The 57,671-nt window shown below is 34.8% G+C and carries 45 protein-coding genes, 3 tRNA genes, 9 rRNA genes, 2 pseudogenes and 1 other annotated feature (2 of these 60 running past the window's edge); of the genes and pseudogenes, 42 read left to right on the plus strand and 17 right to left on the minus strand.

Annotated features, from left to right (window positions below; translation table 11 throughout):
* Together ACZ5N4_RS26945 and ACZ5N4_RS26950 are read left to right on the plus strand one after the other, a co-directional pair.
* Positions 1-543, plus strand: partial view of a D-2-hydroxyacid dehydrogenase gene (locus tag ACZ5N4_RS26945; protein WP_464205876.1) — the 3' portion only. The gene continues 393 nt to the left of window position 1, outside the view; only the last 543 of its 936 coding nucleotides appear in the window; its start codon lies beyond the left edge, outside the window; its stop codon occupies positions 541-543.
* 17 nt (positions 544-560) lie between these two features.
* Positions 561-1,808 (plus strand): DUF1015 domain-containing protein, encoded by a 1,248-nt coding sequence (locus tag ACZ5N4_RS26950; protein ID WP_464205877.1) that lies wholly within the window; start codon positions 561-563, stop codon positions 1,806-1,808.
* 53 nt (positions 1,809-1,861) lie between these two features.
* Here the strand turns inward: ACZ5N4_RS26950 and ACZ5N4_RS26955 are convergent, their stop codons facing one another.
* Entirely contained in the window at positions 1,862-3,031 is a 1,170-nt protein-coding gene (locus ACZ5N4_RS26955; RefSeq protein ID WP_464205879.1) for a class I SAM-dependent methyltransferase, read from the minus strand.
* Between the two features lie 146 nt (positions 3,032-3,177).
* On the opposite strand from ACZ5N4_RS26955, the gene ACZ5N4_RS26960 reads away from it, so the two are divergent.
* The 6 genes from ACZ5N4_RS26960 (at position 3,178) to ACZ5N4_RS26985 (ending at position 10,161) form a co-directional block, all read left to right on the plus strand.
* Complete coding sequence (locus ACZ5N4_RS26960; protein ID WP_464205881.1) at positions 3,178-4,113, plus strand: GNAT family N-acetyltransferase; 936 nt, start codon at positions 3,178-3,180, stop codon at positions 4,111-4,113.
* A 599-nt stretch (positions 4,114-4,712) separates the two neighbouring features.
* A 16S ribosomal RNA gene (locus tag ACZ5N4_RS26965) occupies positions 4,713-6,221 on the plus strand.
* 254 nt (positions 6,222-6,475) lie between these two features.
* A 23S ribosomal RNA gene (locus ACZ5N4_RS26970) occupies positions 6,476-9,369 on the plus strand.
* Positions 9,370-9,404: 35 nt separating this feature from the next.
* Positions 9,405-9,521 (plus strand): 5S ribosomal RNA (rrf, locus tag ACZ5N4_RS26975).
* Together the 16S, 23S and 5S rRNA genes with 1 tRNA gene alongside form the textbook arrangement of a ribosomal RNA operon.
* Before the next feature lie 6 nt (positions 9,522-9,527).
* Positions 9,528-9,603: transfer RNA gene (locus tag ACZ5N4_RS26980), tRNA-Lys, on the plus strand.
* A 120-nt stretch (positions 9,604-9,723) separates the two neighbouring features.
* Positions 9,724-10,161 carry a VanZ family protein gene (locus ACZ5N4_RS26985; protein ID WP_464205882.1) on the plus strand — a complete coding sequence of 146 codons (438 nt, stop codon included), beginning with the start codon at positions 9,724-9,726 and terminating at the stop codon, positions 10,159-10,161.
* Between the two features lies 1 nt (position 10,162).
* Here the strand turns inward: ACZ5N4_RS26985 and ACZ5N4_RS26990 are convergent, their stop codons facing one another.
* Positions 10,163-10,759 carry a uracil-DNA glycosylase gene (locus tag ACZ5N4_RS26990; protein WP_464205884.1) on the minus strand — a complete coding sequence of 199 codons (597 nt, stop codon included), beginning with the start codon at positions 10,757-10,759 and terminating at the stop codon, positions 10,163-10,165.
* Positions 10,760-11,033: 274 nt separating this feature from the next.
* Between ACZ5N4_RS26990 and ACZ5N4_RS26995 the strand changes: the two genes are divergently transcribed.
* Positions 11,034-12,167, plus strand: coding sequence for a pyridoxal-phosphate-dependent aminotransferase family protein (locus ACZ5N4_RS26995; RefSeq protein WP_464205886.1), 1,134 nt, complete (start codon positions 11,034-11,036; stop codon positions 12,165-12,167).
* Between the two features lie 58 nt (positions 12,168-12,225).
* On the opposite strand, the gene ACZ5N4_RS27000 is transcribed toward ACZ5N4_RS26995, so the two are convergent.
* The gene (locus ACZ5N4_RS27000) at positions 12,226-12,552 is read right to left on the minus strand and encodes a DUF1904 domain-containing protein (protein ID WP_464205888.1); all 327 of its coding nucleotides are present in this window, start codon (positions 12,550-12,552) and stop codon (positions 12,226-12,228) included.
* A gap of 429 nt (positions 12,553-12,981) precedes the next feature.
* Here ACZ5N4_RS27000 and ACZ5N4_RS27005 point away from each other — a divergent pair.
* The 5 genes from ACZ5N4_RS27005 to ACZ5N4_RS27025 all read left to right on the plus strand — a co-directional run bounded on the left by ACZ5N4_RS27005 (position 12,982) and on the right by ACZ5N4_RS27025 (position 18,922).
* Positions 12,982-14,490: ribosomal RNA gene (locus ACZ5N4_RS27005) — 16S ribosomal RNA — on the plus strand.
* A gap of 343 nt (positions 14,491-14,833) precedes the next feature.
* A 23S ribosomal RNA gene (locus ACZ5N4_RS27010) occupies positions 14,834-17,727 on the plus strand.
* A 35-nt stretch (positions 17,728-17,762) separates the two neighbouring features.
* Positions 17,763-17,879: ribosomal RNA gene (rrf, locus tag ACZ5N4_RS27015) — 5S ribosomal RNA — on the plus strand.
* Between the two features lie 8 nt (positions 17,880-17,887).
* Positions 17,888-17,963 (plus strand) — tRNA-Phe (locus ACZ5N4_RS27020).
* A gap of 209 nt (positions 17,964-18,172) precedes the next feature.
* Positions 18,173-18,922, plus strand: a complete 750-nt coding sequence (locus ACZ5N4_RS27025) for a peptidylprolyl isomerase (RefSeq protein WP_464205889.1) — start codon at positions 18,173-18,175, stop codon at positions 18,920-18,922.
* Positions 18,923-18,957: 35 nt separating this feature from the next.
* Here the strand turns inward: ACZ5N4_RS27025 and ACZ5N4_RS27030 are convergent.
* Positions 18,958-19,272: pseudogene (locus tag ACZ5N4_RS27030) on the minus strand (transposase); the annotation flags it as partial.
* A gap of 484 nt (positions 19,273-19,756) precedes the next feature.
* Between ACZ5N4_RS27030 and ACZ5N4_RS27035 the strand changes: the two are divergent.
* The 3 genes from ACZ5N4_RS27035 to rrf (ACZ5N4_RS27045) all read left to right on the plus strand — a co-directional run bounded on the left by ACZ5N4_RS27035 (position 19,757) and on the right by rrf (ACZ5N4_RS27045) (position 24,565).
* A 16S ribosomal RNA gene (locus tag ACZ5N4_RS27035) occupies positions 19,757-21,265 on the plus strand.
* A 254-nt stretch (positions 21,266-21,519) separates the two neighbouring features.
* Positions 21,520-24,413 (plus strand): 23S ribosomal RNA (locus ACZ5N4_RS27040).
* Positions 24,414-24,448: 35 nt separating this feature from the next.
* A 5S ribosomal RNA gene (rrf, locus tag ACZ5N4_RS27045) occupies positions 24,449-24,565 on the plus strand.
* A gap of 246 nt (positions 24,566-24,811) precedes the next feature.
* Here the strand turns inward: rrf (ACZ5N4_RS27045) and ACZ5N4_RS27050 are convergent.
* Positions 24,812-25,537: an NAD-dependent protein deacylase gene (locus ACZ5N4_RS27050; protein WP_464205891.1), complete on the minus strand. Its 726-nt coding sequence runs from the start codon at positions 25,535-25,537 to the stop codon at positions 24,812-24,814.
* 151 nt (positions 25,538-25,688) lie between these two features.
* Here ACZ5N4_RS27050 and ACZ5N4_RS27055 point away from each other — a divergent pair.
* Positions 25,689-25,763, plus strand: a tRNA-Cys gene (locus tag ACZ5N4_RS27055).
* Positions 25,764-25,824: 61 nt separating this feature from the next.
* Here the strand turns inward: ACZ5N4_RS27055 and ACZ5N4_RS27060 are convergent.
* The 3 genes from ACZ5N4_RS27060 to ACZ5N4_RS27070 all read right to left on the minus strand — a co-directional run bounded on the left by ACZ5N4_RS27060 (position 25,825) and on the right by ACZ5N4_RS27070 (position 29,012).
* Positions 25,825-26,745, minus strand: a complete 921-nt coding sequence (locus tag ACZ5N4_RS27060) for a S66 peptidase family protein (protein ID WP_464205894.1) — start codon at positions 26,743-26,745, stop codon at positions 25,825-25,827.
* Positions 26,746-26,763: 18 nt separating this feature from the next.
* Positions 26,764-27,705: a magnesium transporter CorA family protein gene (locus ACZ5N4_RS27065; protein WP_464205896.1), complete on the minus strand. Its 942-nt coding sequence runs from the start codon at positions 27,703-27,705 to the stop codon at positions 26,764-26,766.
* Positions 27,706-27,848: 143 nt separating this feature from the next.
* Complete coding sequence (locus ACZ5N4_RS27070) at positions 27,849-29,012, minus strand: zinc-binding metallopeptidase family protein (RefSeq protein ID WP_464205898.1); 1,164 nt, start codon at positions 29,010-29,012, stop codon at positions 27,849-27,851.
* A 218-nt stretch (positions 29,013-29,230) separates the two neighbouring features.
* Between ACZ5N4_RS27070 and ACZ5N4_RS27075 the strand changes: the two genes are divergently transcribed.
* The 14 genes from ACZ5N4_RS27075 (at position 29,231) to ACZ5N4_RS27140 (ending at position 41,263) form a co-directional block, all read left to right on the plus strand.
* A complete protein-coding gene (locus ACZ5N4_RS27075; protein ID WP_464211068.1) occupies positions 29,231-30,799 on the plus strand; it encodes a cell wall-binding repeat-containing protein in 1,569 nt (522 codons plus the stop codon).
* Between the two features lie 155 nt (positions 30,800-30,954).
* On the plus strand, positions 30,955-31,167 hold the full coding sequence (locus ACZ5N4_RS27080; RefSeq protein ID WP_178908073.1) for a sigma factor G inhibitor Gin: 213 nt from the start codon (positions 30,955-30,957) through the stop codon (positions 31,165-31,167).
* Positions 31,146-32,612 carry an aminotransferase class I/II-fold pyridoxal phosphate-dependent enzyme gene (locus ACZ5N4_RS27085; protein WP_464205899.1) on the plus strand — a complete coding sequence of 489 codons (1,467 nt, stop codon included), beginning with the start codon at positions 31,146-31,148 and terminating at the stop codon, positions 32,610-32,612. The genes ACZ5N4_RS27080 and ACZ5N4_RS27085 overlap by 22 nt, the downstream gene beginning before the upstream one ends.
* Before the next feature lie 198 nt (positions 32,613-32,810).
* Positions 32,811-33,503 carry a dTMP kinase gene (locus ACZ5N4_RS27090; protein ID WP_464205901.1) on the plus strand — a complete coding sequence of 231 codons (693 nt, stop codon included), beginning with the start codon at positions 32,811-32,813 and terminating at the stop codon, positions 33,501-33,503.
* A 140-nt stretch (positions 33,504-33,643) separates the two neighbouring features.
* Complete coding sequence (locus ACZ5N4_RS27095; protein WP_464205902.1) at positions 33,644-33,973, plus strand: cyclic-di-AMP receptor; 330 nt, start codon at positions 33,644-33,646, stop codon at positions 33,971-33,973.
* 16 nt (positions 33,974-33,989) lie between these two features.
* Positions 33,990-34,934 carry a DNA polymerase III subunit delta' gene (locus ACZ5N4_RS27100; protein WP_464205904.1) on the plus strand — a complete coding sequence of 315 codons (945 nt, stop codon included), beginning with the start codon at positions 33,990-33,992 and terminating at the stop codon, positions 34,932-34,934.
* A 1-nt stretch (position 34,935) separates the two neighbouring features.
* A complete protein-coding gene (locus ACZ5N4_RS27105; protein ID WP_464205906.1) occupies positions 34,936-35,850 on the plus strand; it encodes a PSP1 domain-containing protein in 915 nt (304 codons plus the stop codon).
* 11 nt (positions 35,851-35,861) lie between these two features.
* Entirely contained in the window at positions 35,862-36,065 is a 204-nt protein-coding gene (locus ACZ5N4_RS27110) for a heavy-metal-associated domain-containing protein (RefSeq protein ID WP_178908079.1), read from the plus strand.
* Between the two features lie 85 nt (positions 36,066-36,150).
* Entirely contained in the window at positions 36,151-36,321 is a 171-nt protein-coding gene (locus ACZ5N4_RS27115; protein ID WP_178908080.1) for a DUF362 domain-containing protein, read from the plus strand.
* A gap of 245 nt (positions 36,322-36,566) precedes the next feature.
* Positions 36,567-37,361 carry a flagellar motor protein gene (locus ACZ5N4_RS27120; protein ID WP_178908081.1) on the plus strand — a complete coding sequence of 265 codons (795 nt, stop codon included), beginning with the start codon at positions 36,567-36,569 and terminating at the stop codon, positions 37,359-37,361.
* On the plus strand, positions 37,358-38,101 hold the full coding sequence (locus tag ACZ5N4_RS27125; RefSeq protein WP_464205909.1) for a flagellar motor protein MotB: 744 nt from the start codon (positions 37,358-37,360) through the stop codon (positions 38,099-38,101). The genes ACZ5N4_RS27120 and ACZ5N4_RS27125 overlap by 4 nt, the downstream gene beginning before the upstream one ends.
* 201 nt (positions 38,102-38,302) lie before the next feature.
* On the plus strand, positions 38,303-39,043 hold the full coding sequence (locus ACZ5N4_RS27130) for a tRNA1(Val) (adenine(37)-N6)-methyltransferase (RefSeq protein ID WP_464205911.1): 741 nt from the start codon (positions 38,303-38,305) through the stop codon (positions 39,041-39,043).
* Positions 39,044-39,060: 17 nt separating this feature from the next.
* On the plus strand, positions 39,061-39,906 hold the full coding sequence (gene rsmI / locus ACZ5N4_RS27135; protein WP_464205913.1) for a 16S rRNA (cytidine(1402)-2'-O)-methyltransferase: 846 nt from the start codon (positions 39,061-39,063) through the stop codon (positions 39,904-39,906).
* A gap of 289 nt (positions 39,907-40,195) precedes the next feature.
* The gene (locus tag ACZ5N4_RS27140) at positions 40,196-41,263 is read left to right on the plus strand and encodes a C40 family peptidase (RefSeq protein WP_464205915.1); all 1,068 of its coding nucleotides are present in this window, start codon (positions 40,196-40,198) and stop codon (positions 41,261-41,263) included.
* Positions 41,264-41,410: 147 nt separating this feature from the next.
* Here ACZ5N4_RS27140 and ACZ5N4_RS27145 read toward each other — a convergent pair whose 3' ends face one another.
* Positions 41,411-41,656: an AbrB/MazE/SpoVT family DNA-binding domain-containing protein gene (locus ACZ5N4_RS27145; protein WP_211142626.1), complete on the minus strand. Its 246-nt coding sequence runs from the start codon at positions 41,654-41,656 to the stop codon at positions 41,411-41,413.
* Between the two features lie 437 nt (positions 41,657-42,093).
* Here ACZ5N4_RS27145 and ACZ5N4_RS27150 point away from each other — a divergent pair, with 437 nt between their 5' ends.
* Together ACZ5N4_RS27150 and fsa are read left to right on the plus strand one after the other, a co-directional pair.
* Positions 42,094-43,470, plus strand: a complete 1,377-nt coding sequence (locus ACZ5N4_RS27150; protein ID WP_464205917.1) for an HD domain-containing protein — start codon at positions 42,094-42,096, stop codon at positions 43,468-43,470.
* A gap of 71 nt (positions 43,471-43,541) precedes the next feature.
* Complete coding sequence (gene fsa / locus ACZ5N4_RS27155; RefSeq protein ID WP_464205919.1) at positions 43,542-44,186, plus strand: fructose-6-phosphate aldolase; 645 nt, start codon at positions 43,542-43,544, stop codon at positions 44,184-44,186.
* 433 nt (positions 44,187-44,619) lie between these two features.
* Here fsa and ACZ5N4_RS27160 read toward each other — a convergent pair whose 3' ends face one another.
* The 3 genes from ACZ5N4_RS27160 to ACZ5N4_RS27170 are packed head-to-tail and all read right to left on the minus strand — an operon-like array spanning position 44,620 to position 46,504.
* Positions 44,620-45,273, minus strand: coding sequence for a DUF1292 domain-containing protein (locus ACZ5N4_RS27160; protein WP_464205920.1), 654 nt, complete (start codon positions 45,271-45,273; stop codon positions 44,620-44,622).
* 11 nt (positions 45,274-45,284) lie between these two features.
* A complete protein-coding gene (locus ACZ5N4_RS27165) occupies positions 45,285-45,935 on the minus strand; it encodes a PspA/IM30 family protein (protein ID WP_464205921.1) in 651 nt (216 codons plus the stop codon).
* 17 nt (positions 45,936-45,952) lie between these two features.
* The gene (locus tag ACZ5N4_RS27170) at positions 45,953-46,504 is read right to left on the minus strand and encodes a hypothetical protein (RefSeq protein ID WP_464211069.1); all 552 of its coding nucleotides are present in this window, start codon (positions 46,502-46,504) and stop codon (positions 45,953-45,955) included.
* Positions 46,505-46,915: 411 nt separating this feature from the next.
* On the opposite strand from ACZ5N4_RS27170, the gene ACZ5N4_RS27175 reads away from it, so the two are divergent.
* From ACZ5N4_RS27175 to ACZ5N4_RS27185, 3 genes are all read left to right on the plus strand, one after another.
* Complete coding sequence (locus tag ACZ5N4_RS27175) at positions 46,916-47,527, plus strand: DUF1836 domain-containing protein (RefSeq protein WP_464205923.1); 612 nt, start codon at positions 46,916-46,918, stop codon at positions 47,525-47,527.
* Between the two features lie 157 nt (positions 47,528-47,684).
* A complete protein-coding gene (gene argF, locus ACZ5N4_RS27180; protein WP_464205925.1) occupies positions 47,685-48,683 on the plus strand; it encodes an ornithine carbamoyltransferase in 999 nt (332 codons plus the stop codon).
* A 323-nt stretch (positions 48,684-49,006) separates the two neighbouring features.
* Positions 49,007-50,026, plus strand: coding sequence for an AI-2E family transporter (locus ACZ5N4_RS27185; protein WP_464205927.1), 1,020 nt, complete (start codon positions 49,007-49,009; stop codon positions 50,024-50,026).
* A 38-nt stretch (positions 50,027-50,064) separates the two neighbouring features.
* Here ACZ5N4_RS27185 and ispF read toward each other — a convergent pair whose 3' ends face one another.
* Complete coding sequence (gene ispF / locus ACZ5N4_RS27190) at positions 50,065-50,538, minus strand: 2-C-methyl-D-erythritol 2,4-cyclodiphosphate synthase (protein ID WP_464205929.1); 474 nt, start codon at positions 50,536-50,538, stop codon at positions 50,065-50,067.
* A gap of 72 nt (positions 50,539-50,610) precedes the next feature.
* Positions 50,611-50,784: a hypothetical protein gene (locus ACZ5N4_RS27195; protein ID WP_464205931.1), complete on the minus strand. Its 174-nt coding sequence runs from the start codon at positions 50,782-50,784 to the stop codon at positions 50,611-50,613.
* A gap of 934 nt (positions 50,785-51,718) precedes the next feature.
* Here ACZ5N4_RS27195 and ACZ5N4_RS27200 point away from each other — a divergent pair.
* Complete coding sequence (locus tag ACZ5N4_RS27200; RefSeq protein WP_464205933.1) at positions 51,719-52,666, plus strand: polysaccharide deacetylase family protein; 948 nt, start codon at positions 51,719-51,721, stop codon at positions 52,664-52,666.
* A 23-nt stretch (positions 52,667-52,689) separates the two neighbouring features.
* Here the strand turns inward: ACZ5N4_RS27200 and rluF are convergent, their stop codons facing one another.
* Positions 52,690-53,409 carry a 23S rRNA pseudouridine(2604) synthase RluF gene (gene rluF, locus ACZ5N4_RS27205; protein ID WP_464211070.1) on the minus strand — a complete coding sequence of 240 codons (720 nt, stop codon included), beginning with the start codon at positions 53,407-53,409 and terminating at the stop codon, positions 52,690-52,692.
* A gap of 311 nt (positions 53,410-53,720) precedes the next feature.
* Between rluF and ACZ5N4_RS27210 the strand changes: the two genes are divergently transcribed.
* Entirely contained in the window at positions 53,721-55,226 is a 1,506-nt protein-coding gene (locus tag ACZ5N4_RS27210) for a glucosaminidase domain-containing protein (RefSeq protein WP_464205935.1), read from the plus strand.
* Between the two features lie 57 nt (positions 55,227-55,283).
* Here ACZ5N4_RS27210 and ACZ5N4_RS27215 read toward each other — a convergent pair whose 3' ends face one another.
* Both ACZ5N4_RS27215 and ACZ5N4_RS27220 read right to left on the minus strand, forming a co-directional pair.
* Positions 55,284-55,472 (minus strand): hypothetical protein, encoded by a 189-nt coding sequence (locus ACZ5N4_RS27215; RefSeq protein WP_178908097.1) that lies wholly within the window; start codon positions 55,470-55,472, stop codon positions 55,284-55,286.
* Positions 55,473-55,484: 12 nt separating this feature from the next.
* Positions 55,485-55,727 carry a metal-binding protein gene (locus ACZ5N4_RS27220; protein ID WP_178908098.1) on the minus strand — a complete coding sequence of 81 codons (243 nt, stop codon included), beginning with the start codon at positions 55,725-55,727 and terminating at the stop codon, positions 55,485-55,487.
* Between the two features lie 172 nt (positions 55,728-55,899).
* On the opposite strand from ACZ5N4_RS27220, the gene ACZ5N4_RS27225 reads away from it, so the two are divergent.
* The 3 genes and pseudogenes from ACZ5N4_RS27225 to ACZ5N4_RS27235 all read left to right on the plus strand — a co-directional run.
* Positions 55,900-56,475, plus strand: coding sequence for a nucleoside recognition domain-containing protein (locus ACZ5N4_RS27225; protein ID WP_464205938.1), 576 nt, complete (start codon positions 55,900-55,902; stop codon positions 56,473-56,475).
* Positions 56,476-56,541: 66 nt separating this feature from the next.
* Positions 56,542-57,060, plus strand: coding sequence for a spore maturation protein (locus ACZ5N4_RS27230; RefSeq protein ID WP_464205940.1), 519 nt, complete (start codon positions 56,542-56,544; stop codon positions 57,058-57,060).
* A 45-nt stretch (positions 57,061-57,105) separates the two neighbouring features.
* Positions 57,106-57,310, plus strand: a pseudogene (locus ACZ5N4_RS27235) (uracil-DNA glycosylase family protein); the annotation flags it as partial.
* Between the two features lie 108 nt (positions 57,311-57,418).
* Positions 57,419-57,671: a binding site (T-box leader), on the plus strand (it continues 8 nt past the right edge of the window).

Here is a 57,671-nt window from a genome sequence, read left to right on the forward strand (position 1 = left end):
AAAAAATATGAGGGTATAGAACTCTTTGGAAAAACTTTAGGGCTTATTGGATTTGGTAGAATAGCAAGAGAGGTAGCTACAAGGGCAGAAGCTTTAGGAATGAGGGTAATATATACTGATAAATTGGGAAAGGCAAGAGGGTATGAGAGATTTGAGTTTTGTACAATAGAAAAACTTTTAAAAAAGGCTGATTTTGTATCACTTCATGTTCCTTTTAATAAAGAAGAAGGGGCTATTATAGGGAAAGATCAATTTGCTATTATGAAAGATGGTGCTTATATAATAAATTGTGCAAGAGGTGGAGTAATTGATGAAGAAGCACTAATAGAGGCTCTAAATTCAGGTAAAATTAATGGTGCAGGTCTTGATGTATTTGAAAATGAACCTAAGCCTAATCTTGAATTGGTAAATCACCCTAAAGTATGTGTTACACCACATATAGGCGGTTCTACTGAAGAGGCACAGGAAAGAATAGGTGAAGAAATAGTAGAAACAATAGAAGAGTTTTTTCAATATAATAACGAATTAGCTGTTAATGCTTAGGAAAGAGGGGGATGGATATGGCCATTTTAAAATCATTTGCGGCAGTAAGGCCTAGAAAGGATATAGCTCATAAAGTTGCAGCATTACCTTATGATGTTATGAATAGTGAAGAAGCAAGAGAAATTGTTGGTGATAATGAATATTCTTTTTTGCATGTAGATAAGGCAGAAATAGATTTAGATAGAAATATAAATATATATGATAAGATTGTATATGAGAAAGCAAGAAACAATTTATATGAAATGATTAATAAAGGTGTCTTAGCAAAAGATAATAAAAAATGTTTATATATTTATAGATTGATAATGGATGGAATAGAACAAACAGGAATAGTTGGATGTGCTTCCATAGATGACTATTTAAATAATGAGATAAAAAAGCATGAGCATACTAGAGAAGAGAAAGAACAGGATAGAATAAACCATGTCGATATTTGCGATGCAAATACAGGACCAATTTTCTTAACTTATAAGTATAATAATGAAATTGATGGTATAATAAAATCATGGACTGAAAAAGAAGCTATATATGATTTTTTAGCAGAAGATAATATAAGACATATGGTATGGATCATAGATGATGAGCATATTATATGTAATATATGCAATATATTTAAAAATATAGATAGCGTATATATAGCAGACGGACATCACAGATCAGCTTCAGCCGTAAAAGTTGGTTTGAAAAGGAGAAAGGAAAATCCTAATTATACAGGACAGGAAAAATTTAATTTTTTTCTATCAGTACTTTTTCCACATTCAGACCTAAGAATTATGGATTATAACAGGATTATCAAGGACTTGAATGGACTTTCTACCGAGGAATATATATTTAGGGTTTCGGAAAAATTCAATGTAAATATATATGAAGGAGATGAACCATATAAGCCTTCTTGTAAGCATACTTACGGTATGTATTTAGGAGGAAAATGGTATGAACTTACGGCAAAAAAGGGGACTTATGATCCTTGCAATCTTGTTGATAGATTAGATGTATCTATTCTTCAAAACAACCTACTAAAACCAATTTTGGGAATTGAAGACCCAAGAACGGACAATAGAGTGGATTTTGTAGGTGGTATAAGAGGTCTTAAAGAACTCGAATTGAGAGTAGATAATCAAAAAAACGGGGCAGCCTTCTCTATGTATCCAACTGATATAGAAGACTTAATGCTTATAGCGGATGCTGGAGAAGTGATGCCTCCAAAATCTACTTGGTTTGAACCAAAGTTAAGAAGTGGATTATTTATTCACACATTAAGGTAAAAATAAAGATTTAACTAGAGATATTTATTCTAGTTAAATCTTTTTTATTTAAGTTATTCCCATTCATTTATATAATTATATAATGCAGGGAATACATTTAAGCTAGACATAAGACTAAAATACTCAGACATTGCGTCTTCGTTTTCCTCTTTTATTTTAACAGCTCTTATCATAAGGTTTTTTGGAGTTTCTAAGGGAGATATATATTCCACAACAGAAACATCGTAACCTTTTGCTTCAAGTAACAATGATCTCATTCCATCAGTTAAAATGTCAGCCATTCTAGCTTTAAATACGCCATGTTTTAATATAGTTTTAAAAGGTTCATATGAATATTGACTTAGTAATTCTCTGTGACAGCAGGGTACTGCAACAATAGCATCAGAACTTAACTTTATTCCAAGTGCTAAAGCCATATCTGTGGCTGTATCGCAAGCATGAAGAGACATAACAATATTTATTTTGTGTTTTGGAGTATAATTTTTAATATCTATTGCATGAAATTCCATATTTCTATAGCCTAAATTCTCAGCAATTTTTTGGGAGGTTTCTATAACACTTTCTTTATAGTCAAGTCCTATAAAATGACATCTAACTTTTTTTACTTCTGTCAAATAATAATTTAATACAAAGCTTAAGTATGACTTACCACAGCCGCAATCTAATATATTTAAAGTTTGATTTTTAGGAAGTTTATTTAACATTTCATCAAAAAGTTCAACATAGTGATCTATCTGGTTATATTTTCGTATCTTGTCATTTTTAATTTTACCTTCTTTGCTCATAATGCCTATTTCTTTTAATAATTTATCGGCCTTACCTACTTTTATAAGATAGTTTCTATTTAATAATGTAGAAGTTTCATTAGTATTATCATTATCATTTTCTTCTTCTTTAATATCTATATTTTTCATCTTTACATTTTTATTATCGGCTTCAATTAATATATCAGTACCTCTCTCACTATAAGTTAAAGTTACACTGTCATAATTTATTGCATCACTACATAATTTATCTACTAACTCATCTATGGATAGAGACTCTGTTTTCCCATTAAAATTAAATTTTATTTTGCCAGAATCATATGTACCAATACCTTTAAAATTCTTTAGACCAGCCTTATAAATAACTGTAATGCCTTTAAAAATATCTAAATTTTCTTCAAATCTATTTTTCAAACCTATAAGAAATAGGTTTAGTTTAGATATACTCTGTTTATTCATTTATAACACATCCTCATATTATATTTAAAATCATATAAATAATATAAACATATACTTTTATATTATCAATATTTTTTATGCTATAATGTTACAGAGGTTAAGTTTTTATTAAAAATTTTAAAAGTCTATTAACGGGAGAGATTAGAATGTTAAAAGAACATCATGTAACTATAAGCTTGGCAAATGGTAGTAAGAGTGAATATATAGTTAGAGATAATGCAGGAATTACTATAGGACGGGTTTTTATTATTGAGTTATCAAAAGAAAATAGGTATTGCAGTTTTAGAATTAAGTTTTATAAAGATGGGGAATCGGGATATGAGCTACTAAAAGAAGCTCTAAACCTATTTTTGATTTCTCTGTTTAAAAATATGGATATTAATAAAGTTAGCGTAGTTGCAGATGAAGAGATAAATATTATGGCTTTTACTGATCTTGGTTTCAAGCTTGAAGGCATAATCTCTAGTAGTATAATTTTTAATAAAGTATTTAAGGATGAATTAATATTTGGATTAAATTTCGATAGCTTTAGAGATGAAAAAAGATATAAGGAAATAGAGATAAGCGGAATAAATGTAGAACTTGCAGTTTTAACTCCTGATGACGCTGAAGATGTTTTAAACTACTATCTTAAAAATAAGTTATATCTTGCTCCTTTTGAACCCGATAGAGATGAGAGTTTTTATACTTTAATGGGACAAAGAAGAATACTTGTAGAGGGATATAAGCAATTTTTAAATGGAGATAGTGTTAACTTTGGAATATATAAAAATAAGAAGCTAATTGGAAAAATACAAATATCTAATATAGTGATGGGAGTATTTAAAAGTGCTTTTGTCGGATATTCTATAGATGAAGAAGAACAAGGTAGGGGATATATGAAAGAAGCTTTAGGTCTTGTAGTAAAATATGCCTTTGAAGATATTGGATTACATAGAGTAGAAGCATCAACACTTGTGGAGAACATAAAATCTCAAAAAGTCTTAAAGGCCTGTGGTTTTAAAGAGGTTGGCATGAATGAGAAGTACTTATTCGTTAATGGTAAATGGAGAGATCATATAACATTTTATAAAACTAAATAGACAAATAAATACTGAATAGAGCTTGTAAATTTACATGCTCTATTTATATATTATCTGATATCTATCGCCACTAACCCCTCAACGCACTCTGTGTAAGCGATCATCTCAAAATCATAGATTTTGGATGCCTGCTTAAGATTTGGGCTCTCTGCTTTTCTTAAGCTTAGAAGCCTGTTTATAGAGTATATGTTCAGACAGGTTAAATACTTAATTTATTAGCAATATTCAGTATATAAAAATAAACACTTCCAGGTGTATCAACATATAAAAAAGCTAAGAATATTGAGTAAAAGTTAATAATTTTAAAATAAACTGCAAAAACAGAACATATAACACATATTGAATACATATAATGTGATAGAATAACACATGTCGCTTGAAGAAACGACAAAGCTTAACAAAAACAACTTAAAAAAAGTTGTTGACAAGGTTAAGCAGATATGATAAACTACAATAGTCGCTGCGAGAGAGCGACATGATCCTTGAAAATTAAACAGAGGTTAGAAGTCAAAATGACTTTTATTAAGTAAACTAAACCAGCAATTCTTTTGAACTACTTGTTAGTAGTCAAAAACAACAGTAATGAGCATTCAAACTTTTAAATTGAGAGTTTGATCCTGGCTCAGGACGAACGCTGGCGGCGTGCCTAACACATGCAAGTCGAGCGATGAAGCCCTTCGGGGTGGATTAGCGGCGGACGGGTGAGTAACACGTGGGTAACCTGCCTCAAAGAGGGGGATAGCCTCCCGAAAGGGAGATTAATACCGCATAACATTAGTTTTTCGCATGGAGAACTAATTAAAGGAGCAATCCGCTTTGAGATGGACCCGCGGCGCATTAGCTAGTTGGTGAGGTAAAGGCTCACCAAGGCGACGATGCGTAGCCGACCTGAGAGGGTGATCGGCCACATTGGAACTGAGACACGGTCCAGACTCCTACGGGAGGCAGCAGTGGGGAATATTGCACAATGGGCGAAAGCCTGATGCAGCAACGCCGCGTGAGTGATGAAGGCCTTCGGGTTGTAAAGCTCTGTCTTTTGGGACGATAATGACGGTACCAAAGGAGGAAGCCACGGCTAACTACGTGCCAGCAGCCGCGGTAATACGTAGGTGGCGAGCGTTGTCCGGATTTACTGGGCGTAAAGGATGCGTAGGCGGATTTTTAAGTGAGATGTGAAATACCCGGGCTTAACTTGGGTGCTGCATTTCAAACTGGAAGTCTAGAGTGCGGGAGAGGAGAGTGGAATTCCTAGTGTAGCGGTGAAATGCGTAGAGATTAGGAAGAACACCAGTGGCGAAGGCGACTCTCTGGACCGTAACTGACGCTGAGGCATGAAAGCGTGGGTAGCAAACAGGATTAGATACCCTGGTAGTCCACGCCGTAAACGATGAGTACTAGGTGTAGGAGGTATCGACCCCTTCTGTGCCGCAGTTAACACAATAAGTACTCCGCCTGGGAAGTACGATCGCAAGATTAAAACTCAAAGGAATTGACGGGGGCCCGCACAAGCAGCGGAGCATGTGGTTTAATTCGAAGCAACGCGAAGAACCTTACCTAGACTTGACATCTCCTGAATTACTCGTAATGGAGGAAGCCCTTCGGGGCAGGAAGACAGGTGGTGCATGGTTGTCGTCAGCTCGTGTCGTGAGATGTTAGGTTAAGTCCTGCAACGAGCGCAACCCTTATCATTAGTTGCTACCATTAAGTTGAGCACTCTAGTGAGACTGCCCGGGTTAACCGGGAGGAAGGTGGGGATGACGTCAAATCATCATGCCCCTTATGTCTAGGGCTACACACGTGCTACAATGGGTAATACAAAGAGAAGCAATACAGTGATGTGGAGCAAAACTATAAAATTACCCTCAGTTCGGATTGTAGGCTGAAACTCGCCTACATGAAGCTGGAGTTGCTAGTAATCGCGAATCAGCATGTCGCGGTGAATACGTTCCCGGGCCTTGTACACACCGCCCGTCACACCATGAGAGCTGGCAACACCCGAAGTCCGTAGTCTAACCGTAAGGAAGACGCGGCCGAAGGTGGGGTTAGTGATTGGGGTGAAGTCGTAACAAGGTAGCCGTAGGAGAACCTGCGGCTGGATCACCTCCTTTCTAAGGAGTCGACAAAGTAGGTAATTCTACTTTGAAGGTTTGTTTACACTCTGTTTAATCTTGAGGGATTATTTACTAGTTGATTTTGAATAATCAACATGATAAAATAAATCTCCAATTGTTCTTTGAAAATTGCACAGTGATATTAAATAAAAGTAAAGCTGAAGGTAAAACTACTTATTATATAAGTAAGTAACCTTTGTAGATTTATAACTAAGCAAAGAAAATTGATAGAAACCAATTTTCGGATGAATGGTCAAGCTACAAAGGGCGCATGGTGAATGCCTTGGCACCAGTAGTCGAAGAAGGACGTGATAAGCTGCGATAAGCTTCGGGTAGGCGCAAATAGCCTGTGATCCGAAGATTTCCGAATGGGGCAACCCACACTACTAACGTAGTGTACTGTAAACTGAATTCATAGGTTTATAGGGATATACCCGGGGAACTGAAACATCTAAGTACCCGGAGGAAGAGAAAGAAAAATCGATTTCCTAAGTAGCGGCGAGCGAAAGGGAAAGAGCCCAAACCAGGAACTTGTTCCTGGGGTTGCGGACAGATCATAAACGGAGAGGTATCTTAATTGAAGAGAGCTGGAAGGCTCCGCCGTAGAAGGTAACAGCCCTGTAGGTGAAAAGAGAAAACTCTAGATCTGCTCCAGAGTACCACGAGACACGTGAAACCTTGTGGGAAGCAGGGAGGACCACCTCCCAAGGCTAAATACTAACTGGTGACCGATAGTGAAGCAGTACCGTGAGGGAAAGGTGAAAAGAACCCCGGGAGGGGAGTGAAATAGAACCTGAAACCGTGTGTCCACAACCGGTCAAAGCACTTTTACGTGCGATGACGTGCTTTTTGTAGAACGAGCCAGCGAGTTACGATATGTAGCAAGGTTAAGCACTTAAGGTGCGCAGCCGAAGGGAAACCGAGTCTGAATAGGGCAATAAGTTGCATGTCGTAGACCCGAAACCGGGTGACCTATCCATGGACAGGTTGAAGCGGAAGTAAAATTCCGTGGAGGACCGAACCACGTTGGTGTTGAAAAACCATGGGATGAGCTGTGGATAGCGGAGAAATTCCAATCGAACTCGGAGATAGCTGGTTCTCCTCGAAATAGCTTTAGGGCTAGCGTTGAGAATGAGTAATGGAGGTAGAGCACTGAATGGGCTAGGGGCTGACAACAGTTACTGAACCCTATCAAACTCCGAATGCCATATACTTGAATCTCAGCAGTCAGACTACGAATGATAAGATCCGTGGTCAAAAGGGAAACAGCCCAGATCATCAGCTAAGGTCCCAAAGTGTAAGTTAAGTGGAAAAGGATGTGGGATTTCTAAGACAACTAGGATGTTGGCTTAGAAGCAGCCACTCATTCAAAGAGTGCGTAATAGCTCACTAGTCGAGAGATCCTGCGCCGAAGATGTCCGGGGCTAAAACTTACCACCGAAGCTATGGGCTCGAAAGAGCGGTAGAGGAGCTTCCTGTATGGATTGAAGTCGTACCGAAAGGAGCGGTGGACTGTACAGGAGTGAGTATGCTGGCATAAGTAGCGAGAAATAAGTGAGAATCTTATTGGTCGAAAACCTAAGGTTTCCTGAGGAAGGCTCGTCCGCTCAGGGTTAGTCGGGACCTAAGCCGAGGCCGAAAGGCGTAGGTGATGGACAATCGGTTGATATTCCGATACCGCCAACTGACGTTATTACAAATGGGATGACGCAGGAGGATAAGATGTGCGCACTATTGGATGTGCGTCTAAGCACTTAGACATGTTTAACAGGCAAATCCGTTAAACTTAGTTGAGGTGTGATGGGGAGCCCTTATGGGCGAAGTATCTGATTCCACGCTGCCAAGAAAAGTCTCTATGGAGGAAGTTGGTGCCCGTACCGCAAACCGACACAGGTAGGTGAGGAGAGAATCCTAAGACCAGCGGAAGAATTGTTGTCAAGGAACTCGGCAAATTGACCCCGTAAGTTAGCGATAAGGGGTGCCTACGCAAGTAGGTCGCAGAGAATAGGCCCAAGCAACTGTTTAGCAAAAACACAGGTCTCTGCTAAAGCGAAAGCTGATGTATAGGGGCTGACGCCTGCCCGGTGCTGGAAGGTTAAGGGGAACACTTAGCGCAAGCGAAGGTGTGAACTTAAGCCCCAGTAAACGGCGGCCGTAACTATAACGGTCCTAAGGTAGCGAAATTCCTTGTCGGGTAAGTTCCGACCCGCACGAATGGCGTAATGACTTGGGCACTGTCTCGACAACAAATCCGGCGAAATTGTAGTGCAAGTGAAGATGCTTGCTACCCGCGATTGGACGGAAAGACCCCGTAGAGCTTTACTGTAGCTTAGCATTGAGTTTCGGTATTGTCTGTACAGGATAGGTGGGAGACTGAGAGACAAGGGCGTCAGCCTTTGTGGAGTCATCCTTGGGATACCACCCTGACAGTACTGGGATTCTAACCGGCGGCCATGAATCTGGTCACGGGACATTGTTAGGTGGGCAGTTTGACTGGGGCGGTCGCCTCCTAAAAAGTAACGGAGGCGCCCAAAGGTTCCCTCAGAACGGTTGGAAATCGTTCGTAGAGTGCAAAGGCAGAAGGGAGCCTGACTGCGACACATACAAGTGGAGCAGGGACGAAAGTCGGGCTTAGTGATCCGGTGGTTCCTCGTGGGAGGGCCATCGCTCAACGGATAAAAGCTACCTCGGGGATAACAGGCTGATCTCCCCCAAGAGTCCACATCGACGGGGAGGTTTGGCACCTCGATGTCGGCTCGTCGCATCCTGGGGCTGAAGTAGGTCCCAAGGGTTGGGCTGTTCGCCCATTAAAGCGGCACGCGAGCTGGGTTCAGAACGTCGTGAGACAGTTCGGTCCCTATCCGTCGCGGGCGTAGGAAATTTGAGAGGAGCTGTCCTTAGTACGAGAGGACCGGGATGGACTGACCTCTGGTGCACCAGTTGTTCCGCCAGGAGCACAGCTGGGTAGCTATGTCGGGACGGGATAAACGCTGAAAGCATCTAAGCGTGAAGCCCACCTCAAGATTAGATTTCCCATAGCGTAAGCTAGTAAGACCCCTTGAAGAACACAAGGTTGATAGGTCAGAGGTGTAAGCATGGTAACATGTTCAGCTGACTGATACTAATAGGTCGAGGGCTTGACCAATACAATTCACTGTGCAATTTTCAGAGAACAAATAATCTGGTGATTATGACGTGAAGGTAACACCCGTTCCCATTCCGAACACGACGGTTAAGCTTCATAGTGCCGATGGTACTGCAGGGGAGACCCTGTGGAAGAGTAGGTCGTCGCCAGGTAAATATGGTTTACTAGCTCAGTCGGTAGAGCACATGACTTTTAATCATGGTGTCCGGGGTTCGATTCCCCGGTAAGCCACCAAGAAGCATCTTATAAGATGCTTCTTTTTTTATTTTAATTTATAAATTTATATATTATACTTATAGAGTAACCCTTTAAGCAAGAATCTTGCATATAAAATTCATATAGAGAGGAATAAAGATGAGTAAAAAAATAAAATGGATTTTAGTTATTACATGGATGGTTATAATATTTTGGTTTTCTAATCAACCAGCTGCTATATCAGATGAGAAAAGTAAGTTTGTAATACATGCATTTAAGGTATTGGGATTGAATCTGGATAGTATTTTAGGTGATTTAGCCAATTTTATAGTACGAAAAGCTGGTCACTTCACTGAGTATTTAATTTTATATGTGTTGTTTTTCAATGCATTATTAGAAGATTTTAATTTTAAAAAGTCGTTAATGGTCTCATTTTTCATTGTATTTGTATATGCATGCTCTGATGAAATACATCAAATTTTTATTCCAGGTAGGACTGCACGTATAAGAGATGTAATTATAGATACATGTGGCGGCAGCTTTGCAATGTTGACAATATATTTAAAACAAAAAAATCTCTTTAAAAAGAAGCCCTAAATTATATATTTTTTAGGGCTTTTTTTAAGCTATTCCAGTCTTGTTCATAGGTGGCATGAAATTCATCACTTCTGTTATAGGTTAAGGAGGAAGGATGATACATAGGGAAAATGTACTTTTTAATATCTTCGTTGAAATATAACTTTCCGTGGCACTCACCAATAGATTTAAAATTTGTGAGTCTTTTTAATGGAACATTTCCAAGAGTTATAATAATTTTAGGATTTACAAATTTTATTTCTTCATCTAAAATCTCGCGAAAAAGATCCACTTCTAAAGTTTTTGGAGGTCTATTACTAATAGTTACTCTACCACTAGGATTTTCTTTTAATTTTATCGGTCTAAAGAAACAAGTATTTGTTATACGGATTTTATCTCTAGATAAACCTATAGAATTTAAATGTTTCTCAAAATTTTTTCCAGCCATGCCTACAAAAGGTTTTTTTTCCTCAACTTCATTTTTACCAGGTGCTTCACCCACAAATAATATGTCACAAGGTATTGGGCCATCACCAGTTATGTACCCACCTGTTTTATCATCAGTATAGTTATCAGTGATAACTTTAATTTTGGATTCTAGTTCTTTTTGTATCTCCATTCTAACTCTCCTTATAATCTGATTTATTGCACTTTATCATAATTTTAATAATAATTTATACCGTTAGCAGCTTAGACATAATTATTTTTTTCTAAAAATTATTTTATATACTTTCCTATATATGAGGAGCTAATAATTGAAACTGCAGTATATTTAGTGAAAGGTTATGTAATTATATTATATATGATTTAATTGTATTGATACACTTTGGTATATCTAATAAGAATGGTATAATTCAGTTAAAATATTCTTATATTTAGTAGGAGTGGTACAAATGAAAATTCCGTATATAATGACACCTGGGCCAACCCAGGTAAGGGAAAATGTAAGATTAGCAAGAAGTCTAGAAACTACAAACCCAGATTTGGATCTACAATTTTATGATTTTTATAAAGAAACTTGTGAAAAAATAGGTCAATTTTTAAAAACTAAAAACGAGGTAAGGATCTTAAGTGGAGAGGGAATACTAGGCTTGGAGGCAGCGTGTGCATCTTTAACAGAAGAAGGAGATAGAGTCTTAGTAATAGATAATGGTATATTTGGAGAGGGATTTGCCGATTTCGTAAAAATGTATGGGGGAGAGCCAATACTTTTTAGTGGAGATAGGCAGAGAGAAATTGATATTAACGAGCTTCAAAAGTTTTTAGATAAGGATAGCAACTTTAAGTATGCAACTGTGGTTCATTGTGATACACCTTCTGGAGTATTAAATAATATAGCAAAGATATGTCCTATATTAAAAGAGAAGGGTATTCTTACTGTTGTCGATAGTGTTGCAGCTATGGGTGGAGAAGAAGTGTATGTAGACGAATGGCAAATAGATATAATATTAGGTGGTTCACAGAAGTGTGTTTCAGCTCCTCCCGGTCTTACATTTTTAAGTATAAGTGAGGATGGTTTTAATGCTATGAAAAATAGAAAGAAACCTATAGCTTCTTTCTATTGTAATTTATTAATATGGGAAAATTATTATGAAAATAAATGGTTTCCATATACGCAGCCTATAAGCGATATTATGGGCCTGAGTGAAGCTATAGATAATTTGCTAAAGGACAAAGAAATTATAATAAGACATGCCAAAATAGCTGAAGCTACTAGAAAAGCAGTTTTAGAAGCTGGGTTAAGCTTATATATAAAGCAAGGATATTCAAATACCGTTACAGTTATAGAAATGCCTGAAGATATAAATGATGCTGAACTAAGAAATTATATGTTGGAAAAGTATAATGTACTAATTGCTGGTTCTTTTGGATACCTAGGTGGCAAAGTAATAAGAATAGGGCATATGGGAGAAAACGCAAGAATTGATAAAGTTAGTTATACTTTGTTTGCGTTGCAGAAATCATTAGAACATCTTGGATTTAACTGTGGATGCGACATATCTTCCTGTTTTTTAAGTGAGTTATAAAATAAAAGGAAAAAAAGTTGTTACTGGAACTACCGGTAACAACTTTTTAATTTCATGATTAGAAATGTTGGCCATTTTCGTAATAGGAATTTTCTTTTAGTACAGTAAAGAAAATATCTACACTTTCATAACCACATTGATGAACAAAATTATTTATAGTTTCAGCAACTTTATCCTGTACTTCTTGCCCTCTATCAAACCATACGACTTCAATAAAAGGATAACCTTCACATGTTTCGCCGTCTTTTATAAATGTTGATGGTATGCACTCGATCGTAAAATAACTTCTAGGACAGCCTATAATCTTTTCTAGATCATCAATCATATTAGTACTTATACTACATATTTTTGATACTTCTACTCCTCTTACTTTTATCTGTGGCATTAAAATCACCTCCTGTAACATTTTAACTTATAAACGATAAAAATTAAACATAATTATTATTAAATGTATCAACATTTCCTGGTGTATCAATATGAGAATAACAAAGAAAAGTATATAAAATAAGAAGAAAAATAGACATAACTGAATTAAATAAGAGAAATAGGGAATATTACAGTTACATAATGTGATAGAATAACACATGTCGCTTGAAGAAACGACAAAGCTTAACAAAAATAACTTGAAAAAAGTTGTTGACAAGGTTAAGCAGCTGTGATAAACTACAATAGTCGCTGCGAGAGAGCGACATGATCCTTGAAAATTAAACAGAGGTTAGAAGTCAAAATGACTTTTATTAAGTAAACTAAACCAGCAATTCTTTTGAACTACTTGTTAGTAGTCAAAAACAACAGTAATGAGCATTCAAACTTTTAAATTGAGAGTTTGATCCTGGCTCAGGACGAACGCTGGCGGCGTGCCTAACACATGCAAGTCGAGCGATGAAACCCTTCGGGGTGGATTAGCGGCGGACGGGTGAGTAACACGTGGGTAACCTGCCTCAAAGAGGGGGATAGCCTCCCGAAAGGGAGATTAATACCGCATAACATTAGTTTTTCGCATGGAGAACTAATTAAAGGAGCAATCCGCTTTGAGATGGACCCGCGGCGCATTAGCTAGTTGGTGAGGTAAAGGCTCACCAAGGCGACGATGCGTAGCCGACCTGAGAGGGTGATCGGCCACATTGGAACTGAGACACGGTCCAGACTCCTACGGGAGGCAGCAGTGGGGAATATTGCACAATGGGCGAAAGCCTGATGCAGCAACGCCGCGTGAGTGATGAAGGCCTTCGGGTTGTAAAGCTCTGTCTTTTGGGACGATAATGACGGTACCAAAGGAGGAAGCCACGGCTAACTACGTGCCAGCAGCCGCGGTAATACGTAGGTGGCGAGCGTTGTCCGGATTTACTGGGCGTAAAGGATGCGTAGGCGGATTTTTAAGTGAGATGTGAAATACCCGGGCTTAACTTGGGTGCTGCATTTCAAACTGGAAGTCTAGAGTGCGGGAGAGGAGAGTGGAATTCCTAGTGTAGCGGTGAAATGCGTAGAGATTAGGAAGAACACCAGTGGCGAAGGCGACTCTCTGGACCGTAACTGACGCTGAGGCATGAAAGCGTGGGTAGCAAACAGGATTAGATACCCTGGTAGTCCACGCCGTAAACGATGAGTACTAGGTGTAGGAGGTATCGACCCCTTCTGTGCCGCAGTTAACACAATAAGTACTCCGCCTGGGAAGTACGATCGCAAGATTAAAACTCAAAGGAATTGACGGGGGCCCGCACAAGCAGCGGAGCATGTGGTTTAATTCGAAGCAACGCGAAGAACCTTACCTAGACTTGACATCTCCTGAATTACTCGTAATGGAGGAAGCCCTTCGGGGCAGGAAGACAGGTGGTGCATGGTTGTCGTCAGCTCGTGTCGTGAGATGTTAGGTTAAGTCCTGCAACGAGCGCAACCCTTATCATTAGTTGCTACCATTAAGTTGAGCACTCTAGTGAGACTGCCCGGGTTAACCGGGAGGAAGGTGGGGATGACGTCAAATCATCATGCCCCTTATGTCTAGGGCTACACACGTGCTACAATGGGTAATACAAAGAGAAGCAATACAGTGATGTGGAGCAAAACTATAAAATTACCCTCAGTTCGGATTGTAGGCTGAAACTCGCCTACATGAAGCTGGAGTTGCTAGTAATCGCGAATCAGCATGTCGCGGTGAATACGTTCCCGGGCCTTGTACACACCGCCCGTCACACCATGAGAGCTGGCAACACCCGAAGTCCGTAGTCTAACCGTAAGGAAGACGCGGCCGAAGGTGGGGTTAGTGATTGGGGTGAAGTCGTAACAAGGTAGCCGTAGGAGAACCTGCGGCTGGATCACCTCCTTTCTAAGGAGTCGACAAGATAGGTAATTCTATCTTGAAGGTTTGTTTACACTCTGTTTAATCTTGAGGGATTATTTACCGGTTGATTTTAAATAATCAACATGATAAAATAAATCTCCAATTGTTCTTTGAAAATTGCACAGTGATATTAAATAAAAGTAAAGCTGAAGGTAAAACTACTTATTATATAAGTAAGTAACCTTTGTAGATTTAAGAATTAATATAAATTAATAGTAGCGAGCAGAACAAGGAAGCAACTGAATGAGGAGCAGAGTTTACTTAAGGTAAATGAGCACCGCAATGAAGGAAGCTGACGCAGTAATGCGAAGGTAATATTAATTTAGATGGTCAAGCTACAAAGGGCGCATGGTGAATGCCTTGGCACCAGTAGTCGAAGAAGGACGTGATAAGCTGCGATAAGCTTCGGGTAGGCGCAAATAGCCTGTGATCCGAAGATTTCCGAATGGGGCAACCCACACTACTAACGTAGTGTACTGTAAACTGAATTCATAGGTTTATAGGGATATACCCGGGGAACTGAAACATCTAAGTACCCGGAGGAAGAGAAAGAAAAATCGATTTCCTAAGTAGCGGCGAGCGAAAGGGAAAGAGCCCAAACCAGGAACTTGTTCCTGGGGTTGCGGACAGATCACAAAAGTTGTGATTTCTTAATTGAAGAGAGCTGGAAGGCTCCGCCGTAGAAGGTAACAGCCCTGTAAGTGAAAAGAATAGCAATAAGATCTGCTCCAGAGTACCACGAGACACGTGAAACCTTGTGGGAAGCAGGGAGGACCACCTCCCAAGGCTAAATACTAACTGGTGACCGATAGTGAAGCAGTACCGTGAGGGAAAGGTGAAAAGAACCCCGGGAGGGGAGTGAAATAGAACCTGAAACCGTGTGTCCACAACCGGTCAAAGCACTTTTACGTGCGATGACGTGCTTTTTGTAGAACGAGCCAGCGAGTTACGATATGTAGCAAGGTTAAGCACTTAAGGTGCGCAGCCGAAGGGAAACCGAGTCTGAATAGGGCAATAAGTTGCATGTCGTAGACCCGAAACCGGGTGACCTATCCATGGACAGGTTGAAGCGGAAGTAAAATTCCGTGGAGGACCGAACCACGTTGGTGTTGAAAAACCATGGGATGAGCTGTGGATAGCGGAGAAATTCCAATCGAACTCGGAGATAGCTGGTTCTCCTCGAAATAGCTTTAGGGCTAGCGTTGAGAATGAGTAATGGAGGTAGAGCACTGAATGGGCTAGGGGCTGACAACAGTTACTGAACCCTATCAAACTCCGAATGCCATATACTTGAATCTCAGCAGTCAGACTACGAATGATAAGATCCGTGGTCAAAAGGGAAACAGCCCAGATCATCAGCTAAGGTCCCAAAGTGTAAGTTAAGTGGAAAAGGATGTGGGATTTCTAAGACAACTAGGATGTTGGCTTAGAAGCAGCCACTCATTCAAAGAGTGCGTAATAGCTCACTAGTCGAGAGATCCTGCGCCGAAGATGTCCGGGGCTAAAACTTACCACCGAAGCTATGGGCTCGAAAGAGCGGTAGAGGAGCTTCCTGTATGGATTGAAGTCGTACCGAAAGGAGCGGTGGACTGTACAGGAGTGAGTATGCTGGCATAAGTAGCGAGAAATAAGTGAGAATCTTATTGGTCGAAAACCTAAGGTTTCCTGAGGAAGGCTCGTCCGCTCAGGGTTAGTCGGGACCTAAGCCGAGGCCGAAAGGCGTAGGTGATGGACAATCGGTTGATATTCCGATACCGCCAACTGACGTTATTACAAATGGGATGACGCAGGAGGATAAGATGTGCGCACTATTGGATGTGCGTCTAAGCACTTAGACATGTTTAACAGGCAAATCCGTTAAACTTAGTTGAGGTGTGATGGGGAGCCCTTATGGGCGAAGTATCTGATTCCACGCTGCCAAGAAAAGTCTCTATGGAGGAAGTTGGTGCCCGTACCGCAAACCGACACAGGTAGGTGAGGAGAGAATCCTAAGACCAGCGGAAGAATTGTTGTCAAGGAACTCGGCAAATTGACCCCGTAAGTTAGCGATAAGGGGTGCCTACGCAAGTAGGTCGCAGAGAATAGGCCCAAGCAACTGTTTAGCAAAAACACAGGTCTCTGCTAAAGCGAAAGCTGATGTATAGGGGCTGACGCCTGCCCGGTGCTGGAAGGTTAAGGGGAACACTTAGCGCAAGCGAAGGTGTGAACTTAAGCCCCAGTAAACGGCGGCCGTAACTATAACGGTCCTAAGGTAGCGAAATTCCTTGTCGGGTAAGTTCCGACCCGCACGAATGGCGTAATGACTTGGGCACTGTCTCGACAACAAATCCGGCGAAATTGTAGTGCAAGTGAAGATGCTTGCTACCCGCGATTGGACGGAAAGACCCCGTAGAGCTTTACTGTAGCTTAGCATTGAGTTTCGGTATTGTCTGTACAGGATAGGTGGGAGACTGAGAAACAAGGGCGTCAGCCTTTGTGGAGTCATCCTTGGGATACCACCCTGACAGTACTGGGATTCTAACCGGCGGCCATGAATCTGGTCACGGGACATTGTTAGGTGGGCAGTTTGACTGGGGCGGTCGCCTCCTAAAAAGTAACGGAGGCGCCCAAAGGTTCCCTCAGAACGGTTGGAAATCGTTCGTAGAGTGCAAAGGCAGAAGGGAGCCTGACTGCGACACATACAAGTGGAGCAGGGACGAAAGTCGGGCTTAGTGATCCGGTGGTTCCTCGTGGGAGGGCCATCGCTCAACGGATAAAAGCTACCTCGGGGATAACAGGCTGATCTCCCCCAAGAGTCCACATCGACGGGGAGGTTTGGCACCTCGATGTCGGCTCGTCGCATCCTGGGGCTGAAGTAGGTCCCAAGGGTTGGGCTGTTCGCCCATTAAAGCGGCACGCGAGCTGGGTTCAGAACGTCGTGAGACAGTTCGGTCCCTATCCGTCGCGGGCGTAGGAAATTTGAGAGGAGCTGTCCTTAGTACGAGAGGACCGGGATGGACTGACCTCTGGTGCACCAGTTGTTCCGCCAGGAGCACAGCTGGGTAGCTATGTCGGGACGGGATAAACGCTGAAAGCATCTAAGCGTGAAGCCCACCTCAAGATTAGATTTCCCATAGCGTAAGCTAGTAAGACCCCTTGAAGAACACAAGGTTGATAGGTCAGAGGTGTAAGCATGGTAACATGTTCAGCTGACTGATACTAATAGGTCGAGGGCTTGACCAATACAATTCACTGTGCAATTTTCAGAGAACAAATAATCTGGTGATTATGACGTGAAGGTAACACCCGTTCCCATTCCGAACACGACGGTTAAGCTTCATAGTGCCGATGGTACTGCAGGGGAGACCCTGTGGGAGAGTAGGTCGTCGCCAGGTAATAATTTGGCTAGATAGCTCAGTCGGTAGAGCAGAGGACTGAAAATCCTCGTGTCCCTGGTTCGATTCCTGGTCTGGCCACCAAAACCCTAGTTTTAAAAACTAGGGTTTTTTTGTACATTGAAACGGGATGGTCATTTAGGCATGTTCAAAAGAGCTTTAGAAATGAGGACGTGAAAAAAGATTTACTTTCGTCGTAAAAAACAATTATTTTGTATACAATTATAGAAAAATAATCAAAGTTATGTCATAATTAATAATGTTAAATAAATTACAAATTAAGGAGAAAAGTTATGGAAAATAAAGTATTGGCAGTTGTAAATGGTGCAAAGATAACAGAAGGGGATTTACAAGCTGCAATAATGAGATTCCCTAGAGAAAGACAAGGATACCTAAATACAGAGAATGGAAAAAAACAGTTACTAGAAGAAATGATATCTTTTGAACTAATTTATAACTATGCAAAAGATTCTGGTATGGAAAATGAGAAAGAATATATTGATTTATTAGAAAGAGCTAAAAAAGAAATATTAACTCAGACTGCAATATCAAAGGTAATGGCACAGGTAACTGTTACTGATGCAGAGGTAACAGATTATTATAATGCTAATCAACAAATGTTTGTTGAGCCAGAAATGGTAAGTGCTAAACATATACTAGTTGAAACAAAAGAAAAAGCAGAAGAAATAATAAGTGAAATAAATGCTGGGTTATCATTTGAAGAAGCTGCTCAAAAATATTCATCATGCCCATCAAAAGCTCAGGGAGGGAATCTAGGAAGTTTTTCAAGAGGTCAAATGGTTCCAGAATTTGAAGAAGCAGCATTTAACCTTGAAATAGGAGTAGTAAGCGAGTCTGTAAAAACTCAATTTGGTTATCACCTAATAAAGGTAGAAGAAAAAATTGAAAGTAAAGCTAAGCAATTTAACGAAGTAGAAGGTATGATAAAGAATACTTTATTACAACAAAGACAAACATTCAAATACTCACAACTTAATGGCGAGTTAAGAGAAAAGTATACTGTAGAAATAGTAAACGAATAATGTAAAGGGGATGTCTCAAAATGATTGGAAAATCATTCTAAGGGACATTCCCTTTTATTAGTTGCTTTCTTCCAAACAAAAGTGTATTTATTAGCGTTAGCTTCAATTTTAGTTCCATCTATAAATACATTTTCATACTGGATTTCACCTAACTCTCCAAGTTTTCTAATTAATTGGCTAAACAAATCATCTATAATTTCAGCAAGTCTTTCGGTTCTAAATCTTGCGATTGTATTGTGATCCGGGGCCTTTCGGCCTTGTAGAAGCCAAATGAAATTAATATCTCTTCTGCAAGCCTGTTCTATTTTTCTGCTTGAGAAAATATTGTTCATATACACATAAACTAATATTTTGAGACAGCCCATTTTTAACATATAATCGATTTTGTCCAATAAACTGAATCAGGTGTATCAATAACTTAAATATTGAGTATATGTGAGGATAATAAAGAATTACTGTATTAATCTTATAAAATGATGATTATAACAGATGTTTTATACAATGAATCATGATAAGATAACATTCGTCGCTTGAGTGAGCGGCAAACAAGTTAAAAAAGTTAGTCAAAAATATGTTGACAACAAGTTAACTTGTATGATACTATAATGAAGCTGTCAAGAGCAGCTAAGCTTAACAAAAAGAATTTGAAAAAAAGTTCTTGACAAAGTTAAGTAAGTATGAGATAATATATAAGCTGTCTTGAATGACAGATGATCCTTGAAAATTAAACAGAGGTTAAAAATCAAGATGATTTTTATTAAGTAAACTAAACCAGCAATTCTTTTGAACTACTTGTTAGTAGTCAAAAACAACAGTAATGAGCATTCAAACTTTTAAATTGAGAGTTTGATCCTGGCTCAGGACGAACGCTGGCGGCGTGCCTAACACATGCAAGTCGAGCGATGAAACCCTTCGGGGTGGATTAGCGGCGGACGGGTGAGTAACACGTGGGTAACCTGCCTCAAAGAGGGGGATAGCCTCCCGAAAGGGAGATTAATACCGCATAACATTAGTTTTTCGCATGGAGAACTAATTAAAGGAGTAATCCGCTTTGAGATGGACCCGCGGCGCATTAGCTAGTTGGTGAGGTAAAGGCTCACCAAGGCGACGATGCGTAGCCGACCTGAGAGGGTGATCGGCCACATTGGAACTGAGACACGGTCCAGACTCCTACGGGAGGCAGCAGTGGGGAATATTGCACAATGGGCGAAAGCCTGATGCAGCAACGCCGCGTGAGTGATGAAGGCCTTCGGGTTGTAAAGCTCTGTCTTTTGGGACGATAATGACGGTACCAAAGGAGGAAGCCACGGCTAACTACGTGCCAGCAGCCGCGGTAATACGTAGGTGGCGAGCGTTGTCCGGATTTACTGGGCGTAAAGGATGCGTAGGCGGATTTTTAAGTGAGATGTGAAATACCCGGGCTTAACTTGGGTGCTGCATTTCAAACTGGAAGTCTAGAGTGCGGGAGAGGAGAGTGGAATTCCTAGTGTAGCGGTGAAATGCGTAGAGATTAGGAAGAACACCAGTGGCGAAGGCGACTCTCTGGACCGTAACTGACGCTGAGGCATGAAAGCGTGGGTAGCAAACAGGATTAGATACCCTGGTAGTCCACGCCGTAAACGATGAGTACTAGGTGTAGGAGGTATCGACCCCTTCTGTGCCGCAGTTAACACAATAAGTACTCCGCCTGGGAAGTACGATCGCAAGATTAAAACTCAAAGGAATTGACGGGGGCCCGCACAAGCAGCGGAGCATGTGGTTTAATTCGAAGCAACGCGAAGAACCTTACCTAGACTTGACATCTCCTGAATTACTCGTAATGGAGGAAGCCCTTCGGGGCAGGAAGACAGGTGGTGCATGGTTGTCGTCAGCTCGTGTCGTGAGATGTTAGGTTAAGTCCTGCAACGAGCGCAACCCTTATCATTAGTTGCTACCATTAAGTTGAGCACTCTAGTGAGACTGCCCGGGTTAACCGGGAGGAAGGTGGGGATGACGTCAAATCATCATGCCCCTTATGTCTAGGGCTACACACGTGCTACAATGGGTAATACAAAGAGAAGCAATACAGTGATGTGGAGCAAAACTATAAAATTACCCTCAGTTCGGATTGTAGGCTGAAACTCGCCTACATGAAGCTGGAGTTGCTAGTAATCGCGAATCAGCATGTCGCGGTGAATACGTTCCCGGGCCTTGTACACACCGCCCGTCACACCATGAGAGCTGGCAACACCCGAAGTCCGTAGTCTAACCGTAAGGAAGACGCGGCCGAAGGTGGGGTTAGTGATTGGGGTGAAGTCGTAACAAGGTAGCCGTAGGAGAACCTGCGGCTGGATCACCTCCTTTCTAAGGAGTCGACAAAGTAGGTAATTCTACTTTGAAGGTTTGTTTACACTCTGTTTAATCTTGAGGGATTATTTACTAGTTGATTTTGAATAATCAACATGATAAAATAAATCTCCAATTGTTCTTTGAAAATTGCACAGTGATATTAAATAAAAGTAAAGCTGAAGGTAAAACTACTTATTATATAAGTAAGTAACCTTTGTAGATTTATAACTAAGCAAAGAAAATTGATAGAAACCAATTTTCGGATGAATGGTCAAGCTACAAAGGGCGCATGGTGAATGCCTTGGCACCAGTAGTCGAAGAAGGACGTGATAAGCTGCGATAAGCTTCGGGTAGGCGCAAATAGCCTGTGATCCGAAGATTTCCGAATGGGGCAACCCACACTACTAACGTAGTGTACTGTAAACTGAATTCATAGGTTTATAGGGATATACCCGGGGAACTGAAACATCTAAGTACCCGGAGGAAGAGAAAGAAAAATCGATTTCCTAAGTAGCGGCGAGCGAAAGGGAAAGAGCCCAAACCAGGAACTTGTTCCTGGGGTTGCGGACAGATCATAAACGGAGAGGTATCTTAATTGAAGAGAGCTGGAAGGCTCCGCCGTAGAAGGTAACAGCCCTGTAGGTGAAAAGAGAAAACTCTAGATCTGCTCCAGAGTACCACGAGACACGTGAAACCTTGTGGGAAGCAGGGAGGACCACCTCCCAAGGCTAAATACTAACTGGTGACCGATAGTGAAGCAGTACCGTGAGGGAAAGGTGAAAAGAACCCCGGGAGGGGAGTGAAATAGAACCTGAAACCGTGTGTCCACAACCGGTCAAAGCACTTTTACGTGCGATGACGTGCTTTTTGTAGAACGAGCCAGCGAGTTACGATATGTAGCAAGGTTAAGCACTTAAGGTGCGCAGCCGAAGGGAAACCGAGTCTGAATAGGGCAATAAGTTGCATGTCGTAGACCCGAAACCGGGTGACCTATCCATGGACAGGTTGAAGCGGAAGTAAAATTCCGTGGAGGACCGAACCACGTTGGTGTTGAAAAACCATGGGATGAGCTGTGGATAGCGGAGAAATTCCAATCGAACTCGGAGATAGCTGGTTCTCCTCGAAATAGCTTTAGGGCTAGCGTTGAGAATGAGTAATGGAGGTAGAGCACTGAATGGGCTAGGGGCTGACAACAGTTACTGAACCCTATCAAACTCCGAATGCCATATACTTGAATCTCAGCAGTCAGACTACGAATGATAAGATCCGTGGTCAAAAGGGAAACAGCCCAGATCATCAGCTAAGGTCCCAAAGTGTAAGTTAAGTGGAAAAGGATGTGGGATTTCTAAGACAACTAGGATGTTGGCTTAGAAGCAGCCACTCATTCAAAGAGTGCGTAATAGCTCACTAGTCGAGAGATCCTGCGCCGAAGATGTCCGGGGCTAAAACTTACCACCGAAGCTATGGGCTCGAAAGAGCGGTAGAGGAGCTTCCTGTATGGATTGAAGTCGTACCGAAAGGAGCGGTGGACTGTACAGGAGTGAGTATGCTGGCATAAGTAGCGAGAAATAAGTGAGAATCTTATTGGTCGAAAACCTAAGGTTTCCTGAGGAAGGCTCGTCCGCTCAGGGTTAGTCGGGACCTAAGCCGAGGCCGAAAGGCGTAGGTGATGGACAATCGGTTGATATTCCGATACCGCCAACTGACGTTATTACAAATGGGATGACGCAGGAGGATAAGATGTGCGCACTATTGGATGTGCGTCTAAGCACTTAGACATGTTTAACAGGCAAATCCGTTAAACTTAGTTGAGGTGTGATGGGGAGCCCTTATGGGCGAAGTATCTGATTCCACGCTGCCAAGAAAAGTCTCTATGGAGGAAGTTGGTGCCCGTACCGCAAACCGACACAGGTAGGTGAGGAGAGAATCCTAAGACCAGCGGAAGAATTGTTGTCAAGGAACTCGGCAAATTGACCCCGTAAGTTAGCGATAAGGGGTGCCTACGCAAGTAGGTCGCAGAGAATAGGCCCAAGCAACTGTTTAGCAAAAACACAGGTCTCTGCTAAAGCGAAAGCTGATGTATAGGGGCTGACGCCTGCCCGGTGCTGGAAGGTTAAGGGGAACACTTAGCGCAAGCGAAGGTGTGAACTTAAGCCCCAGTAAACGGCGGCCGTAACTATAACGGTCCTAAGGTAGCGAAATTCCTTGTCGGGTAAGTTCCGACCCGCACGAATGGCGTAATGACTTGGGCACTGTCTCGACAACAAATCCGGCGAAATTGTAGTGCAAGTGAAGATGCTTGCTACCCGCGATTGGACGGAAAGACCCCGTAGAGCTTTACTGTAGCTTAGCATTGAGTTTCGGTATTGTCTGTACAGGATAGGTGGGAGACTGAGAGACAAGGGCGTCAGCCTTTGTGGAGTCATCCTTGGGATACCACCCTGACAGTACTGGGATTCTAACCGGCGGCCATGAATCTGGTCACGGGACATTGTTAGGTGGGCAGTTTGACTGGGGCGGTCGCCTCCTAAAAAGTAACGGAGGCGCCCAAAGGTTCCCTCAGAACGGTTGGAAATCGTTCGTAGAGTGCAAAGGCAGAAGGGAGCCTGACTGCGACACATACAAGTGGAGCAGGGACGAAAGTCGGGCTTAGTGATCCGGTGGTTCCTCGTGGGAGGGCCATCGCTCAACGGATAAAAGCTACCTCGGGGATAACAGGCTGATCTCCCCCAAGAGTCCACATCGACGGGGAGGTTTGGCACCTCGATGTCGGCTCGTCGCATCCTGGGGCTGAAGTAGGTCCCAAGGGTTGGGCTGTTCGCCCATTAAAGCGGCACGCGAGCTGGGTTCAGAACGTCGTGAGACAGTTCGGTCCCTATCCGTCGCGGGCGTAGGAAATTTGAGAGGAGCTGTCCTTAGTACGAGAGGACCGGGATGGACTGACCTCTGGTGCACCAGTTGTTCCGCCAGGAGCACAGCTGGGTAGCTATGTCGGGACGGGATAAACGCTGAAAGCATCTAAGCGTGAAGCCCACCTCAAGATTAGATTTCCCATAGCGTAAGCTAGTAAGACCCCTTGAAGAACACAAGGTTGATAGGTCAGAGGTGTAAGCATGGTAACATGTTCAGCTGACTGATACTAATAGGTCGAGGGCTTGACCAATACAATTCACTGTGCAATTTTCAGAGAACAAATAATCTGGTGATTATGACGTGAAGGTAACACCCGTTCCCATTCCGAACACGACGGTTAAGCTTCACAGTGCCGATGGTACTGCAGGGGAGACCCTGTGGGAGAGTAGGTCGTCGCCAGGTAATAGTGAAAACACTAAGCATATGCTTGGTGTTTTTTTATTTATCTAAAGAATTATATAACATACCAATTCTTCATAGGTCGCTTAAGCTTGGAAATATTAAGATACTTGGAAAAGGGTTCTTTGATTTGTTTGATTTGATAAATTTGAATTTAACAGGAACTCTTAAGTCTTAATCAAGCAAATAATAATGGAGAAATAAAATACTCTATATCTTAATCTTTACCTAGGATATAGAGTATTTGTATCATATTAAATTACCTAAAACTTTACCTATACTATCATTAATAACTATATCAGCTCTATTATCATATGAAGTCGATGATTTATTTATTAAGACTAATTTATTCCCTTTAAAGTAATCTATTAATCCTGCTGCTGGATATACAACCAAAGAAGTTCCACCTACTATAAGCAAATCTGACTGTTTTATGTGGTTAACTGATGCATTTATAGTAGCCGTATCTAAATTCTCTTCGTAGAGAACTACATCAGGTTTTACTATTCCATTACAAGCATCACATTTTGGAACTGTAGTTTGGCTATTAATTATATATTCTAAATCAAAAGATTTACCGCATTTCATGCAATGATTCCTGTGAATAGAACCATGCAGTTCAAGTACATTTTTGGAACCTGCCATCTGATGAAGTCCGTCAATATTTTGTGTTATTACAGCCTTTAGCTTTCCTGCTTGTTCTAGCTTTGCTAGAGCATAGTGAGCAGCATTAGGTTTAGCCTCTTTATATATCATTTTCTTTCTGTAAAAATCAAAGAAGTCCTCTGTATGAGACATAAAAAATGTATGGCTTAGCATTACTTCAGGTGGATAAGAAGAATTATTTTTTGTTTTATAAATACCTGCTTCCGATCTAAAGTCTGGTATGGAAGATTCCGTAGATACCCCTGCACCGCCAAAGAATACAATATAATTGCTAGAATTTATTACCGATAGTAACTCTTCATTTATCATAATATCACCTCTTATTAAACATTATAGCATTGTGTCATTTTTAATTAAAGCAATAGTAGGTTAAGATTACATAAAATACATGATAAGAAGTATTGACAAGTAATTATTAAAATGATATTATATAAGAGCGTTAAAAAAACAAATAACTTATGGCGCTATAGCCAAGTGGTAAGGCAGAGGTCTGCAAAACCTTTATTCCCCAGTTCAAATCTGGGTGGCGCCTCCAAAAAACACCTCATAATAATTATGAGGTGTTTTTATATATTTCTATATCTTAGTTTTGTAACTTAGAAAACTACTGGCTCTAAAACCTCGATTACTCCTTCTATACAGTTCATTCGAATTTTTGATCCAATAGGTAATGTAAGCTTAGGATAGGAATGGCCTGATTGAATATTTGTTATTGTTGGTTTATTTAAATTTAAGATCCTGTCTGTTATTACTTCATTTAAAGTCAAGCTTCTCTCATAGTGAGGTAATTCACAATTAGTAAATTGTCCAAGAATAATACCAGAGCACTCATCAAGTTTCCCACTTAAAAGAAGTTGAGTTAGCAACCTGTCTATTTTATAGGGCTCTTCTCCAACTTCTTCAATAAATATAATTTTACCCTTAGTATCAACTTCAAAGGGAGTACCAATCGTGCTACATAGCAAGGACAAATTACCGCCTACTAGCTTACCAGATACTGATCTTTTGGAAGAAAAGCATCTAGTAGGTATATTATTTGGATTCTTAATAATATACGGTTTATAACCATTCATAAATGTACTTAGAAAGCTTTCTAATGTGTACTTGTCTAATAAATTTGAATTACACATTGGTGAGTGAAAGGTAATTAATCCACACTTCTGAGATATAATATTTAGAAAAGTAGTTATATCGCTAAAACCTGCAAAAATTTTAGGATTTTTCTGTATAACATCAAAGTCTATGCTAGGAAGGATACGCATAGTGCCATATCCTCCCCTTACACATAGGATCATATCAACATTGTCATCACGAAACATATTCATAAGATCTTCAGCTCTGTCATTGTCGCTTCCTGCTAGATATCCTAATCTTTTATAGATATGTTTTCCTTCCTTAATATTGAATCCTAGGCTTTCTATATATTTTATACTTTCTTTTATTCTATCAGGATTTTCAGCTCCTGCAGGGGATATAAGGCCTATAGTACCCCCATGCTTTAGTCGTCTTGCAATCATGTGATCACATCCTTATATTTAAAATAATCCCTTTCTGCGTAAAACAATTATAGATACTAAACATGATATTGCAGCTAAACCATAAACTATCCCAAAAGCGCTTTGGCTGTTGCTGAAGGGTATCCCATTTACATTCATACCAAAAGAACTAAAAATTATATTTGGTATAGCCATAACAATAGTTATTGATGCAAGAAGCTTCATAACTATGTTTAGATTATTTGATATTACAGATGCAAAAGCATCCATAGTACCACTTAAAATGTTACTGTAGATATTGGCCATTTCTATTGCCTGTTTATTTTCAATAATTACATCTTCAAGTATATCTTGATCCTCCGGGTATTTTTGTAATAATTCAAGTTTAAGCATTTTTTCTAGAGTAATTTCATTGGCTTTTAACGATGTAGAAAAATAAACAAGAGACTTTTCGAGTGATAGAAGTTGAATAAGTTCTTTATTTTTCATGGATCTATGCAATTTTTGCTCTATCATAACACTCTTTTTATCTATTTGTCTAAGATATAATAAATAGTAGCTAGCTATTCTGTAAAGTATTTGAAGTATAAATCTTGATCGTTTAAAGCTAAAAAATGATTTTACTTTCCCATCTATAAAGTCAGTCAGAATTTTACTGTTTTTTAAGCAAACTGTTATTATTGTTGACTCTGTATGAATAATTGATAAAGGATAGGAATCGTAGGTTAATGAGTTATCCTCCATTTCTGTGAAAGGTATATCTACTATTACTAATAGATTATTATCCTCTATATCAATACGAGAAGTTTCTTCTTCATCTAAAGCTGCTTTAAGATAATCTAGAGAAACTCCTGTTTTTTTTGATATTAAAAGTAAATCCTCATCTGAAGGAGCTACTATATTGATCCAGCAACCTGACTCTATAGTATCAACTGCTTGTAAAGTACCTGTTTCATCTAAAGTTTTATAAATTGATATCATATGTTCCTCCTGTATAAGATATAAGTTAACTATAATTATATTATAGCCTATGGATGTTATTTGTGTATATTAAGTAATTAATTTATTTTAATTACAGATTAGGTTAAGGAACATTTAAATAAAAAAGAAAAGAAACTAGCTGTCTAGTTTCTTTTCTTTCTTTCATAAAATTCTGCTTTTATTTGCTTGAGTAAAGAGCTATTCTCTATAAGATCTAAGCCAGTTAACGCAAGAGCATGAGCAGTTTTTACAACTCTATCTTGAGCAAAATAAGATGTAGTAGCTAAAGCAAATTCAGGTGATGAATATTGTAAGTTTTTATCTTCAGTAATAGATATATATGGATGTATACAAGGCACTATATGGCTTACCGTACCTAAACTAAGACCAGAATTAGTGTCTTTAGGAGGGGCAATGTCTATTATGCCGCACTCCTTAAGATTATGAGAAAATATTCTGGATAAAATACTATTTGGAACAAGTTCATCATAAGGCAGTTCGTATAAGCAGATTTCAGAGTCAATTTCCATTAAGTTGCCAGTTGTTTTTACTAGCTCCCTTATTTTCTTTTCTAACTTACAAGCTGTCTCCATTTTAGAAGATCTTATGTAAAACTTTGACTCTGTATCAGAAGGAAGAAGATATGGAGAATCTCCACCTTTTAGAATTACTCCATCTATCGTAGAGTTATCTTCAAAGCCCTTTGCTAATAAATTTAATGTATTAAAAGTAAAAAGACAGGCATCTAATGCAGAATAGCTTCCTGATCTTCTATAAGTGAATCCTTGTTTACTTTTATAACTAATTTTTATCGGTACAATAGCCATTGAGGAACCACTTTCAGCAGTTATTACATCGGGATGAGCCATAAGAACTATGTCTATATCATTAAAAACTCCTTGTTTTGCCATAGTAACTTTAGAGCTACTTAAAAATTCTCCGGGACATCCGATAACTATAATACTACCTTTGTCTTTTGGTAGTGATTTAGATAGGGATATAGCAGCACCTAGAGACATTGCAGATATTAAGTTATGTCCAACAATATGTCCAGAAGTGTTTACAGCATCGTACTCGCATATATAGCCAATCTTAGGATGACCTGTGCCATACTGAGCATAAAAAGCTGTCTCAATGTCTAAGTAGTGCTCTGTAACATCAAAATTGTTACTCTTTAATATATTTGTTATGTAATCATGAGCTTTGTACTCATGAAAACTTTCTTCAGGATTTTCATAAAGATACCTCGATAAGTTTAATATATCTTCTTTTATAGTACTTAGGTTAGTTAAGATTTCATGTTTCATAAGATATACCTCCATGAGATTTTTTAAGCCAATAAAAGTAAATAAAATTAAGTGTTGCAAAATTGGTAAAAAATGTTTACAATTAGTATGTATCTAAAATTATGAATAATTTGGTGCAAGTACACATATACTATATGTTTAAGCGATAGGAGGAGATTATTATAAGTTTCAAGTTAGCACTAAAAAATAAGATTGAAATCCTACTCTTACTTGTATTTATTATTAGCACTACATCTAGGGTTTATGCACAAGGAAATTACCAAAGATATGGTGGTAGTGACAGATATGATACGTCTATGAAAATTTCACAGGGATTCAATTCAAATTCAGGTTATGCAATTCTAGCATCAGGCGAAAATTTCCCAGACGCACTTTGTGCCTGTCCTCTTTCTAAGAAGTATGATGCACCAATAATACTTACTACGGAAAAAAAGTTGGATGCAAGAGCTGCTGAGCAATTAAAAAGTTATAATGTTTCTAAGGTATTTATAATAGGTAAATCTATCGCTAAAGATGTAGAGGATAGTATAAAAAACATGGGAATAAGCTATGAACGTATAGGCGGTATAGATAGATATGAAACCGCAATGTTAGTTGCTAATTATGTAGGAATAAAAGACAGAGTGGTAGTGGTTTCGGGAGAGAACTACCCAGATGCTTTATCTGTAGCCCCTATCGCTGCAATTATGGACATGCCAATTATACTTGTAAGTAAAGACTCTGTACCTGATTCAGTAAAGAATGGATTAGCAGATAAAAATGTTATTAATACATATGTTATTGGTTCTGAGGGAGTTATAAATGAAAGTGTAAAATCTGAATTTAAAAATGCAGAAAGAATATCAGGAAGTGATAGATATAATACAAACTCTGCTATTATAAATAGATTTAAAGATGTACTAGATATGAGTAATGTTTATCTTGCATCAGCTCTTAATTTTCCTGATTCACTTTCAGGGTCTGCACTAGCACAAAAAACTAAATCTCCATTAGTTTTGGTTAGTGAGAATATAAATGAAAAACAACAAAATGATGTTAAGCAAATCTTATCATCAGCAAAAAATGTTTACATATTTGGAGGTGAAGGAGCAGTTTCACTAAAGACCTTATACTTAATAGGTCTTGAGAAGAAAACACCTGAACCACCTAAGCCACAAGTACCTAAGGGACCTCAACCGCCTGAATGGACAAGCTCCTTCAATGTAATGAATGCGGGAGAAACTACAAGTGTTAACGTAAGGAAGTACCCGAATTCTTCCTCTGAAGTTGTTGGTTCAACTTATGGTAGTCTTCCAGAAGTAAAAATTTTAGATAGTAAGGATGGATACTATTACGTAGAGATATTAGACTATGGTACTTTAAATTATGTTAAAGGGTATGTTCCAAAATCAATGGTTAAAACTGTAACACCATCTGGCCCATATAATATACTTGTTGATAAAAGCCGGCAGAGAGTTGATATATTTAATGGACAAACATTAGTAAAAGAATTTGTATGTTCTACTGGTTTAGATGACACTCCTACGCCGTCAGGTAGATTCTTAATAGGTGATAAGGGGCCGTTGTTTTACTCATCAGATAGCGTTGTATGTTATTTTTGGACAAGAATAGATAACAATTTTCTTTTTCATAGTGCCTTATATGATACGAATGGATATGTTATACAATCCGAATATGATAAGCTAGGAAATAAGGCATCCCACGGATGTATTAGACTTCCTTACTATGATGCAAAATGGATTCAAGATAATATACCGCGAGGTACACTAGTTACAATAAAAGATTAATAAATTAAACTATAAACTCAGTATAATAAATCAATATTATACTGAGTTTAATTTATTTATGTGGACAAAATAAGTTTCGGAGGGTAGCTGAATATTATATACTATATGAGGCAATAATTTAATATACCAAATAGTTTGTACAAGGAGGATATTAAATGAAAAAGCAAAGCTGTATTATATGTGGTAAGCCTCTTAATAATGGTATAATGATATATGGAAGAGGAATCTGTAAATGTTGTGAAGCAAGATTAATAGATTTAGATGATACTACAGATTTTTATAATTATTATATGGAACGTATAAGAAAAGCTATAGTTCAAGATATTATAAGAGGAGAGGAAATAAGTTGTCGAAGTTACCGATTTTAGAAGGTGTTTTAAAGTATGTAAAAGAAAATAATATATCGTTCTGTATGCCAGGACATAAAGGCGGTAAGGGTTTTGAAGATACTAGTATAGGCAAGGAATTTGTTGAAAATTTCATGAAATTTGATATAACCGAAGTTGAAGGAGTAGATAATCTTCATAATGCTGAAGGAATAATAAAAGATGCAAGCAATCTTCTTAGCAGATTTTACGGAAGTAAAAAGTCTTACTTTTTGGTTAATGGAAGTACTTCAGGTAATATGGCGATGATATTTAGTAGTTTTAATGAAGGGGACAAAGTTATTGTTGAAAGAAATTGTCATAGATCTATATTCAACGCCATAATAATGAGAAAGCTTAAACCAGTATATGTAAAGAATATTATAAGTGAGAGATTAAATGCTCCTATTGCTATAGACTTAGAGCATTTTTTACAGGTATTAGAAGATAATGGTGATGCTAAAGGCATAGTAGTTACATATCCAAATTATTATGGAATATGTAGTAACTTAGAATTTATAATAGACAAGGCTAAGAAACATGGGATGAAGGTATTAGTAGATTCTGCACATGGAGCTCACTTTGGAGTAAATGACAATTTGCCGAAGAGTGCTATAAGATTAGGAGCGGATATGGTTGTTACCAGTACACATAAGACGCTATCGAGTTTAACACAAACTGCTTATTTGCATGTAAATGATGGACAAGATATTGACAAAGTTGATTTTTATGTTAGTGCATTTTTAAGTACAAGTCCCTCTTATCTATTTTTATGTTCTATGGATTATGCTAGATTTTATTTGGAAAGCTATGGTCAAATCGAGTATGGGAAACTTTTAAATATAGCAAGTTATTATAGAGATAAAATAAATGAAATTAAAGGTATTCACATAATTGGCGTAGAAGATATAATAAACTTAAATGCAGAAATAAAAAAATATAGAAATGAAAATAATGATTTAAATTATGTCTGGAATTTAGATGCAACAAGATATGTAATAAATTTAAATAAAGAATATGATGGCAACTTACTTTTAAGTTATCTAAGAAGGTTTGGAATACAGGCTGAAATGAGCGATATATCTAATGTAGTTTTAATTTTTTCGCCATTTAGTGAAGAGGAAGAGTTTAAAAGACTGTATGAGATTTTGAAAAAATGCAATTTAAATGATTTAAAGAAAAAAGAGTTAAGTTTAGTGCAGTATGATATACCTAAAGCACAAATTATGCCCTACGAAGTTATTGATAAAGAAAAAGAATTTGTTAAATTAGAGAATTGCTTAGGTAGAACAAGTGCAGAAAATATAGTGCCATACCCACCAGGAATACCTATTTTAGCAATGGGCGAGTTAATTGATAAAGAAAGCTTAAACATTATTAAATACTATAAAAATAACGGAACTGATATTTTAGGAATTCAAAATGATGAGATAAAAGTAGTAAGATAGAATTAATTTAATAACAAATGAAATTTTTATGGAGGTTAAAGTCCTAAATGGACTTTAACGGGTAATTTTGCTAGGTAAAAGTTCTAAATGAACTTTTACGGGTAACTTGTGAGCGGAAGCGAAAATCTTAAGTTACCCAGTGCCCGAAGGGAAACAAGTAAAGTTACCCAGTGTTCCGACTAAAAGGAGGAAAATAAGATGGACTTAAAAAAAGGAAAGGTAATTGTAATAGAAGGCTGTGATGGCAGTGGTAAGGCAACACAAACACAAAAGTTATATGAAAGACTAGTAAATGAAGGATATAGAGTAAAAAAGGTAGAATATCCAAACTATGAAAGCGAGTCTTCAGCTTTAGTGAAAATGTATTTAAATGGGTGTTTTGGTAAAAATCCGGAAGATGTTAATCCCTATGTAGCATCTACATTTTATGCAGTAGATAGATTTGCTTCTTATAAAACAGATTGGAAGGAGTTTTACCTAAGTGGGGGAATAGTAATAGCAGATAGATATACAACTGCAAATATGATTCATCAAGCATCTAAAATTCATGACTTAGAAGAAAAAAATAAATTTTTGAATTGGATATGGGATTTTGAATTTAAAATTTTTGGGCTTCCTATTCCAGATTGTGTTGTATTTTTAGATATGCCTCCTGAGTGCAGCAGAGAATTAATGACTGAAAGAGTAAGTAAAATGACAGGAGATATAAATAAGGATATACATGAAAAGGATTATGAGTATTTAATACATTCCTATGATACTTCTTGTGAAATATCTAAAAAGTATGATTGGTTAACAATAAATTGTGTAGATAATGGTAAAATAAAATCTATAGATAGAATTCATGATGAACTATATGAAAGTTTAAAGAAAAAAGTATTGAATATGTAAGTTTGAAAATATATAACAAATTGAAACTATAAAGAAATAAAATAATTTATGATAAAATTAAATTGAATAAATATTAAAAAGAGTAGCATATTTAAATTAAGTTTTATATAATAGGGTAAACTGATAGGGAGATGAGTTATATGAAGTTAATTATAGCAATTGTACAAGATGAAGATTCAGGAAAATTAATAAATGTTTTAACTGAAGCAAGTTTTAGGGTAACAAAACTTGCTACTACAGGTGGTTTTTTAAAGGCAGGCAATACTACATTAATTATTGGAGTAGAGGAAGAGCTTGTAGACAAAGTATTATCTCAAATTGAAGAGGTATGCAAAAGAAGAGAGCAAATTGTAACTGCACCTACACCGGTAACAGGGTCTACAGGTTTGTATGTTCCATATCCTGTAGAAGTAGAGGTTGGAGGAGCGACTGTTTTTGTAGTAGATGTAGATAAATTTGTGAAAATTTAATTGGAGGGATTTGCAATTGAGTATTAATGCGATAATAGGGCATGATAGTGTAAAAATACAAGCAGCAAGTTCTATAGAAAAAGGAAGATTTTCTCATGCTCATATTATTGTAGGTGAAGAGGGAATTGGGAAAAGCATTATAGCAAAAGAGATAGCTATAAAGCTTTTAGGTAAAGAAAAAAATAAACAGTATGTGGATATAACAGAATTTAAGCTGCAAAAAGATAAGAAGTCTATAGGAATAGATGAAATAAAAAATATAATCGAAGAAACTAATAAAAAACCTTATGAGGGAGATAAAAAGGTAATTCTTTTGTACAGTGCAGATAAAATGACAGAAGCGGCGCAAAATGCATTTTTAAAGACTATAGAAGAGCCACCTAAAGGTATTTTTATAATTCTATTGTGCGAAAAACTAGAGAAAATATTGGATACAATAAAATCTAGATGTCAGATATATAAGCTTAATAGATTAAATGAAGAGGAAATGTTATTATTTTTAAAAAATAGATTTCCAGATATATCAGAAGATGAGATAAAGACTATTAATGCATTTAGCGATGGGATTCCAGGTAGAGCAGAAAGGTTTATGGAAGACACATCGCTAAAAGAAATTAGGAACAACACGGTAAATATATTAAAAGGTATTTGTAAAAATAAGCTTGAAGACTCTTTAGTTTACGAAGATTTTCTTCTTAAATATAAAGGAGAATGGCAAGAGGTTCTTACTTGGTTTCTTTCCTATATAAGGGATATTTTAGTATATAAAGAAACAGGTAATAATGAGTTAATAATAAATATAGACAAAATAGATGAAATAAAAGATATGGCGGAAATGTTTTCATTTAACAAATTAAATGGTATTATTAATATTATAAAAGACACTAGAAAAAAACTAGAAAGAAACGTAAATCCTGTCCTAGTTTTCGATTCTATGTTGGTGAAAATGCAGGAGGTATAGTATGGTAACAGTAGTGGGTGTAAGATTTAAAAAAGCTGGTAAAATATATTATTTTTCACCAGGTGAATTGGATGTAAAGAAGAATGAGCATGTAATAGTAGAAACTGCTAGAGGAGTGGAATTTGGAGAGTGTGTGATAGCACCTAAGCAAATTGGAGAAGATGAAATTGTATCTCCTCTAAAAAGTGTTATAAGAATAGCTACGCAAGAAGATATAGATAGACATTCAGAAAATAAACAAAAAGAGGAAGAAGCTTTTAATGTATGTTTGGAAAAAATTCAACAGCATGATTTAAAGATGAAGCTTATAGATGTAGAATATACCTTTGATAACAATAAAGTTATATTTTATTTTACAGCAGATGGCAGAGTGGATTTTAGAGAACTGGTAAAGGATTTAGCTGCTATATTTAGAACTAGGATTGAGCTAAGACAAATTGGAGTAAGAGACGAAGCTAAGATGATAGGTGGGCTGGGGCCATGCGGAAGAACTATGTGTTGCTCTACGTTCTTAGGAGACTTTGCTCCAGTTTCTATAAAGATGGCTAAAGAACAAAACTTATCTTTAAATCCAACTAAGATTTCAGGAATATGCGGTAGACTTATGTGTTGCTTAAACTATGAACAAGAAACTTATGAGCATATAAGAATAAAACTACCTAAAGTAGACTCAGTTGTAGATACTCCTTATGGAAAAGGAACAGTAGTTTCAAACTCCGTAGTAAAAGAAAGTGTAAAGGTTAAAATTAAACCGCAAGATGGAGACGAAACAATAAAAGAAATACCTATAGATGAAATAGAATTAATTTCAGGAAGTTTTGAAGGAAGTATAAATGAAGATGAAATTAAGATTGACGTTGAAGCTGAAGGTGTTGAAGATGCGGCTATAATTAAAGAACTATTTAAGGAGGACTAAGGAGGTTTAGTATGAAATCTGTTTTGAAAATCTGCAACATGCATACAGTGGAAGATGTCAATAAGATAAGAAGAGCCATTTCTAATAATGAAGGTGTTGTTGCTTGTCAAATAAATAGAGAAAAGGGAGAAGTAAGCGTTGTATACGACGATTATTTTGTAAATAATGAATCATTAATCCAATCCCTTGAGGATTTAGGATACGCGGTATTATAGGAAAATTAGCTTTAAAAATTAATTAAAACGTGGTAAAATAAAAAGTAGATGTTAATCATCTAAATTTATAAGGAGGTGTTTACATATGGCATACAAAATATTAGACACTTGCGTAAGCTGTGGAGCATGTGCTTCAGAATGTCCAGTTAACGCTATAAGTCAAGGAGATACTCAATTTGATATAGATGCAGCTGCTTGCATCGATTGCGGAAACTGTGCAAATGTTTGCCCAGTAGGAGCTCCAGTTCAAGAATAATTTAATGTGAAAAGACTACCGGAAGGTAGTCTTTTTATTTATGATATTTTATTTAGATAGATTATATTATTAATATGTTTCAACAGCTAATATAATAAATATTGAATAAAAATAACTTTGAACATATAGTATAAACATTTATTATATTTAGTAAAGATTAACTTAATATAAACGAATATCTATTGTGTGAGTATAAATATTTTTAGTGTAGTTTATACGAAAATATTATTATATGGAGGATAGATATGGATATTTCTGTTATTGTCTTTATTATAGTTGGTTTTGGATCTATTGTAGCGGGATTTTTAATAGAGAAAGGGGTATTAAGTGCTCTTTTTTTACTTGCACCAGCGATAATAGTATTTGGTGGAACTGCAGGTGCGGTTGGACTTACATTCCCTATGGAAATTTTAAAAAGATTACCTAAGATAATAAAAGTAGCTATAAATCCTAAAAAAATCGATTTACCAGGATTAGTAGCTTACTTTAAAGATGTGTCATATAAAACTAGAAAAAATGGATTGTTAAGTCTCGAAGGGGAAATATCTAATGACCCTAATTTAGATCCTTTTATTAAAAAAGGGCTTCAATTGGTAGTAGACGGTGTAGATCCTCAAGCAGTTAGAAGTATTTTGGAATTGGAGTTAGAATCTACATCTGAAAGACATAGAAAAGGAGCTGCTATTTTTGAACAAGCTGGTGGATTTTCTCCTACATTAGGTATTATAGGTACCGTAATGGGACTAGTTCACATTTTAGCTGACTTATCGGATCCAAACTCTTTAGGACCTAAAATTGCATCTGGATTTTTAGCCACATTATACGGTCTTTCATCTGCAAACCTTTTATTTTTACCACTAGCTACTAGGTTAAAATCATTGGATGAAAAGGAATTTGGAGAAAAATCTCTTATTATTGAAGGCATATTATACATACAAGAAGGTATAAACCCTAATACTATAGCTGAAAAATTAAAGGGATTCCTAAGTAAAGAGGAAGTTGCCAAATTTGAAGGAATGGATGGTAAAGCTGAGATATGAAGAAAAGAAAGCATGAAGAGCATCCGAATCATGAGCGATGGTTGCTTAGTTATTCTGATTTCATGACTTTACTTATGATACTTTTCGTTGTACTGTTTGCTATGAGTAATGTTGACAAGGCAAAATTTAAACAATTATCAGATTCACTTAGAGTATCTATGGGTGGAGGGAAATCTATAGTTGCTAAAGAAGATGGTGTGCCAATAACTGTTGATACTAAGCCAATCGAAAATGATTTAACTGAAAAAGCTGAACAAGCAAAAATGGAAGATTTGAAAAGACAGGTAGATAAGTATCTTGAGAAGAATGGAATGAAAGCGGATGTTAGTACTCAAGTTGATGAGAGAGGGCTTGTTGTAAGTTTAAATGATACTTTATTTTTTGACACTGGTAGAGCTGAAGTAAAGCCAGAATCACAAAAGAAGCTTATTGAAATAGCAAAAATACTGAATCAACTTAACAATTATATGAGAGTAGAGGGGCATACGGATAATGTACCTATAAAAAATGATCAATTTTCATCCAATTGGCAGTTGTCATGTGCTAGGGCCTCTAATGTTACAGAATTACTGATTAATAGTGCCAATATTCCTCCTCAGAAACTTTCGGCAGTAGGATATGGGGAATATAGACCTATAGCAGATAACTCAACAGAAGATGGGAAAGCTAAGAATAGAAGAGTAAATATAATCATTGTAAGCAGTAAGTTTGATAAAATAGAAAATAATAAAGCTAAATAATTATTAAGATACTTTGCAAATATTTCAGTATAAATTTATAGTTATTTCCGGGAAATAAGAGCCTTAAGGTAGTCAAATCCTTAAGGCTTTCTTATATTGATTTGACAACTTTATATATATAAATCATAATTATATAAGCAGATTTAATAATTAATTATAGATTTCCTATATGCATTTTTAATAAAAGTGAGGATTACGATTATGAATAAAGAATGGTTAAAAAATGATGAAACATTAGATGATCTGCAGCTAAAAGGGATTTGTGTCATACAGAAAAAAGATGCATTTAGATTTGGTGTAGATGCAGTATTGCTTGCAAACTTTGCTAAAGTGAAAAAAGGTGCTAGAATTATAGATTTATGCAGTGGTACAGGAATAATACCTTTTATACTGGCAGGAAAAACAGATGCTGCTAATATTACTGGAATAGAAATACAAGAGCCAATGGTAGATATGGCCAAAAGATCTGTTGAATTTAATAAATTACAACATAGATTAGAGTTCATAAATAAAGATCTTAAGGATATTGAGTTTTTAAAGAAGTTACCTAAAGTTGATGTAGTAACTGTAAATCCACCATACAAACTTAAAAATTCAGGTATTATAAACATGGATGATGAAAATGCTATTGCAAGGCATGAAATATGCTGTACTCTAGAAGATGTGATTAAGGCAGCTAAAGGAGTCTTAAAAGATAATGGTAGAATATATATGATACATAGACCAGATAGACTAGCAGACATTATTTGTACTATGAGACAATATAAAATTGAACCTAAACTTATAAGAATGATTCAACCTAACTTTAGAAAGGCTCCTAATATGGTGTTAGTTGAAGGACAAAATAATGGGGGTACCTTCTTAAAGTGGGAAGCGCCACTATACATATATAATATAGAAGGTGGATATACTGAGGAAATCGATAGAATATATGGTAGATAAAATTTGGAGGATTAACTATGAGCTTTGGAAAACTATATTTAGTGCCAACCCCTATAGGAAACTTAAAAGACATAACATTAAGGGCTTTAGAGGTATTAGAAAATGTTGATTTAGTGGCGGCGGAAGACACAAGACAAAGTCTTAAATTACTAAATCATTTTAATATAAAAAAGACATTAATAAGTTATCATAAACACAATGAACAAGGTAAAAGCATGGATTTAATAGAAAAGATTAAGGATGGAAAAAGCATAGCACTAATAAGTGATGCAGGAACTCCAGGAATATCAGATCCAGGAAGCATTATAGTATTAAAATGTATTGAAGAAAATATAGATTTTGAGGTTTTACCTGGAGCTACAGCGATAACTACAGCATTAGTATATTCGGGATTAGATACTAGCAAGTTTATATTTAGAGGTTTTTTACCTAGAGAGAACAAAGATAAGAGAATTATTATGGAAGAATTGAAAGATAGGAAGGAAACACTAGTTTTTTATGAGTCACCTCATAGAATTAGGGAAACTTTAGAGTTTCTTAGAAGCAATTTAGGTAATCGAAGAATTTCTATTTGTAGAGAGCTTACTAAGCTACATGAACAAATATTAAGGTTTAGTTTAGATGAAGCCATAGGTTACTATTCAGAAAAAGATATAAAAGGTGAATTTGTACTTATAGTTGAAGGAAAACGAGAGGAAGAAATATTAGAAGAAGAAAGGGCAAAATGGGAAGCACTGTCTATTGAAGAGCATATCAAAAATTATATTTCTGAAGGATTAAGCAAAAAAGAAGCTATTAAAAAGGTAGCTAAGGATAGAAAGTTATCAAAGTCGGAGATTTACAAATATTCTATTGATTTGTAAATGACTGGCAGCAATTGTCGTTGCGAAATTATAATAAGTAAAAATATGGAAGATAAATACATATATATGAATAAATTTTTGAAATTTATTGATAAATTTGTGTCTTAAACATATAAACTTTAATATTTTGAAAAAAATAGTATGATAACGTTGAGATTTTATGCATTTTAGTGCTATAATATAAATACTTGACATATTAACAAAGCTTTAAGTAAAAAGTACATAAAAATTAGCATTTAAATTTAACAAGAATATACAAAAGTTATTCGACACTGGGGAGGTTTGGAAATTGAATAGAAGAATGTTATCTGCTGTTATTGCTTTATCAGTAGTACTAGTAACTGGTAGAAATGTTTTAGCAGCACCGACGAGCTCATCTACTTCATTAAAGCAAATTAAGGATCAGAGACAAGATTTAGGGACCAAAGTGGAAAAACTAGATGAACAAATTGGCCAAGTTATGAAGCAAATAGATGATAATAAAAAAGGAATAGAGAAAACAAATAAAGAGATAAAGGATAATCAAGCTCAGTTAGAAAAGTCTGAACAAAATATAAAAGGACAACAGGACTTATTTGGAAAAAGAGTAAGAGCAATGTACATAAATGGAGCAAATAGTTACCTTGATGTTATATTACAGGCAGATAATCTAGGTGATTTTATTACGAGAGTAGATACTGTAAAGAAAGTAGTAGGTTTTGATCAAAAAATAATAAAAGATTTGAAAGATGAGAATAATGCTATAGCTCAGAAAAAGCAAGCATTAGACGATAAAAATAAAAAGCTTTTAGCATTAAAAGCTGATAATGAAAAAAAATTGTCCAAGCTTAACAGCGATAAGACTTCACAAAATAAGTTAATAGCTGATTTAGAAGCTAAAGAAAAAGTATTGGCAGCACAAGATACTGCTACTGCAAGAATAGTTGCATCTGCGGCAAACCAAGTTCAAAAAGTTAGATCAGAGGCTCCAAGGCTTTCAAGAGGAAGTGGAACAACTTCCACGCCTGCTTCATCAAGTTCAGTTGTTGCATATGCATCAAATTTCTTGGGCACTCCTTATCAATGGGGAGGTAATGGACCAAGTACCTTTGACTGTTCAGGATTCACTAGTTATGTTTATAGCCACTTTGGAGTAGGATTGCCAAGAGTTGCAGCAGATCAGCAAGGAGCAGGTACTGCTGTGTCTAGAGATCAACTTCAACCAGGAGATTTAGTTTTCTTTGGATCACCTGCACACCACGTTGGAATATATGTAGGTAATGGATGCTATATTCATGCGCCAAGAACTGGAGATGTAGTTAAGATTTCTTCATTAGATGATAGATCTGATTTTACTGGAGGAACAAGAGTTAAATAAAAAAAAGGCTTACAGATTTGTATTTGTAAGCCTTTTCTTATATTTAAAGAAAAACAACATAATTGATTTAATATTATTTTTGTATAGGAAATAGATTTTTATTATAAAGAATAAAAAACCCACATAAATTATGTGGGTTAATAAGGACTACTTGTCCCCTTTTAATTCGTTCATGCAGTTTTTACATATATTTTTTCCTTTGTAATTTACAACGTCTCTTGCATCTCCACAGAAAATACATGCTGGTTCGTATTTCTTAAGTATTATTTGTTCGCCATCCACATATATTTCTAAAGCATCTTTTTCTGCGATATCTAGAGTTCTTCTTAACTCTATTGGAATAACTATTCTACCTAACTCGTCTACTCTTCTTACAACACCTGTTGATTTCATTTAAATTTCCTCCTCTAATCCCATAATTCGACATATGTTTAATTAAATAATAGCAAATATTACATTTAAAGTCAATAACATTTTGAAAATTGTTTTACAAATTTCTTATTAAATTCCATCTATAGTTAATATACTCCCAAAATATACAAATGTCAATATATTTTTATTGCAAAATACATTTTTTTACTGTATCATTAAATATAGATAAATCAAGGACTTGTTAGAAAATTACATGAAATTATATAATAAATTCCTTATAAATAAACAAATTATGAATTTTATAAATAAAATAGTAATTATATGGATAACAAGAAAACAATGTCGAAATTATGTTAATATAGAATTAAAGTTATAAAATATGAGATTATTATATGGTTAAATGTGTATTTATGATGAGGATTATAAGCACTTCAAATAATATATAGTGGGTGAAATATATGGATAATTCAAATGAGTTTATAAATCAGTTTAAATGCATATTAAAAAGTTTGGGTGGAGATGCTTATCTAGTAGGCGGTTATGTTAGAGACAAATTAATAAGTTCTAGAATTGAACCTAACGACATTGATATAATATATAGCGGTGATATCTCAAAACTCATTAATGAACTTAATAACTTAGGTTATAAGTTTTTTTCTATAAAAGAGGATATAGGAATATATAGATGCATAATTGGAAATTTGACAATAGATGTAGCTGTAATGAAAGGAAAATCAATTGAAGAAGATTTGGCTAAAAGAGATTTTACTATAAATACGATATGCATAAAGCTACTGGAAAATAAAATAATAGATCCCTTTAAAGGAAGAAATTCTATTAAATCTAGAATAATTCAAAATGTAAGTAACAAAAGCTTAGAAGATGATCCAGTTAGAATATTAAGGGGAATAAGATTTTATATAACTTACGGGATGCATTTTAGTTTTGACACAGAAAATAACCTAGTTAAAATAGCACCTAATTTGAAAAGTTGTGTAAAAGAAAGAGTATTTAATGAATTTATGAAAATAATAGAGAGTGACAAAGAGGGGAAAGCTTTTGAGTTTCTAGATAACTACAATATACTAAGAAATATGTTTCCATATATAGATGAATTAAAGACTATTGGAAAATGTAAATATCATATGGAAGATGCATTTACACATATGAATCTGACCTATGGAGTATTTAAAGATTTGCTAAACAAGAGAATAATTATTAATAAGTTAGATTTAAGCGTATTTGAAAAGAAAATAGGAAGCTTTAAATTAAAAGAGTATGTGGCTTTTGCATGTTTTATGCATGATATAGGTAAGTTTAAATGCTATAAGAAAACAGATGAAAAGATTAGCTTTTATGGTCATGATGTAGAGGGAGCTAAGATTATTAAGTCGGTTTGTGAAGATATGAATTTTCCTAAAGAGGCATCAGAACTTATTGAGAAGCTTGTGGAAGGTCATATGTATACACTTGGATTATTTAATTCTGACATTAAAGAACTTAAAAAATCATTTTATAAATTCTTTAACAAGTATGAGAAGTTTTCAGTACAATTACTTGTACTTTCTTTTTGTGACAATTATGCTACTAGTATGATTTTTGATCCTAAAAATGAAAAAAAGAGGTATAAAGAATTTATAGAAAATATGCTAGGTGAATATAAAAGATATACAGAAATTAAAAAATATAGGCTTGTATCAGGAAGTGAAATAATAAGCATTACTAGAAAACAGGGTCCTGAGATAGGTTCTTTACTAGATAATATTGATATGCTTAGATATTTAGGGAAAATAAATACTAGAGAAGATGTTATTAAATATTTAGGTGAAAAATAAAATTTTAGATTATGATTTAGTATGTTATAATATTAAAATCAAATAAAATTAATAGACTGGGGGAATACTGAATGAAAATATTTATTGATACTGCTAATGTTGAAGAAATAAAAAGAGTAGCGGAATGGGGTATACTTGATGGAGTCACTACCAATCCTTCACTAATTGCAAAAGAAGGCAGAGATTTAAAAGAAGTGATTGAAGAAATATGTTCAATTGTTGATGGACCAATAAGTGCAGAGGTTATGAGTTTAGAATCAAAAAAAATGGTAGAAGAAGCTAGAGAACTTGTTAAGCTTCATAAAAACGTTGTAATAAAAATACCTATGTGTGAAGAAGGTCTTAAGGCAGTAGCTATATTAGCAAAAGAGGGTATAAAAACAAATGTTACTTTAATATTCTCTGCACAACAAGCTTTACTTGCAGCAAAAGCAGGTGCTAGTTTTGTAAGTCCGTTTTTAGGAAGACTAGATGATATAGGAAATGAAGGAATTACAATTATTAGTGATATAGCTGATATATTCGATATATATGGAATTGAAACAGAAATAATATCAGCAAGTGTAAGACATCCAATACATGTTTTAGAATGTGCAAAGGCTGGTTCAGACATTGCTACAATACCATATAAAGTGTTAGTTCAAATGTTAAAACATCCTTTAACTGATATAGGAATAGAGAAGTTTATAGAAGATTACAATAAGTCACAAAAATAGTTTACAAATATTAAAAACCTGATGGCATAAAACATCAGGTTTTTTTGATAATGATTTACGTAATCTGACAGTTATTAAGTCTAGTTCTATGTATAAAATGAAATAAATTTTTTGAAAAAAGTAGGATATGAGAGAATTATGCAAGACAAGAATAAGTAGTTCTATCAAAAAAGACTAAGATTATTAACACAATAAATTATCCACACTGTGAATAAAGATATAGAAAAACTACTAAAACTTAATAATATCAATATGTATAAGTTATCCACAAAATGTGTTGATAAAAACACTAAAACTGTGGACAAATTATAATATATTCCTAAGAATCCACAGACTGAAAAAATTGATTGCTAATAAGTCATTTTTTTGAATGATAAATATTGTTGAAAAAGAGTTCTGATTTTACAGAACTCTTTCAAGCTATTAGATTAATCTATTCTTCTATACTTTGGAAGGTTGAAACAATAAAATCGAATTCTTCAGGATTACTTATTTCACCATAACTATCCTCAGAAATTCCAGGGTAGTAGTATAAAATAAACTTTTCTTTAGTAATTATATTTTCAATTATTATATACTTTGTATCGAGTTCCACATCTTGAAGTATACCAAGCACCATATATCTATCATTGCCACCTGTTCTATTATTGGTTAAATCCAATATAAAGTTTTCAGGTTTAGAAACATTGGCTTTTTTATGATCACAAAAAACTGTACAGGAGTTATCACGGCAAGCCATGCAGCTATCAAACTTACAATCAGCAGTACAATTTAGACATTTACACTTACTACACTTTTCTAATTGATTTAAAGATTCAGAGTTATCTTTTTTATAATCATTCAATAAATCAATGTATTTATCGTTATTGAATCTGCTGAAGAAGCCACCTTTGCTAATTTCTGATTCAGTTGCTTGTAATAGTTCAATATATTTCTTTAATACAGATGCTTTTGCAACATACTTTCTACTTTTTAAAGTAGATTCTTCTAAGAAAGGAGATACATTATCTATAGCATAATTTATATCCACATAAAGTTTTCCGTATTTATTTTTTTCACTCTTTAAAAATTCATCAGCTTTACTCATATATTATCCCCTTAATTTTGTTTATATTTTTTTAATTCTTCATCAAGGTTTGTTTCATTTAGCTTTTCAAATTCTTTTTCTAAAGAGTTATCTTCTCTTAGGTCTTCAAGTCCTTCAGCTATAGATTCTTTCTTTTGAATTTTTCTTTCTATATCATCTAAGTTTATTTTATTGCTTCCAGTATCTACGTTTGCTAAAATTTCATTTACTTTTTTGCTAGCTTCGGCATTGTTAAATCTTGCAGCAGCCTCATCCCTATATGATCTTGTTTTTTCAATTTCATCTTGAAGATCTTTTAATTTTGATTTTATAGCTGTAGCCTTTTTCTGAGCATCATCATAACTAACTTTTAATGAACTATAAGATTTATCAGCCTCAAGTTTTTTAGCCAAAGCTTTTTTCGCTAAATCTTCATTACCTTTACTTAAAGCTAATTTGACTTTTTCATCAAATTCTTCAGAACTTCTTTTGGCTTCTACCATCTTTTTTTCAACCTCATGGACATTACCTAAAATTTGAGCAGAAGAAAGTTTGGCTGTATTTAAACTTTCCTCCATATCTCTTATTTTCTGGTCTAATAATTCAATAGGATTTTCTACCTCATCTAAGGCATTGTTAACCTTTGATCTAAAAATATTTGATAGTCTTTTAAACATTCCCATAAAAATATCCTCCTCAATTATTTTCTTCTATATTTTTTTATTAACTTAATTATAACTATTATTATAGCAATAAAAATTATAAGCTTAAATATGCCTAATACAAAGCTTCCTGAGCTATATCCATAACCTGCACCAGGACCATAATAACTGTGTCCCCATGGAATAGGTATAGGAATAGGCAAAAATGACCGCTTAGTTCCATTGCCATAGCTTTTAGATGATGAATTTTGTGTGTTATTCGATTGAGATTTATAGCTATCATTTGATTTTGAACTGCCAGATGAAGATTTAGGAGTATTTGAAAAATCACCTGACTTAAAACCGCCGCCAGAAGATTTATTTGTGCCAGTGGAAGATTTAGGTGTACTGCTAGAAGACTTAGGAGAAGAAAAATTTCCCGATTTAAAACTACCACCAGAACTGCGGCTGCCTCCCCCAGATTTAGCATATACAATCATGTTACTTGTACTTGTAAAGTTTCCAAGGAGAGGGCTAAATATGTCTACAGATATAAATAAAAATGCAAGTAATAGGCAGATAAAGAACCGTTTTTTATTTATTTTGTTCACCCCCAAAAAATAATCCTACTTTTTACTATATGTTAGCATATTATTATACATTATTGTCTATAATTAATATTAAATTTTTATATAATTAATATTTAATCGCTGTAAAGTAAGTTATAATGGTATTATACAGTATATAATACTGCATTACAATATGATTCGAACCTTATTTTGGGTGAAATTAAACCATTTGATTGAAGTAAAAAAATAAATCGCTAAATATCTTTAGATATCTTAATATTTCTTTATGATGTATAGTGTATATTTTATAATATTTAACTTGTAAAGGGGTTATATGTACCTTATAATGTTAGTATAATATAGATTTAGAAGGTGAGTTAAATCAGAAATAAATTTTAGTTAAAAGTTATATAAGGTTTTCATGGTATAGTAAATTAAAAATTAAGGATTGTATTGGAGGGTGTAAAATTGGAAGAGAGTAAATTTGGAATAGAGTATATAAATAAGATGGCTAAAGAAATATCAAAGACTACTATAGTACCATTTGAAGATTTACCAAGATATGATTTATTTCTGTCACAGGTTATTGATTACTTAAATGATAAATTTGAAGGTGAAAAATACACAAATAATATAGTTCAAAATTATATAAAGAATGAGGTTATATCTAAACCAGAGGATGGCAAGAAAAGAGGATATACTAAATTACATTTAGCTCAACTTGTGCTTTTGAGTTATATGAGACCTATACTAACAACAGAGGAAATAAAAAAAGTATTTAGTTTGGCATTTAATGAAATAAACAACGGAGATGATGATATTATATCATGGGAAAAGGCATACAAAGTTTTCTCCGATATTCAGCAGGATAGCTTTGAGGAATTCTTATCAAAACAATATTTTAATGAGGAAAAGTTTAAAGAAACAACAAAAGATATCAATTTAACTCCAAAGGAAGAAGAGAGAATAAAAGTTTTCTTTGTAGTGATGACTTTAATATGCCAGGCAAGTGCGGTAAAAAAATTAGTACAGAATATAGTAGAATCCTATAAAAGTGAAGAATAGCTTAATTATAGAAATACTAATATAGTCAATATTGATTATATTAGTATTTTTTTATAAATAAACTCTGGCATTTTTAAAAAATATAATATATAATATATGTATATTTATACATAAAAAAGAATAAATATAACTATATTTATATATTGAGGTGGTTAAAATGTTTAATTTAAAAAATAGAAGCTTTTTAACTTTAATGGATTTTTCGCAGAAAGAAATATACTATTTTTTGTATCTTGCACAAGAACTTAAAAAAAATAAATATACAGGAAATGAAAAGAAGAGACTCAGAGGGAAAAATATAGCCCTAATATTTGAGAAGGACTCAACAAGAACAAGATGTGCATTTGAAATAGCTGCAGCTGATCAAGGGGCGTATACAACATATTTAGGACCAAGCGGAAGTCAGATGGGTAAAAAGGAATCAATTGAAGATACTGCAAGGGTCCTAGGTAGAATGTATGATGGAATAGAATATAGAGGATATAGCCAGGCTACAGTAGAAACATTAGCCAAGTACTCTGGCGTGCCAGTGTGGAATGGTCTAACTGATGAAGATCATCCTACTCAAGTACTAGCAGATTTTCTAACTATAATGGAGAATTTTAATAAGCCATTAAACAAAATAAAGTTTGCTTATGTTGGAGATGGAAGAAATAACATGGCTAATGCTTTAATGATTGGTGCAGTGAAAATGGGAATGGATTTTAGAGTAGTATCACCTAAAGAGCTAGTTCCAGATAAGAAGCTAGTAGAGAAATGTGAGGAGGAAGCCAAGAAAACCGAAGCAAGTATAACAATTACAGAGGATATAGATAAAGGTGTAAATAATGCAGATGTTATTTATACTGACGTATGGGTATCAATGGGAGAATCTGAAGAGGTATGGGAAAATAGAATAAAAGTTCTATTACCTTATCAGATAAATATAGATATGATAAAAAAGACACATAATGAAAATGTGAAATTCTTTCATTGCTTGCCTGCATTTCATAATACTAGCACATCGATAGGAAAGGTAATATTTGATAAGTATGGAATTGACGCAATGGAAGTTACAGATGACGTATTTGAAAGTAAGTATTCTGTAGTATTTGATGAAGCTGAAAATAGATTACACACAATAAAAGCAATTATGCTAGCTACTTTAGGAGATTAGACATCTTCAAAAAAATAACTAGTCAGTATGTTAGTCTATTTTTCGTCATACTGCGTCGGCAGAACCCTTAGATAGTGCTGACTATCTGCGGAACCTGCCTCCTTGTCTGACACAAAATATCCGTCGCATCTTTGACTTGTTATTTTCTTTCAGATGCCTTAAGTTAGAAAGCATTGTAATCTGAAAATTAAGTGACGAAATTTGCAAAAATATATTAGGTTCTAAGCAATATTGTTGACGTACGTTACTATTAAAAGTAAAATTAAATATTGAAAGACTTAGAATGTAATACTCATATTTATGCAATTCGGAGATGGTTACTTATGGAATTTGTTAAGAGTCTGTGGGAAAAGGAAATAATCAGAAAAGTATTTGCATTTACTTTAATCATATTTATTGTTTATTTTCTAAGAAAAGTAATAGATGTATTTTTACTAACATTTTTATTTACTTATTTAATTTATAATGTTCAAGAATTTATAATTAATAGGTTAAAGTCGTTTATAAAAATTAATCAGTTATTTATAACTATTACAGTGTACAGTATGATTTTTATACTACTAGGTTATTTTATATATAAATTTGTTCCTATAATAATTAGTCAGAGCATAAGTATTATTAATGAATTTAAAGATGTTAAGTTTAAGACTAATATAAATCAAATAGAAGAGTATTTATTTCCTCTAATAGGTAAAGTTGATATAGAAGGATATATGAAAAATGAGGCAAATTCTATATTTCAATTTATTGCTAATATAGGAAAGTGGGGAATAAATATACTGCTATCCTTGATTCTTAGTTTATTCTTTATGCTTGAAAAATCAAGAGTAGAATATTTTTTAAAAAAGTTTGAAAATAGCAGAATATCAAACATAAGTAAGTATTTGAAAATGTTTGGTATTAATTTTTTAAACTCATTTGGAAAAGTCGTGCAAGTTCAAATGCTTATTGCAGTCACAAATACAGTTCTGTCGATAACTGCACTAAGTATAATGGGTTTTCCACAACTAATAGCTTTAGCATTTATGATATTTATGTTTAGTTTAATACCTATTGCAGGTACTATAGTGTCATTAGTTCCTCTTTCGATAATTGCATATAATATTGGCGGAATTGTTAAGGTAATCTATGTGCTTGCAGTTATTGCTCTACTTTATCTACTTGAAAGTTATGTATTAAATCCTCAATTTATGTCTGTAAAAACGCATATTCCCGTATTCATTGTATTTGTAATACTTATTATATCGGAGCACTTTATGGGAATATGGGGCATATTAATTGGAATACCTTTATTTATATTTATATTAGATTTATTAGATGTAAACTTAGATAAAAGTCAGTAATATATAAAAAAGTCCCTTTTAAATTAAAAGGGACTTTTTTATATATTATTAAGTAAACATATACTTTGAGATGATATTCCTTCCTCTCTTCCAGAAAAACCAAGCCCTTCTTCTGTAGTTGCTTTTACACTTATGTTGTCTATGCTAATTTTTAACGTTTTAGCAATATTTTCTCTCATTTCAGCTATATAAGGGGCTAATTTCGGTCTTTGAGCAATAATAGTTGAGTCTATATTTTCGATTTTATATCCTTTTTTATTAATAAGATCTGCTACTTTTTCTAACAGAAGCAAGCTTGAAATATTTTTATAGGATTCATCTGTATCTGGAAAATGCTTTCCTATGTCTCCTAGAGCTAACGCGCCAAGCAAGCTATCCATAATAGCATGTAAAAGAACGTCAGCGTCGGAGTGGCCTAGTAAGCCTTTTTCATGAGGAATACTAACGCCCCCAAGGATAAGAGGTCTATCGCTAACTAATCTATGTACATCGTAACCTGTGCCAACTCTCATAATAAAGTCCTCCAATTTTTTTATTTATTTTTATGATAACACAAATAAAAAAAGGTGCAAATATTTAAGCACCTAAGATATATCTTTATTATAATATATTATTTTTTTACCGTCATTAGGATCAGAAGGTTTATTTGGAGAGCTAAATAACTTTTTAAATAAGTTTTTCAGGAAGGAAGTAAACGTTTCATTTTTATTTTTACTTGTATTTTTAGTAAAATCAACATGGATAACTTTATCTCTCATAAACATCCCTACCTTTTATACAATATTATTATATTTAAATAATACCATAAGTATAATGAAAAGTTAAGAAAATTCCAAAAAATAAAATAAGTTTTTAAAAATATATCAATTTCTATTCGTTATGTTAGGTTTAATCAATAAATTTTATGTAGCGTAATTGAAAAATATACTATATTATGTGGCTTTAATAAAGGATTGGGGGAATAACTCCCCCCTAGTATAATTATAAGAGAAAAAAGGTACAGCTCTAAGTATAAAGATGACTCATGCAAACTTAGGACTGCTAGTGATTCATATTAACAATATATGATGTTCATAGCAAATCTGTTAAAGTTAATTATGATTTTTAAATTTTAAAATATAAATTAGTAAAACAATAAGTGATAAAATACGACTAATATAAGTCTAAAACAAAATTTTGACAAAATAATTATACATAAATCTAATAGATGAGAAGATGGAATGAAATTCATGTTATCCACATATTGTCCACATTTTTGTGGATAATGTGGACAAACTTTATGTAGTATTGATTAATTTTCAAAAAACATTAATCTGTGTTTAATGTTTTTTATGATTTATAGTAAATTTCACAAGTTATAAACAAGCTTTCTGTGGATAGTGTGAATAAACTGTAATTGCCATAAGAGAATTGTAAAAATTTAGTGAATATTCTAAAATAAAAGATATGACAGTAAATTTGTAGTAAAATGCGATAAAACATCAATAATATATATTGTTATCGATATAGGATTATACAATAGAAATATATTTATCAATAATTGATATTACCTAAAAGTAACAGGTTATTCACATGTGTTGTGTTAATTAATGTGGATAAGATTATTTTTAGTATATTTTTATTACTAATAACAGAATTTATATTATAATTAACATAGAACTTTACATATATTACTAAGAAAGCGGTGATAAGATGAATAAAGGTTATAAAAAAATTATATTAATGGTATGTATTGTGTTAATGGTTGGTTTAGTTGGTTATAAATTATTTAATGATAGAAAAGTTAAAAATCAAAATCAATTAACCAGTGATCAAAATACTAGTGCAAATAAAAAAAGTGATCAAGAAGAAAAAAATAAAGAACAAGCTAATTCCAATAAAGATAAAAACACTAAAGTAAAAAAAGAAAGAGAGTTTAAAGAAGGGAAACTTAAGTACAATGATAGCTTAGTTCCAGTACTAATGTATCATTCTATAGATTATGAAAAGGGAAACGAGCTAAGGGTTCCAAAAGAAAAATTTAAGGAGCAGATGAAATATTTGAAGGATAATGGTTATACAACTTTAACCTTTGATGAATTATACAGCTTTTTAGTTAACAACAAGCCTATTCCTGAAAAGTCTGTAGTCATAACTTTTGATGATGGATACGAAGATAACTATTCGAATGCTTATCCAATTTTGAAGGAGTTTGGTTTTAATGCAACTATATTTATAATAACTAATGCTATAGATAATGAGAAAGCCTTTCTAACTTCTGCTCAATTAAAAGAAATGGAGCAAAATGGAATAGATATAGAGAGTCATACATTAGCACATGATGAATTGAATAAGTTACCATATGATAAACAGGTAGAAACCCTTAAGGGAGCTAGAGAATTTATCGAAAAGAAATTAGATAAAAAGGTAAAATACATAGCATATCCTTTTGGTAAGTGGAATAATGATACCATAAAAGCATTAAAAGAAACTGGATATACTATGGCATTTACTACAGTAGGAGGATGGTCAAATAAGAGTCAGGGAATATACACGTTGCATAGGGTATATGTAAGTGCAAACTATGACATGAATGAATTTGAAAGACGTCTAACAAATTCTAAATATAATGTTAGTCATAATAAATCAAATAATAATTAAAGGGAAAAACATTAAGAGGCTTTTTATAATGAAGCCTCTTCTGTTTTTACAGATTGAGAAGTTAGTTTATTTATGACACTAAGCTCTTCTTCCGTTAGATATCGCCACTTACCTATAGGAAGATCCTTCAGTTTTACATTCATTATTCTAATTCTTTTTAATTTGAGAACAGTATAGCCAAAAGCTTCGCACATTCTCCTGATTTGTCTATTTAAACCCTGGGTTAAAATTATTCTAAATACATGAGAGCTTTCCTTGGTTACTTTGCAAGGATTAGTGATTGTGTTTAATATCTTCACTCCAGAGGACATTCCTTTTAGAAATTCATTATTTATAGGTTTATCAACAGTAACTATATATTCTTTTTCATGATTATTACCAGCTCTTAATATTTTATTTACTATATCTCCATCATTAGTCAGAAAAATTAATCCTTCTGAGTCTTTATCTAAGCGGCCGATTGGAAATATTCGTTTAGGATAATTTATAAAGTCTACTATATTGCCTTTTATTTTACTTTCTGTTGTACAAGTTATACCTACTGGTTTATTAAGAGCAATATATATACGTTTATCTTTTTTATTTAACAGTTTTCCATCGATTCGTATTTCATCCTGAGAAGTTACCTTATCACCTATACCAGCTAAATTTCCGTTTATAGTAACCCTTTTCTTTTCTATAAGTTTATCAGCTTCTCTTCTAGAACATATTCCTTTCTCGCTTATAAACTTGTTTATTCTCATAGAGACACTAAGTTCTTCATGTTTAATTATATTTTTGTCCAATTAAATAAAATCTCCCTTCTGTTTTTAATTATTTCTACGATAAATAAATGTGGTTAATATTTCTAGTTGATTTTACTTTATCTATATTATATCTAAATTTCAATATGTTATCTATAAATTGAAAAGTTCAATGGACTCAGTTTAAAATTCCAAGGTTTTATTAAATAACATATTTTGGTATAATAAGTTAGTATAAAATAATATTGGAAAAAAGCTTAAAATTTCTTATAATAGTATAGTAAGGATATATAATTGGGGGGGAGATAAATTTGAATAAAAATATGAGGGCATTTATTTTTACACTGGCTCTTACTTTAGGAATTACTCAGTTTAAAGCATTAGCAGCAGAATCTTTTGTGGACAACACTGCTAAGACTAATATTGCTGTAAATAAAGAGTGGGTTGTAAAATTTAATAATCCTTTGAAGCCAGACACAGTTAATAATAAAAACATTATAGTTACAGATGAGAATGATAAATCAGTTCCTGTATATATAACTCCGGGAAGTAGTCCAGACCTGGTGGTTGTAAGTCCTATAATTTCAGGTTATGATCCAGATAAAAAGTATAATTTAGTAGTTAGTACTGAGGTTCAATCTACTGCGGGAAAGAAATTAAAAAGTCCTGTAAAGTTACAATTTACTACAGCTAATAAGTATATAGATTGTACAAGCTATGAAAACTTACCGCAAGTAACATCAGTAAAATTTGAATATACTCCACTTTTACCAAATCAAAAACAGGGATTTTTTATAACTGCTAAAAATTCAGATCAAGCTCAATATAGAATTTTTGTACATAGTTATGCAGATGATAAGGAAGTTTATAGTGAATTAACTAACGGTTATACTGCGTTGACAGATGGTAAAATAACAGCATTAAAATCTCTTAAAGCTAATAGCGATGGTCAAAAATATAAGGTCGTTATATACGCTAAGAGACAAAATGTACAAGGTGCTCATAAGGATGCAAATACCGATTATGATAATTATTACGTAGATTACTTTAGATGTGTTGATAGTGTAAACACTGAAAATGTATCATATACTAAATATGATGTTAGTATTAATCAAATGGTTGATATTCAAGCAAATTCAACCAGCAAGGCGGTATTTGTTGAAACGAATAAATTTAACAATGAAGCAAGCAAAAATCAAATTAAATATTATGTAAATCCAAACAACTTTTTAGATGATTACGGCAAATATCAATTTTTGAAATTAAGTTATACTGAGGGTATTACTGCGGATGGTTTAAATAATATTTTAAAAGGAAAAGGGATATTAGAAGGAAAAGGACAAGTATTTTTAGATGCAGCTAAAAGTAATAATATAAATGTTGCTTACTTAGTCTCACATGCTTTGCTTGAGAGCGGAAATGGGACATCGGTTTTAGCTAACGGTGGAGCTAAAGACAGCGATGGTAAATATATTTATGGTGTTCCTGTATATAATTTTTTTGGAATAGGTGCTATTGATGCAGACCCTATTGGTGGTGGAACTAAAACAGCTTATGATAATAAGTGGCTTACTCCAGAGGATGGAATTAAAGGTGGAGCAAGTTGGATAGCTTCCAGATATATAAATAATCCTAATGTTAAACAAGATACTATATATAAAATGAGATGGAATCCAGAAAAACCGGGAGAACATCAATATGCCACAGATATATCTTGGGCATTTAAACAAGTGCCTAAAACTATAGAAAGTATAAAACTTGTTTATGATCAGGTACAGAATGCCGTATTAAATTTTGATATACCCCAGTTTAAGTGATATAAATAATAAAAGGTTAAATTTCTTCGGAAATTTAACCTTTTATTATTTATAATCCTAATCAAGGATTCCTTCGTCTTTTAATATCTGCTCAAGTTCTTGAATTTTAGTTGTAAGAAAAACAAACTTTTCTTTTATGTCGTCTTTAGAAAGATCTTCTTTAACAAGAGTTTTTTCCATAGACTCAATAGTTACTAAGGCTTCGTCAATATCTTTTTGAGCTAACTTTAAGTTATTTTCTTTCATTCTGATTCTCCTTTAGTTCAGTATATTTTTAGCTTTTTTTAAGCTATCCTCATCCACAAAAGGTGCACAAAATTCAAAGGTTTTTTCATAGCCACAATTTGAACATATACAATCGCAGACATCATAAGGAACGCCATCTACTATATCTATTTTTAAATCTTCAGCTACATATTCACCACCACATATTTCGCATGGGGTATCATTTATAACTGAGAATTCACTTTCTATATACTTCATAATATCTCTGATGGTCATATAAAACCTCCAATAAAAAAATAATATACAAATTAAATGGTAGCACTGTTGAGGTGTATTTTCAACATAAAAAATTCATATTAGTTAAAATCCCTTAAATTTTGTATGTAATACTACTCGGTATTGTTCATATACATTAACTAACGGAAAAATTTATAAGGAGAGAAACTAAGTGATTAATGTTGTATGGTTTTTCATTTTGGCCTTTGGTATATTATTTGGGATTTTTACTGGTAGAGGTGCTGAGATATCAAAAGCTATAGTCGCCTCAACAGATTCAACAGTTAAGCTTGTTATAGGATTGGCAGGTATTATGTGTTTATGGTGTGGAATTATGAAGATTGCAGAAAAGAGTGGGCTTACTGATAAGCTTGCTAAAGTTCTTAGACCAATATTAAAAATATTGTTCAAAAGTGCAGCTAAAGATGAAAAAGCTATGGGTGCAATAGTAATGAATTTAACAGCTAATATGATGGGACTTTCTAATGCAGCTACCCCCTTTGGAATAAAGGCTATGCAAGAGTTAAAGAGACTTAGCAATAATAATGACAAAGCTAGTGATGATATGGCGTTATTTTTAGTTTTAAACGCTGCCAGTATACAGTTATTTCCTACTACAGTCATATCTATACGAGCAGCTGTAGGTTCTAAAAATCCAGCAGAGACTGTAATTCCAGCTATAATTACAACTGGAATAGTAGCTGTATGTGCAGTTATATTATGCAAAATATTAGAAAAACATTTTTAACTTTGAAGGACAATTTGGACAAGCCGTATTGTATTGCTTATTAATGTGCTATAAGGGGAGAAGTTTATGGATTATATAATAAAAGCAATAATTCCTATTATAGTAGTTTCGATTACTACATATGGAATGATAAAAAAGGTGAAAGTATATGAATGCTTTGTAGAAGGGGCAAAAGAAGGACTTGCAATAAGTGTTAGAATTTTCCCGTACTTATTAGCTATGCTTGTAGCAGTGGGAGTCTTTAGAGAATCGAAAGCTTTAGATTATTTTATCTATATAGTTAAGCCTGTCGTTAAGTTTATAGGATTACCTCCAGAAGTAGTACCTCTTGTATTAATTAAGCCTTTATCGGGCAGTGGTGCGATGGGAATATTTGCTGAAATACTAAATAATTTTGGAGCAGATAGTTATATAGGAAGAGTAGCATCAATAATTATAGGATCAACGGAAACGATATTTTATACACTTACAGTATATTTTGGTGCCGTTGGAATTAAAAAAATAAGACATACACTCTGGGTAGCAGTTATGGCAGACATGATATGTGTAATATTGGCTGTGACACTCGCAAGATTGATGTTTTAATTTTATGATAATATTATATAAGTAAGTGGTGTTGGGGTGAGCGAATTGTTGACATGGAAAGAGTTATATGAAGAATGTCTAAATTGTCACAAATGTAGCTTAGGAAATAATAGAACTAATATGGTTTTTTAGAGATGGAAATCCTAGAGCAACAATTATGTTCATAGATGAAGCCCAAGGAGAAGATGAGGATGCTCAAGGATTACCTTTTGTGGGCAAAGCGGGACAGCTGTTAGATAAGACTTTAATATTAGAGTCTTTATTGGAATAAAAAATATAATTTTGGGTATTATTATTTTAGAACAAAAAATTTTAATAAACATATTGACACTATGAAATATATGACATATCATAATGTTAAAATGCTATGAAGGAAAGAGTAGTAAATGAAGGTGTCTTAAAGAGAGTCGGGTTAGGTGAAAGCCGATGACAGTGTAGTTTATGAACATGGCTCCTGAGCATGTTATCTGAAAAATAGTAAGGTAATACGGAAGCAGCCGTTATACTGCAAGGTAATAAAAAGCTTTAGAATTTTAAAGTAAAGTTTGAGTTACTTACTGAGGTCTTTACTGAGAAGTAAAGATGAAATAGAGTGGTAAAGCGTAATCACG

The sequence above is a fragment of the Clostridium nitrophenolicum genome, assembly GCF_055391695.1.

What these genes read in the sequence shown, in the direction of transcription:
- ACZ5N4_RS26950 (WP_464205877.1), top strand. Translation starts at nt 561, where the DNA reads ATGGCCATTTTAAAATCATTTGCGGCAGTAAGGCCTAGAAAGGATATA.
- ACZ5N4_RS26955 (WP_464205879.1), bottom strand. Translation starts at nt 3,031, where the DNA reads ATGAATAAACAGAGTATATCTAAACTAAACCTATTTCTTATAGGTTTG.
- ACZ5N4_RS26960 (WP_464205881.1), top strand. Translation starts at nt 3,178, where the DNA reads ATGTTAAAAGAACATCATGTAACTATAAGCTTGGCAAATGGTAGTAAG.
- ACZ5N4_RS26985 (WP_464205882.1), top strand. Translation starts at nt 9,724, where the DNA reads ATGAGTAAAAAAATAAAATGGATTTTAGTTATTACATGGATGGTTATA.
- ACZ5N4_RS26990 (WP_464205884.1), bottom strand. Translation starts at nt 10,759, where the DNA reads ATGGAGATACAAAAAGAACTAGAATCCAAAATTAAAGTTATCACTGAT.
- ACZ5N4_RS26995 (WP_464205886.1), top strand. Translation starts at nt 11,034, where the DNA reads ATGAAAATTCCGTATATAATGACACCTGGGCCAACCCAGGTAAGGGAA.
- ACZ5N4_RS27000 (WP_464205888.1), bottom strand. Translation starts at nt 12,552, where the DNA reads ATGCCACAGATAAAAGTAAGAGGAGTAGAAGTATCAAAAATATGTAGT.
- ACZ5N4_RS27025 (WP_464205889.1), top strand. Translation starts at nt 18,173, where the DNA reads ATGGAAAATAAAGTATTGGCAGTTGTAAATGGTGCAAAGATAACAGAA.
- ACZ5N4_RS27050 (WP_464205891.1), bottom strand. Translation starts at nt 25,537, where the DNA reads ATGATAAATGAAGAGTTACTATCGGTAATAAATTCTAGCAATTATATT.
- ACZ5N4_RS27060 (WP_464205894.1), bottom strand. Translation starts at nt 26,745, where the DNA reads ATGATTGCAAGACGACTAAAGCATGGGGGTACTATAGGCCTTATATCC.
- ACZ5N4_RS27065 (WP_464205896.1), bottom strand. Translation starts at nt 27,705, where the DNA reads ATGATATCAATTTATAAAACTTTAGATGAAACAGGTACTTTACAAGCA.
- ACZ5N4_RS27070 (WP_464205898.1), bottom strand. Translation starts at nt 29,012, where the DNA reads ATGAAACATGAAATCTTAACTAACCTAAGTACTATAAAAGAAGATATA.
- ACZ5N4_RS27080 (WP_178908073.1), top strand. Translation starts at nt 30,955, where the DNA reads ATGAAAAAGCAAAGCTGTATTATATGTGGTAAGCCTCTTAATAATGGT.
- ACZ5N4_RS27090 (WP_464205901.1), top strand. Translation starts at nt 32,811, where the DNA reads ATGGACTTAAAAAAAGGAAAGGTAATTGTAATAGAAGGCTGTGATGGC.
- ACZ5N4_RS27095 (WP_464205902.1), top strand. Translation starts at nt 33,644, where the DNA reads ATGAAGTTAATTATAGCAATTGTACAAGATGAAGATTCAGGAAAATTA.
- ACZ5N4_RS27105 (WP_464205906.1), top strand. Translation starts at nt 34,936, where the DNA reads ATGGTAACAGTAGTGGGTGTAAGATTTAAAAAAGCTGGTAAAATATAT.
- ACZ5N4_RS27110 (WP_178908079.1), top strand. Translation starts at nt 35,862, where the DNA reads ATGAAATCTGTTTTGAAAATCTGCAACATGCATACAGTGGAAGATGTC.
- ACZ5N4_RS27115 (WP_178908080.1), top strand. Translation starts at nt 36,151, where the DNA reads ATGGCATACAAAATATTAGACACTTGCGTAAGCTGTGGAGCATGTGCT.
- ACZ5N4_RS27120 (WP_178908081.1), top strand. Translation starts at nt 36,567, where the DNA reads ATGGATATTTCTGTTATTGTCTTTATTATAGTTGGTTTTGGATCTATT.
- ACZ5N4_RS27125 (WP_464205909.1), top strand. Translation starts at nt 37,358, where the DNA reads ATGAAGAAAAGAAAGCATGAAGAGCATCCGAATCATGAGCGATGGTTG.
- ACZ5N4_RS27130 (WP_464205911.1), top strand. Translation starts at nt 38,303, where the DNA reads ATGAATAAAGAATGGTTAAAAAATGATGAAACATTAGATGATCTGCAG.
- rsmI (WP_464205913.1), top strand. Translation starts at nt 39,061, where the DNA reads ATGAGCTTTGGAAAACTATATTTAGTGCCAACCCCTATAGGAAACTTA.
- ACZ5N4_RS27145 (WP_211142626.1), bottom strand. Translation starts at nt 41,656, where the DNA reads ATGAAATCAACAGGTGTTGTAAGAAGAGTAGACGAGTTAGGTAGAATA.
- ACZ5N4_RS27150 (WP_464205917.1), top strand. Translation starts at nt 42,094, where the DNA reads ATGGATAATTCAAATGAGTTTATAAATCAGTTTAAATGCATATTAAAA.
- fsa (WP_464205919.1), top strand. Translation starts at nt 43,542, where the DNA reads ATGAAAATATTTATTGATACTGCTAATGTTGAAGAAATAAAAAGAGTA.
- ACZ5N4_RS27160 (WP_464205920.1), bottom strand. Translation starts at nt 45,273, where the DNA reads ATGAGTAAAGCTGATGAATTTTTAAAGAGTGAAAAAAATAAATACGGA.
- ACZ5N4_RS27165 (WP_464205921.1), bottom strand. Translation starts at nt 45,935, where the DNA reads ATGGGAATGTTTAAAAGACTATCAAATATTTTTAGATCAAAGGTTAAC.
- argF (WP_464205925.1), top strand. Translation starts at nt 47,685, where the DNA reads ATGTTTAATTTAAAAAATAGAAGCTTTTTAACTTTAATGGATTTTTCG.
- ACZ5N4_RS27185 (WP_464205927.1), top strand. Translation starts at nt 49,007, where the DNA reads ATGGAATTTGTTAAGAGTCTGTGGGAAAAGGAAATAATCAGAAAAGTA.
- ispF (WP_464205929.1), bottom strand. Translation starts at nt 50,538, where the DNA reads ATGAGAGTTGGCACAGGTTACGATGTACATAGATTAGTTAGCGATAGA.
- ACZ5N4_RS27195 (WP_464205931.1), bottom strand. Translation starts at nt 50,784, where the DNA reads ATGAGAGATAAAGTTATCCATGTTGATTTTACTAAAAATACAAGTAAA.
- ACZ5N4_RS27200 (WP_464205933.1), top strand. Translation starts at nt 51,719, where the DNA reads ATGAATAAAGGTTATAAAAAAATTATATTAATGGTATGTATTGTGTTA.
- rluF (WP_464211070.1), bottom strand. Translation starts at nt 53,409, where the DNA reads ATGAGAATAAACAAGTTTATAAGCGAGAAAGGAATATGTTCTAGAAGA.
- ACZ5N4_RS27215 (WP_178908097.1), bottom strand. Translation starts at nt 55,472, where the DNA reads ATGAAAGAAAATAACTTAAAGTTAGCTCAAAAAGATATTGACGAAGCC.
- ACZ5N4_RS27220 (WP_178908098.1), bottom strand. Translation starts at nt 55,727, where the DNA reads ATGACCATCAGAGATATTATGAAGTATATAGAAAGTGAATTCTCAGTT.
- ACZ5N4_RS27230 (WP_464205940.1), top strand. Translation starts at nt 56,542, where the DNA reads ATGGATTATATAATAAAAGCAATAATTCCTATTATAGTAGTTTCGATT.